56 protein-coding genes and 1 tRNA gene (1 of these 57 only partly in view) are annotated in these 55,271 nt (G+C 62.5%); 34 read left to right on the top strand and 23 right to left on the bottom strand.

The window, feature by feature from the left end; translation table 11 throughout:
* Positions 1–79 precede the first annotated feature (79 nt).
* Positions 80–1,291 (top strand): UbiH/UbiF family hydroxylase, encoded by a 1,212-nt coding sequence (locus NKI15_RS20155; protein WP_352515109.1) that lies wholly within the window; start codon positions 80–82, stop codon positions 1,289–1,291.
* On the opposite strand, the gene NKI15_RS20160 is transcribed toward NKI15_RS20155, so the two are convergent.
* Positions 1,268–2,230: an AEC family transporter gene (locus tag NKI15_RS20160; protein WP_023741221.1), complete on the bottom strand. Its 963-nt coding sequence runs from the start codon at positions 2,228–2,230 to the stop codon at positions 1,268–1,270. The genes NKI15_RS20155 and NKI15_RS20160 overlap by 24 nt on opposite strands.
* Before the next feature lie 224 nt (positions 2,231–2,454).
* Here NKI15_RS20160 and hspQ point away from each other — a divergent pair, with 224 nt between their 5' ends.
* Positions 2,455–2,778 carry a heat shock protein HspQ gene (gene hspQ, locus NKI15_RS20165; RefSeq protein ID WP_023668971.1) on the top strand — a complete coding sequence of 108 codons (324 nt, stop codon included), beginning with the start codon at positions 2,455–2,457 and terminating at the stop codon, positions 2,776–2,778.
* Positions 2,779–2,859: 81 nt separating this feature from the next.
* Here the strand turns inward: hspQ and NKI15_RS20170 are convergent, their stop codons facing one another.
* Positions 2,860–3,483 (bottom strand): invasion associated locus B family protein, encoded by a 624-nt coding sequence (locus NKI15_RS20170; protein WP_023668972.1) that lies wholly within the window; start codon positions 3,481–3,483, stop codon positions 2,860–2,862.
* A 261-nt stretch (positions 3,484–3,744) separates the two neighbouring features.
* Between NKI15_RS20170 and NKI15_RS20175 the strand changes: the two genes are divergently transcribed.
* On the top strand, positions 3,745–5,565 hold the full coding sequence (locus NKI15_RS20175) for an extracellular solute-binding protein (protein WP_023748800.1): 1,821 nt from the start codon (positions 3,745–3,747) through the stop codon (positions 5,563–5,565).
* 49 nt (positions 5,566–5,614) lie between these two features.
* Positions 5,615–6,295: a DsbA family oxidoreductase gene (locus NKI15_RS20180; protein ID WP_023730583.1), complete on the top strand. Its 681-nt coding sequence runs from the start codon at positions 5,615–5,617 to the stop codon at positions 6,293–6,295.
* Positions 6,296–6,301: 6 nt separating this feature from the next.
* Here the strand turns inward: NKI15_RS20180 and NKI15_RS20185 are convergent, their stop codons facing one another.
* Positions 6,302–6,736 (bottom strand): hypothetical protein, encoded by a 435-nt coding sequence (locus NKI15_RS20185; RefSeq protein ID WP_023748799.1) that lies wholly within the window; start codon positions 6,734–6,736, stop codon positions 6,302–6,304.
* A gap of 601 nt (positions 6,737–7,337) precedes the next feature.
* On the opposite strand from NKI15_RS20185, the gene NKI15_RS20190 reads away from it, so the two are divergent.
* A complete protein-coding gene (locus NKI15_RS20190) occupies positions 7,338–9,224 on the top strand; it encodes an ABC transporter ATP-binding protein/permease (protein ID WP_023696128.1) in 1,887 nt (628 codons plus the stop codon).
* A gap of 289 nt (positions 9,225–9,513) precedes the next feature.
* Positions 9,514–10,881 carry a magnesium transporter gene (gene mgtE / locus NKI15_RS20195; protein ID WP_352515110.1) on the top strand — a complete coding sequence of 456 codons (1,368 nt, stop codon included), beginning with the start codon at positions 9,514–9,516 and terminating at the stop codon, positions 10,879–10,881.
* Positions 10,882–10,955: 74 nt separating this feature from the next.
* Here mgtE and gor read toward each other — a convergent pair whose 3' ends face one another.
* The 3 genes from gor to rpiA form a co-directional block, all read right to left on the bottom strand.
* Positions 10,956–12,347 (bottom strand): glutathione-disulfide reductase, encoded by a 1,392-nt coding sequence (gene gor, locus NKI15_RS20200; protein ID WP_023750699.1) that lies wholly within the window; start codon positions 12,345–12,347, stop codon positions 10,956–10,958.
* 124 nt (positions 12,348–12,471) lie between these two features.
* On the bottom strand, positions 12,472–13,089 hold the full coding sequence (locus tag NKI15_RS20205) for a DUF2059 domain-containing protein (protein WP_023668979.1): 618 nt from the start codon (positions 13,087–13,089) through the stop codon (positions 12,472–12,474).
* A complete protein-coding gene (gene rpiA / locus NKI15_RS20210; protein ID WP_023748796.1) occupies positions 13,076–13,807 on the bottom strand; it encodes a ribose-5-phosphate isomerase RpiA in 732 nt (243 codons plus the stop codon). Before rpiA ends, NKI15_RS20205 begins: the two co-directional genes overlap by 14 nt.
* Positions 13,808–13,962: 155 nt before the next feature.
* On the opposite strand from rpiA, the gene NKI15_RS20215 reads away from it, so the two are divergent.
* Together NKI15_RS20215 and NKI15_RS20220 are read left to right on the top strand one after the other, a co-directional pair.
* Positions 13,963–14,646: a phosphoglycolate phosphatase gene (locus tag NKI15_RS20215; RefSeq protein WP_023736611.1), complete on the top strand. Its 684-nt coding sequence runs from the start codon at positions 13,963–13,965 to the stop codon at positions 14,644–14,646.
* Between the two features lie 128 nt (positions 14,647–14,774).
* A tRNA-Val gene (locus tag NKI15_RS20220) sits at positions 14,775–14,849 on the top strand.
* Between the two features lie 38 nt (positions 14,850–14,887).
* On the opposite strand, the gene NKI15_RS20225 is transcribed toward NKI15_RS20220, so the two are convergent.
* The gene (locus NKI15_RS20225; protein ID WP_023748795.1) at positions 14,888–15,160 is read right to left on the bottom strand and encodes a hypothetical protein; all 273 of its coding nucleotides are present in this window, start codon (positions 15,158–15,160) and stop codon (positions 14,888–14,890) included.
* A 248-nt stretch (positions 15,161–15,408) separates the two neighbouring features.
* On the bottom strand, positions 15,409–17,673 hold the full coding sequence (locus tag NKI15_RS20230) for a DNA/RNA non-specific endonuclease (RefSeq protein WP_352515111.1): 2,265 nt from the start codon (positions 17,671–17,673) through the stop codon (positions 15,409–15,411).
* Between the two features lie 510 nt (positions 17,674–18,183).
* Here NKI15_RS20230 and NKI15_RS20235 point away from each other — a divergent pair.
* Positions 18,184–18,870 (top strand): Crp/Fnr family transcriptional regulator, encoded by a 687-nt coding sequence (locus tag NKI15_RS20235; protein WP_352515113.1) that lies wholly within the window; start codon positions 18,184–18,186, stop codon positions 18,868–18,870.
* Between the two features lie 7 nt (positions 18,871–18,877).
* Here NKI15_RS20235 and NKI15_RS20240 read toward each other — a convergent pair whose 3' ends face one another.
* Both NKI15_RS20240 and NKI15_RS20245 read right to left on the bottom strand, forming a co-directional pair.
* Positions 18,878–23,200 carry a cytochrome P450 gene (locus NKI15_RS20240; RefSeq protein WP_352515114.1) on the bottom strand — a complete coding sequence of 1,441 codons (4,323 nt, stop codon included), beginning with the start codon at positions 23,198–23,200 and terminating at the stop codon, positions 18,878–18,880.
* A gap of 129 nt (positions 23,201–23,329) precedes the next feature.
* A complete protein-coding gene (locus NKI15_RS20245; protein WP_023726586.1) occupies positions 23,330–25,102 on the bottom strand; it encodes an adenylate/guanylate cyclase domain-containing protein in 1,773 nt (590 codons plus the stop codon).
* 356 nt (positions 25,103–25,458) lie between these two features.
* Here NKI15_RS20245 and NKI15_RS20250 point away from each other — a divergent pair, with 356 nt between their 5' ends.
* From NKI15_RS20250 to NKI15_RS20260, 3 genes are all read left to right on the top strand, one after another.
* Positions 25,459–25,716, top strand: coding sequence for a PepSY domain-containing protein (locus NKI15_RS20250; RefSeq protein ID WP_023726587.1), 258 nt, complete (start codon positions 25,459–25,461; stop codon positions 25,714–25,716).
* A 259-nt stretch (positions 25,717–25,975) separates the two neighbouring features.
* Positions 25,976–26,539 carry a hypothetical protein gene (locus NKI15_RS20255; protein WP_245270796.1) on the top strand — a complete coding sequence of 188 codons (564 nt, stop codon included), beginning with the start codon at positions 25,976–25,978 and terminating at the stop codon, positions 26,537–26,539.
* A 91-nt stretch (positions 26,540–26,630) separates the two neighbouring features.
* Entirely contained in the window at positions 26,631–27,101 is a 471-nt protein-coding gene (locus NKI15_RS20260) for a hypothetical protein (RefSeq protein ID WP_023668992.1), read from the top strand.
* A gap of 96 nt (positions 27,102–27,197) precedes the next feature.
* On the opposite strand, the gene NKI15_RS20265 is transcribed toward NKI15_RS20260, so the two are convergent.
* On the bottom strand, positions 27,198–29,078 hold the full coding sequence (locus NKI15_RS20265) for a L,D-transpeptidase family protein (protein WP_023741212.1): 1,881 nt from the start codon (positions 29,076–29,078) through the stop codon (positions 27,198–27,200).
* Between the two features lie 212 nt (positions 29,079–29,290).
* The gene (locus NKI15_RS20270) at positions 29,291–30,037 is read right to left on the bottom strand and encodes a 3-oxoacyl-ACP reductase family protein (protein WP_352515115.1); all 747 of its coding nucleotides are present in this window, start codon (positions 30,035–30,037) and stop codon (positions 29,291–29,293) included.
* A 98-nt stretch (positions 30,038–30,135) separates the two neighbouring features.
* Here NKI15_RS20270 and NKI15_RS20275 point away from each other — a divergent pair, with 98 nt between their 5' ends.
* The gene (locus NKI15_RS20275) at positions 30,136–30,744 is read left to right on the top strand and encodes a TetR/AcrR family transcriptional regulator (protein WP_023710494.1); all 609 of its coding nucleotides are present in this window, start codon (positions 30,136–30,138) and stop codon (positions 30,742–30,744) included.
* 62 nt (positions 30,745–30,806) lie between these two features.
* Positions 30,807–31,205, top strand: coding sequence for a rhodanese-like domain-containing protein (locus tag NKI15_RS20280; RefSeq protein WP_023688500.1), 399 nt, complete (start codon positions 30,807–30,809; stop codon positions 31,203–31,205).
* Positions 31,206–31,250: 45 nt separating this feature from the next.
* On the opposite strand, the gene NKI15_RS20285 is transcribed toward NKI15_RS20280, so the two are convergent.
* Entirely contained in the window at positions 31,251–32,159 is a 909-nt protein-coding gene (locus NKI15_RS20285) for an alpha/beta hydrolase (protein ID WP_023706841.1), read from the bottom strand.
* A gap of 48 nt (positions 32,160–32,207) precedes the next feature.
* Here NKI15_RS20285 and NKI15_RS20290 point away from each other — a divergent pair, with 48 nt between their 5' ends.
* On the top strand, positions 32,208–32,660 hold the full coding sequence (locus NKI15_RS20290) for a MarR family winged helix-turn-helix transcriptional regulator (RefSeq protein WP_023682500.1): 453 nt from the start codon (positions 32,208–32,210) through the stop codon (positions 32,658–32,660).
* A 26-nt stretch (positions 32,661–32,686) separates the two neighbouring features.
* Here the strand turns inward: NKI15_RS20290 and NKI15_RS20295 are convergent, their stop codons facing one another.
* Complete coding sequence (locus NKI15_RS20295) at positions 32,687–33,298, bottom strand: pyridoxamine 5'-phosphate oxidase family protein (RefSeq protein ID WP_023688503.1); 612 nt, start codon at positions 33,296–33,298, stop codon at positions 32,687–32,689.
* A gap of 65 nt (positions 33,299–33,363) precedes the next feature.
* Entirely contained in the window at positions 33,364–33,717 is a 354-nt protein-coding gene (locus NKI15_RS20300) for a gamma-butyrobetaine hydroxylase family protein (protein WP_023668999.1), read from the bottom strand.
* Positions 33,718–33,917: 200 nt separating this feature from the next.
* On the opposite strand from NKI15_RS20300, the gene moaA reads away from it, so the two are divergent.
* From moaA to NKI15_RS20365, 13 genes are all read left to right on the top strand, one after another.
* Positions 33,918–34,913, top strand: coding sequence for a GTP 3',8-cyclase MoaA (gene moaA / locus NKI15_RS20305; protein ID WP_031193366.1), 996 nt, complete (start codon positions 33,918–33,920; stop codon positions 34,911–34,913).
* Positions 34,914–34,965: 52 nt separating this feature from the next.
* Positions 34,966–35,466, top strand: coding sequence for a hypothetical protein (locus NKI15_RS20310; RefSeq protein WP_023696147.1), 501 nt, complete (start codon positions 34,966–34,968; stop codon positions 35,464–35,466).
* 96 nt (positions 35,467–35,562) lie between these two features.
* A complete protein-coding gene (locus tag NKI15_RS20315) occupies positions 35,563–35,919 on the top strand; it encodes a hypothetical protein (RefSeq protein WP_023696148.1) in 357 nt (118 codons plus the stop codon).
* A 227-nt stretch (positions 35,920–36,146) separates the two neighbouring features.
* Positions 36,147–37,067: a DMT family transporter gene (locus tag NKI15_RS20320; protein WP_023696149.1), complete on the top strand. Its 921-nt coding sequence runs from the start codon at positions 36,147–36,149 to the stop codon at positions 37,065–37,067.
* A gap of 7 nt (positions 37,068–37,074) precedes the next feature.
* Positions 37,075–37,704, top strand: a complete 630-nt coding sequence (gene mobA / locus NKI15_RS20325) for a molybdenum cofactor guanylyltransferase MobA (RefSeq protein ID WP_023702271.1) — start codon at positions 37,075–37,077, stop codon at positions 37,702–37,704.
* Positions 37,701–38,204: a molybdopterin-guanine dinucleotide biosynthesis protein B gene (mobB, locus tag NKI15_RS20330; protein ID WP_023682492.1), complete on the top strand. Its 504-nt coding sequence runs from the start codon at positions 37,701–37,703 to the stop codon at positions 38,202–38,204. Before mobA ends, mobB begins: the two co-directional genes overlap by 4 nt.
* A 319-nt stretch (positions 38,205–38,523) precedes the next feature.
* Positions 38,524–39,309, top strand: coding sequence for an ABC transporter substrate-binding protein (locus NKI15_RS20335; RefSeq protein ID WP_023682491.1), 786 nt, complete (start codon positions 38,524–38,526; stop codon positions 39,307–39,309).
* 75 nt (positions 39,310–39,384) lie between these two features.
* Positions 39,385–40,101, top strand: a complete 717-nt coding sequence (locus NKI15_RS20340; RefSeq protein WP_023669007.1) for an ABC transporter permease — start codon at positions 39,385–39,387, stop codon at positions 40,099–40,101.
* A complete protein-coding gene (locus NKI15_RS20345) occupies positions 40,098–40,928 on the top strand; it encodes an ABC transporter permease (protein WP_023734703.1) in 831 nt (276 codons plus the stop codon). Before NKI15_RS20340 ends, NKI15_RS20345 begins: the two co-directional genes overlap by 4 nt.
* Before the next feature lie 103 nt (positions 40,929–41,031).
* Positions 41,032–41,901: an NAD(P)-dependent oxidoreductase gene (locus NKI15_RS20350; protein ID WP_023726595.1), complete on the top strand. Its 870-nt coding sequence runs from the start codon at positions 41,032–41,034 to the stop codon at positions 41,899–41,901.
* Between the two features lie 9 nt (positions 41,902–41,910).
* Positions 41,911–42,615 carry a DNA alkylation repair protein gene (locus NKI15_RS20355; protein ID WP_023710489.1) on the top strand — a complete coding sequence of 235 codons (705 nt, stop codon included), beginning with the start codon at positions 41,911–41,913 and terminating at the stop codon, positions 42,613–42,615.
* Positions 42,575–43,159 (top strand): GNAT family N-acetyltransferase, encoded by a 585-nt coding sequence (locus NKI15_RS20360; protein ID WP_023669011.1) that lies wholly within the window; start codon positions 42,575–42,577, stop codon positions 43,157–43,159. Before NKI15_RS20355 ends, NKI15_RS20360 begins: the two co-directional genes overlap by 41 nt.
* Before the next feature lie 46 nt (positions 43,160–43,205).
* Positions 43,206–43,775: a DUF3299 domain-containing protein gene (locus NKI15_RS20365; protein ID WP_023669012.1), complete on the top strand. Its 570-nt coding sequence runs from the start codon at positions 43,206–43,208 to the stop codon at positions 43,773–43,775.
* A gap of 48 nt (positions 43,776–43,823) precedes the next feature.
* Here the strand turns inward: NKI15_RS20365 and NKI15_RS20370 are convergent, their stop codons facing one another.
* From NKI15_RS20370 to NKI15_RS20385, 4 genes are all read right to left on the bottom strand, one after another.
* A complete protein-coding gene (locus NKI15_RS20370) occupies positions 43,824–44,315 on the bottom strand; it encodes an Lrp/AsnC family transcriptional regulator (protein ID WP_023669013.1) in 492 nt (163 codons plus the stop codon).
* 143 nt (positions 44,316–44,458) lie between these two features.
* Positions 44,459–45,076: a uracil-DNA glycosylase family protein gene (locus NKI15_RS20375; RefSeq protein WP_023669014.1), complete on the bottom strand. Its 618-nt coding sequence runs from the start codon at positions 45,074–45,076 to the stop codon at positions 44,459–44,461.
* A complete protein-coding gene (locus NKI15_RS20380) occupies positions 45,076–45,687 on the bottom strand; it encodes a glutathione S-transferase (RefSeq protein ID WP_352515116.1) in 612 nt (203 codons plus the stop codon). Before NKI15_RS20380 ends, NKI15_RS20375 begins: the two co-directional genes overlap by 1 nt.
* Before the next feature lie 39 nt (positions 45,688–45,726).
* Positions 45,727–46,350, bottom strand: coding sequence for a thermonuclease family protein (locus tag NKI15_RS20385; RefSeq protein WP_023726596.1), 624 nt, complete (start codon positions 46,348–46,350; stop codon positions 45,727–45,729).
* A gap of 75 nt (positions 46,351–46,425) precedes the next feature.
* Between NKI15_RS20385 and NKI15_RS20390 the strand changes: the two genes are divergently transcribed.
* Entirely contained in the window at positions 46,426–47,949 is a 1,524-nt protein-coding gene (locus tag NKI15_RS20390) for a sensor histidine kinase (RefSeq protein ID WP_352515117.1), read from the top strand.
* A 9-nt stretch (positions 47,950–47,958) separates the two neighbouring features.
* On the opposite strand, the gene NKI15_RS20395 is transcribed toward NKI15_RS20390, so the two are convergent.
* Entirely contained in the window at positions 47,959–48,957 is a 999-nt protein-coding gene (locus NKI15_RS20395; protein WP_352886818.1) for a nicotinate-nucleotide--dimethylbenzimidazole phosphoribosyltransferase, read from the bottom strand.
* Positions 48,958–49,144: 187 nt separating this feature from the next.
* On the opposite strand from NKI15_RS20395, the gene NKI15_RS20400 reads away from it, so the two are divergent.
* Both NKI15_RS20400 and NKI15_RS20405 read left to right on the top strand, forming a co-directional pair.
* Complete coding sequence (locus NKI15_RS20400) at positions 49,145–49,378, top strand: DUF1289 domain-containing protein (protein ID WP_031245492.1); 234 nt, start codon at positions 49,145–49,147, stop codon at positions 49,376–49,378.
* A gap of 13 nt (positions 49,379–49,391) precedes the next feature.
* Positions 49,392–50,096 (top strand): TIGR02281 family clan AA aspartic protease, encoded by a 705-nt coding sequence (locus tag NKI15_RS20405; RefSeq protein ID WP_023726599.1) that lies wholly within the window; start codon positions 49,392–49,394, stop codon positions 50,094–50,096.
* Between the two features lie 5 nt (positions 50,097–50,101).
* On the opposite strand, the gene dusA is transcribed toward NKI15_RS20405, so the two are convergent.
* Together dusA and NKI15_RS20415 are read right to left on the bottom strand one after the other, a co-directional pair.
* Positions 50,102–51,097 (bottom strand): tRNA dihydrouridine(20/20a) synthase DusA, encoded by a 996-nt coding sequence (gene dusA / locus NKI15_RS20410; protein WP_023750714.1) that lies wholly within the window; start codon positions 51,095–51,097, stop codon positions 50,102–50,104.
* 175 nt (positions 51,098–51,272) lie between these two features.
* Positions 51,273–51,488 carry a hypothetical protein gene (locus NKI15_RS20415; RefSeq protein WP_245271250.1) on the bottom strand — a complete coding sequence of 72 codons (216 nt, stop codon included), beginning with the start codon at positions 51,486–51,488 and terminating at the stop codon, positions 51,273–51,275.
* A gap of 84 nt (positions 51,489–51,572) precedes the next feature.
* Between NKI15_RS20415 and NKI15_RS20420 the strand changes: the two genes are divergently transcribed.
* Together NKI15_RS20420 and NKI15_RS20425 are read left to right on the top strand one after the other, a co-directional pair.
* On the top strand, positions 51,573–52,271 hold the full coding sequence (locus tag NKI15_RS20420) for a site-specific integrase (protein WP_245271251.1): 699 nt from the start codon (positions 51,573–51,575) through the stop codon (positions 52,269–52,271).
* Positions 52,272–52,456: 185 nt separating this feature from the next.
* Complete coding sequence (locus NKI15_RS20425; protein ID WP_352515119.1) at positions 52,457–53,137, top strand: CapA family protein; 681 nt, start codon at positions 52,457–52,459, stop codon at positions 53,135–53,137.
* Positions 53,138–53,907: 770 nt separating this feature from the next.
* Here NKI15_RS20425 and NKI15_RS20430 read toward each other — a convergent pair.
* Positions 53,908–54,702 (bottom strand): DUF8605 domain-containing protein, encoded by a 795-nt coding sequence (locus NKI15_RS20430; RefSeq protein ID WP_023706855.1) that lies wholly within the window; start codon positions 54,700–54,702, stop codon positions 53,908–53,910.
* A 54-nt stretch (positions 54,703–54,756) separates the two neighbouring features.
* Between NKI15_RS20430 and NKI15_RS20435 the strand changes: the two genes are divergently transcribed.
* Positions 54,757–55,271, top strand: the 5' portion of a protein-coding gene (locus NKI15_RS20435; RefSeq protein WP_245271255.1) for a CGNR zinc finger domain-containing protein. Its footprint extends 124 nt past the window's final position; only the first 515 of its 639 coding nucleotides appear in the window; its start codon is at positions 54,757–54,759; its stop codon lies off the right edge, out of view.

Below are 55,271 nucleotides of genomic sequence, written 5' to 3' on the forward strand. Positions count from 1 at the left end.
TAATCGCCGCGTTGATCAAGCCGCATGGTCTGACCTATATCCATGGGTAGACACCTGCATCGCAAACTGGAAGTCCAATTTGGATCATCTCGAGACAGCACGGATACTGGTAGCCGGCAGCGGCCCTGCCGGACTGATCGCGGCGCTCGGTTTCGCCGAGGCGGGCTTTCCGGTAACCCTGGTCGGACCCGAAGCAGGCGGGCCCGATGGCCGGACCACGGCGCTGATGAACCCTGCTCTCAAGGTTCTCGATCGGCTGGGCGTGCTGGCCGAACTTGCGCCGAAGGCCGCGCCGCTGAAGGTCATGCGCATCGTTGATGCGACCAGCCGGCTGATCCGCAGCCCGGTGGTGACTTTTCGCGCCATAGAGATCGGCGAGGAGCAGTTCGGGCTCAACCTGCCCAACAGTGCGCTGAACCCGACGCTGGCCAAGTCCGTCGCGGCGCATCCCGGCATCGAATGGCTGACGTCGATGGTCGAGAGTTGGCGTCTGGACGCCGATCAGGCGCATGCCGTCTTGACTGATGGTCGCGAAGTCTCGGCCGCGCTTGCGGTCGCTGCCGATGGGCGCCTGTCGCCGGCGCGCGAGGCGGCAGGCATAGTGGCCTCGGTGCGATCCTACCGCCAAGCGGCGCTGGTGCTGAATTTTGGCCATCGCAGCGAACACGGCTTCACCTCGACCGAGTTCCACACAGAGACCGGGCCGTTCACCCAGGTGCCGCTGCCCGGCAACCGCTCCAGCCTCGTCTGGGTGGTGAAACCGGAGACGGCGAAGGACCTCGCCGCACTCGATGACGCGACGCTTTCCGAGCGTGTCGAGCAGCAGATGCAGTCGATGCTGGGCCGGGTGTCGGTCGAGCCCGGTCGGCAGATCTACCCGCTGTCGGCGGCATCGCCCGGGCGCTTCGCGCAAAACCGTGTGGCGCTGGTCGGCGAGGCTGCACATGTGTTCCCGCCGATCGGAGCCCAAGGTCTCAACCTCGGCATCAGGGACATCGAGGATCTGATTGGAATCGCTGGTGAAAATCGCGGCGACCCCGGCGCCGCGAAGGCCCTGGCCGCCTATGATTCCAAGCGCCGTCCCGACATTCTGGCGCGTTCCGGCGCGGTCAATCTGCTCAACATGTCGCTGCTTTCGGACATGCTGCCGGCGCAGATGGCACGCAGCGCCGGCCTCAATGTGCTCGGCAGTTTCGCGCCGCTGCGCGCCTTTTTCATGCGCGAAGGCTTGAGGCCGGGCAGCGGCTTTGCGGCGCTTACCGGCGGTTCAGGGAAACAGGTCCGGCGGTAAGATGCCGTGGCGGATCATGTAGAGCAGCCCGGTCACCGTCAGCACCGAGAGGCAGGTAGTAATCAGCACGCTGGCCGAGGCGCGTTGCACCCAGACGCCATATTGCTGGGCGATGACGAAGACGTTGGTTGCGGTCGGTAATGCCGCCAAAAGCACGGCTGAAAAAACCCAGATTTCGGAAAAGTTCCCGATCCAGCTCAGCACGACGTAGCAGAGCGATGGATGCAGGATCAGCTTCAGCGCCGCGATCGACGCCAGCTCATGCGGCACGCGGTTGAGCGGCCGGAGCGCAAGCGTCACGCCCATGGCAAACAGGGCGCAAGGGGCGGCTGCCCGCGAAAGATATTCAAGCAGGCGATCGACCGGCTGCGGTGGGTGAAAGCCGAGATAGGCAGCGCCGACGCCAAGCGCGGTCGCGATGATGAACGGGTGCAGGACGATTTTCCTGACTACGCCGAGGATGAGCCGCCACGGCGATGTCTTGTCGTCGCCCGACAGCGCCATCATCATCGGCGCGATGGCGAAATGCATGATATTTTCGAAGCAGAAGATCAGCGCGACGGGAACCGCCGCTTGTTCGCCGAAGGCGAGCAGCGCCAGCCCCGGCCCCATATAGCCGATATTGCCGTAGGCCGCGGCCAGCGCCTTGATCGTCGACTGGGCGATCTCGCCGCGCGACGCCGTCACCGACCATACGAACATGATCGAGAAGATCGTGTAGGTGGAAAATACCGAGCCGAAGATGAAGCGCCATTCGGTCAACTGTTCGAACGGCGTGCGGGCCAGCAATTGGAAGAACAGGGCAGGAAGCGCGACATAGACGATGAAGGTGTTCATCCAGCCAAGCGCTTCCAGCGGCTGCCTGGTCATGCGCGCGACCAGAAAGCCGATGAAAATCAGCCCGAAGAACGGAAGAACAAGACCGACAATGTCAGACATTTTTGCCCTGGCCCGAAACCCCGGGACCGGGCTAGCCCGTAGCTTCATCGGGCGTCAAGCGCCTCGGCATTGAACTGACACGCTTTCTGCGCCAAATAAAGCCTGATCCCAGACCTAAGTCGGGCTCGATTTTTGGCCAGGGTGTGTGTAAATTCAAAGTCTTAGAGCGCTCTTCGCACATTCGAGGGGACACCGGGCGCTCTAGAGGCTTAGTGGTGAGTATGATGAAAACGGCCAAATTTTCGATCGGACAGGTGGTTCGTCATCGGCTGTTTCCGTTCCGCGGCATCATTTTCGATGTCGATCCGCAATTTGCCAACACCGACGAATGGTACGAAGCCATCCCGGCCGACGTGCGGCCGCGCAAGGACCAGCCGTTCTACCATCTGCTCGCCGAGAATTCGGAAACCGAATACATCGCCTATGTCTCCGAGCAGAACCTGCTCGAGGATCAATCGGGCGAACCGGTCCGGCATCCACAGATCGGCGAGATGTTCGACAAGCGGCCCGACGGACGCTATGAGCCAAAACGCCAGTCGAGACACTGACATCACCTTGCATCGACGTGACGACAACAAAAAAGCGGGGCATGACCCCGCTTTTTGTCGCTCCGGTATCTGTCCCGGCGATTAGTTGGCGGCTTTGGCCTTGGCCTGCTCGTCCTTGAGCTTCTTGGCGAAGTCCTGGTTGTTCTTGACGACGAAATCCTGAAGTTTTTTCTGCCGATCCTCGATGTCCGACTGCTGCAGCGGCGCGCCGTCAAAGGCGCCGCTGAAGCCGGTCAAGGCAACCTTGATTGGATTTGGCTGACTCTGGAAGTTGATCGAGGTCAGCGTGATCGCCTGTCCCTTCTTGAAGGACGCGACGAGCGCGTCGGTCAGCGGCACTTCGGCAACGCAACGGTCGGCGAAGCAAATGACATAATCCAGCTTCGTCGCCTTGCCGGCGTCTATTTGCAGGGCGATGCCGGGGGGCACCAGGCGACCTGGGGGAACCGTGACCTGGAAGACCTTGCGGTTTACCTTGCCCTTCAACTCGATCAGGCTGACGCCGGTGACGAACTGGCCGTTGCCGGCAGTGATGATGTTCTGGACATTGCAGATGTCGACATCTTCCTGCTTGGTGCAGGCCTTGAACCAACCCTGCGGAATCTGTTGCTGTGCCGAAGCGGTGGGAAGTCCGGCGCCCAGAAAGCCGACCACGCCCGCGGCCAGGACCGAAAGGCGGTATGCGTTGCTGTTCAGGCTCGTCATGTCGTGCATTTCCTCTCAAATGATCCCGGGACCGGCTTCTTCGCGCCGTGTGGTCCTGCTACCTGTTGCCGAATTGAGGCAACAGAATGACTTCGGAGCGCGTGTTACACTGCATGAGCAGCCGAATCCAGCCCGCCGCCTGCAATTCTTGGGCCTCGCAATTTGGGTCGTGCGATTTGGGTTGATGTATCTGGCCGGAGCGCCGCGGCGCCATGTTAGGGTGCACTCCGAATCATCAAGCCGCCCAGTAAGGAGACGGTCATGGGCCGCATTCTTGTTTGGCTGATCGCCGCAATTTCGTTCTTCGCCTTTGCACCCGGCGTGGCGATGTCGGAACCGAAACATGCCATCGCCATGCAGGGCGAGCCGGCGCTGCCAGCCGACTACCAGCATTTCGACTACGTCAATCCCGATGCGCCCAAGGGCGGCAACATCACTTACTGCGTCGTCGGCAGCTTCGACAATCTGAACCCGTTCATCCTGAAGAGCCTGCGCACCACGGCGCGCGGCATGCAGGACCTCATTTTCGGCAATCTCGTCTTCGAGCCGTTGATGATGCGCAACTACGACGAGGCCTTCAGCCTCTATGGCCTGCTCGCAGACACGGCCGATATGGATCCCGAGCGCAAGTGGATCGAGTTCCATCTCAACCCAAATGCAAAGTGGTCCGATGGCGAGCCGGTGACGCCGGATGACGTGCTTTTCACCTACGATGTCTTCACCGACAAGGGCCGCCCGCCCTACAGGGATCGCATGAGCCTGATCGCCAAGCTCGAAAAGACCGGCGATGACAGCGTGCGCTTCACCTTCAACGACAAGGCCAATCGCGAGACTCCCTTGATCATCGCGCTAACGCCGATCATCCCAAAGCACGCCTTCAACAAGGATACCTTCGACAAGACGACGTTGAAGCCGGTGATCGGCAGCGGTCCCTATACCATCGACAAGGTGCAGCCGGGACAGCGCATCGTCTTCAAGCGCAACCCGAATTACTGGGGCAAGGACATCCCTTCCAAGCGCGGCTTCGACAATTACGACCAGATCACCATCGAGTACTTCCTCAACGCCAATGCCAAGACGGAAGCGTTCAAGAAAGGCATCTGCGCCATTTACGATGAGGGCGATCCGGTCAAGCGCGAGCGCGATATCGATTTTCCCGCCTTTCATCGCGGCGAGGTGATCGCCGAGACCTTCGACACCGGCATACCGCCCGTGGTGACCGGCTTCCTGTTCAACACGCGACTGGAGAAGTTTTCCAATCCGGAGGTGCGGCGCGCGCTCGGCATGCTCTACGACTTCGAATGGGCCAACAAGAACCTGTTCGGCGGTAAGTACACGCGCACGATGAGCTACTGGCAGAATTCCGAACTTTCCGCGCTCGGCCATCCCGCCAGTGACAGGGAAAAGGCGCTGCTGGCGCCCTACCCCGGCCGCGTGCCGGCCGATGTCATGGACGGCAGCTGGCGCCCGCCGGTGAATGACGGCACCGGCCAGGACCGCAAGGTGATGAAGGTGGCGTTCGACCTGCTGAAGAGTCAGGGCTACGCCGTTAGGGATGGTGTCCTGCTGGACCCAAAGGGAACTCCGTTCGGTTTCGAGATCCTGACGGCGTCGCAGGACGAGGAACGCTTTGCCGCCATTTATCAGCGCTCGCTGGAAAAGATCGGCATCGCGGTGACCATCCGCAGCCTCGAAGCCGACCAGATCCAGTCGCGCAAGCAGCGTTTCGACTTTGAGGTTCTTGTCGGGTCGAGCGGGTTCAGCAACTCGCTGTCTCCCGGTATGGAGCAGAACCTTCGCTGGGGTTCTTCAGAGGCCCAAAGAGAAGGTTCATTCAATCTGGCCGGCGTCGCCGATCCAGCGGTCGACGCGGCGATCGACGCGATGCTGAGAGCACGGACCAAGGAAGACTATGTCGCCGCCGTGCGCGTGCTCGACCGATTGCTGATCTCCGGCAATTACATGGTGCCGATGCAGTACAACGCGCAGCAATGGCTCGCTTACTGGAATTACCTGGATCATCCCAAAAAGACACCCATATTCGGTTATCAATGGCCGACATGGTGGCGCAAGCCGAACTGAGCGTAGCCGAGATCATGCTCGGTAAAACGCTCGGCTGCAGGAGATCAAGATGAGCGATGACAATTCCATTACGGTCGACGTGGTTTCCGACGTCGTCTGCCCCTGGTGCTTCGTCGGCCAGAAGCGGCTGGATAAAGCGATTGCCGCTGCCGGCGACGTTGAGGTTCATGTGCGCTGGCGGCCGTTCCAGCTCGACCCGACCATCCCGCTCGAGGGCAAGGACCGGCGCGAATACATGCTGGCCAAATTCGGCAGCGACGAGCGCATCCGTCAGATGCATGCCCGCATAGAGCCGCTCGGCGAAGCCGAAGGCATCGATTTCGCTTTCGACGCCATCAAGGTCGCCGCCAACACGCTGGACGCGCATCGTGTCATCCGCTGGGCCGGTGCCGCCGGTGAAGCCGTGCAGAACCGGCTCGTGCGCCGGCTGTTCCAGCTGTATTTCGAGGAAGGCGGCAATATTGGCGACCACGCCGTGCTGGTCGATGCCGCCCGCGAGGCAGGCATGGACGCTGCCGTGGTCGAAACGCTGTTGCCGACCGATGCCGACGTCGAGGAGGTGCGCACAGAAATCGCCACGGCGTCGCGGATGGGGATCACCGGCGTGCCGTGTTTCCTGCTCGAAGGTAAATACGCCGTCATGGGCGCGCAGGACGCCGACACGCTGACTGATGCCATCCGCCAGGTCGCGGCTGCAAAGGCCAAGGGCGAGCTGGAAAAGGCCGGCTGACCGAAGTTATTTCACCGTCACCTTGGCTTTGCTGAGGAAGAATCCGTGGCCGTTGCTGCCCGTGCAGGTCAGTCCCTTGGTTGACGACTGGCAGGTAAACGGCCCTTTGCTCCAGCTGCTTCCGTAAGCCAGCTTCGCCACATCGCTGCAGCAGCCCTGCTCGCCCGGATTCTTGATCAATGTCGCCGGGCCGTTCGGCCCAAGGATCACGGTGACGTAGCTGGGCTCGACGCGCGAACAGCTCAGTTCCGGACCGCCATCCTGTGGCTCGTAGGTGCTGGTGCCACCCTTGGGCGTGTAGATGCAGCCGATGTTGCCGGACGGGGCATTGAACTCGATCTGCCCTTCGGCGCTTGCCGCAATGGTCTGGCTGCCGGCATGCGCCAGAGGCAGCCAGGCAAGGAACGACAGGATTGCGGGAGCGGCGGCGCGTGCAAGCATGGGAGCTTCCTTGTTCAAGAACCGGATATGCATGGGTGCCGACAGTGCCCGGCAAGGTTCATTCCAGCGCGCACGATTGTCAAACGGCATTAAGCTGCAGCTAAAAAGCGCGTGCGGACTCATGAACAGTCGCTGTGCAGGGCGATCTTGCGTGCCCGACATGATGGCCTGTGAGATGATTCGCGCAGCCTTGGAGCGATCACCGATGGCAGTTTTTCGACCGATCCGGTTAGCGCGCACCAGGAAAACCGGCTGACGGGCAAGGCTTTTTGGTCACAAAGCCGTGTATGAGCCTTCCCTCAGGGAATATTTCCGCACATCTGAGCGTTCTCGCAAAGCATTGAAACGAAGGGGATATTTGGCCTAGAAACGGCGGCATCCCAGCACCGACTGTTGCCTCATGGCAACGGCGGGTGGGCTGCCTCACATTCGCCGGGATAAAATTCATAGAAAATGATCAATTGGTGTTACTATCCGTAACAAAACTAAAAAAGGTTTGGGCGGGATTGTGATTCGGGTCGACAGACCGCGACGTTCAATATCGGCACTTTGGAACCGCGACGCCCCCGCCGGGCCGTCGCCCCTGACGCCAGTATCGTCGATGCGGACCTTCTGGGGACTGATGCGGGCCTACTGGTTCTCGGACCGGTGGAGGGAGGCCTGGGCTCTCACCGTCGTCCTCGCACTCATCATAGCCCTGTCGAGCAAGGCCGACGTCTGGTTTACCGTGTTGGCGGGCGAACTGGCAGCCTCAATCGCTTTTTTTCACGACGCCGCGAATACCACGCCCCTTGAATCGGTGCTTACCAATGCCGGCCTGCTTGTCCTGCTGGTCGTGTTCAAGGACATGGGAATCATAGGCGCCTGCAAATTTGTATCGGCGACATTGCATCGCAAATGGCGCGCCTGGCTGAACGCGCGTTTCAATGCGGCGCTGCTCGATACCAACCATACGCACTACCACGCCCAGAATGGCTCGCCAGATGCGCCAGCGCCCGACAACATTGATCAGCGCGTGCAGGAATCCATCAAAGACATGGCGGGCGGTGCCATCGGGCTTGCCCAAGGTGTGTTCGGCGTCTTCACCTCACTTTATTTTGTCGGCGGCGCTTTGCTGGCGAATTCCGTGGAGGTAAAAGGCCTGGATGCCCTCGGCAGCTATGGCAGCGCCGTCCTCGCTCTGCTGGCGGTTGCCATCTACGTGCCCGTCAATACCTGGATCGCGATCAAACTCGGCGGAATGCTGGAGTGGCTCAACGTCAGGATGCAGAAGGCCGAAGGCACCTATCGCAGCGAGCTGATCACTTTGTTGCGCCGCAGTTTCCATGTGTCGGCGTCGCAAGGCGAAGACGTGCAAAAGACGATACATGGACGGCTCTATCTCGATATCGATACCACCTGGTCGAAGCTCAACATCGTCAACACCCTCTATGCGGGATTCGAATCGGTCTATAATTTCGTCGGGGCCAAAGTTGTCGCCTACGGACCTGGTCTGGTGCCGTTCATCCACAACGGCGTCGACCTCAAGGGCTACATAACCGGTTCCGAGCAGGTCAACGCGCTGATCAGCAAATGTTCCTGGTTCATCCATGTTATGCCGAGTCTCGCCACCTTGCGGGCCAACAGCCAGCGCGTCATTGAATTGGCGCACGCCATTGAAAACGTCCAACAGCCGCAGGAATTCTACAGCCAGACCGGCCGTTCCGATTTCCACTATGCCAGCCAGAACCCGGTCTTCGGCCTGACCATCCAGAAGCTTGAACTGGCGCATCAGGGTGAAGACGCCACGCCGTTCCTGAGCGCAGCTAATCTGCGCTTTCGGCGCGGCGAGTGGGCATTCCTCAAGGGCGAATCCGGCTGCGGCAAGACTTCGCTGATCAAGGCGATCAACGGCTTGTGGCCTTATGGCCGCGGCACCATCGTCTTCCCTGACGGTGTGAGGAGCTTCTATGCCGCCCAGGAGGTCAAGCTGCAGCTGGTGTCGCTGAAGCAGCTGGTGTGCCTGCCCGGCTCCGAGGACGACTATGGCGATGCGCAGGTCGCGGCAGCCCTGCACAAGGCCGGCCTTGGCGATTTCATCGAACACATGGCCGATGAAAGCCGCGAGGGAAAGATCTGGGACCAGCTGCTGTCCGGCGGCCAGAAGCAGAAGCTGGTTGTGGCCCGCATCGTGCTGCAGCAACCGGGACTGCTGTTCCTCGACGAAGCGACCGGCGCGCTCGATCCGGATGGCAAGATCGCCTTCCACCAGGCCATCAAGGACAACTGTCCCGATGTCACGGTGATCAGCATCATGCATGAGGCGGTGCCGCCACGTTCGGCCTCGGGCGAGGAATTCTACCATAGCGTGGTCGCGATCGCCGACGGCGTCGCCACCAAGAGGCCGCTTGTTCCGAACCTTCCGCGCGAGCTCACCACCATCCTTACGCAGCCGCGGCCGGTCGAGGACAAATGGATGCGTTTTTCACGCCGGCTGAAGCAGAAATAGCAGCCACGCCGAAGCGCGTTCCGCCACTGGCGGCGGGGCACTCGCTCCCTCCCCCTTCAATAATCATCACAGTCTCGCGATTGGGCCGGCTCCCGGCTGTTTTCCGCCACCCCCGCGATTGACTCGCCAAGATGCGCTCCTATGTTGCGCACGCTCGCTGAATTCCAACTCGAACCCGCGAGCAGAAAGGTCACCGCGCCATGCCTGGCGACAGTAGTCGAACGCAACCGCCGTCCGCCTCGATGTGACTCTAACGGCTCACGTCCCGCCGGACGGCAAGGAGTGAGCCATGAACGAATTTACCCCCGTCGTAGCGGGCGACGATGCCGTCGCTATCGCGCGTATCCTTGCCAATGATCACGTCGCCGATGTCGTCGAGGCCCTGAACCGGGAATCTCGCGATACCGCGATAGAACTGCTTTGCGAAATGCCGTTCGAGCGGCTGGTCGAGATCTTCGACCAGCCTGAACTCGACGGCGCCTCCGATCTGGCCGAGGCGCTGCCGCGCGCCAAGGCGTGCAAGCTGCTGACCGCCATGTCGGTCGACCGCGCCGCCGATATCCTGCGAGAGCTGGATGAGCCGACGCGCTCCGAGCTGCTCGGCGGGTTGATCCCGCCGCTGCGGGCAACGCTGCTTTCCATTCTCGGCTATCCCGAAGGCAGCGCCGCCTCGATCATGACGACCGAATTCGTCAGCGTGCCGTCGGACTGGTCCGTCGGGCGCACGCTCGACTACATCCGCAAGGTGGAGCGGACGCGGGAGACCGTCTACGCCATCTACATCGTCGATCCAGACACGCATGTGCTGGTGCGCTCGACCGGCCTGCGCCGGCTGATCACCGGCGAGCCGGACGATCCGATCCTGTCGGTGGCGCCGGATCGCGCCCCGGTGACGGTGACGCCGCTGACCGATCGCGAGACACTGGCGCAGACGATCTCCAAATATGACCTGCTCGCGGTTCCCGTCGTCGACCATGGCAAGATCCTCGGCATCGTCACCATCGACGACATCATCGACACCATGATCGAGGAGACGACCGAGGACGCGCATCGCTTCGGCGGCATGGAGGCGCTCGACGAGCCCTACATGAAGATGAGCTTTCTCGCCATGATCAAGAAGCGCGGCGGCTGGCTGTGCGCGCTGTTCATCTCGGAGATGCTGACCGCCAATGCCATGCAAAGCTATGAAGGCGAACTGCAAAAAGCGATCGTGCTCACTCTATTCATCCCGCTGATCATGAGCTCGGGCGGCAATTCCGGTTCGCAGGCGACCTCGCTCGTCATTCGCGCGCTGGCGCTGCGCGAGATCGGCCTTCGCGACTGGTGGCGGGTGGCGTTGCGCGAATTGCCCACCGGCTTCGTGCTCGGCGCCATGCTTGGCGTGGTCGGCATCTGCCGCATCGCGCTCTGGCAATATATGGGCTTCTACGATTATGGGCCGCATTGGCCGCTGATCGCGGCGACCGTGGGGGCAGCACTCGTCGGCATCGTCACGTTCGGCTCGCTGTCGGGGTCGATGCTGCCGTTCGCGCTGAAACGGATCGGCTTCGATCCGGCGAGCGCCTCGGCGCCGTTCGTCGCCACGCTGGTCGATGTCACCGGTCTGGTGATCTATTTCTCGGTGGCGCTGGTCATCCTGCGCGGCACTTTGTTGTAATAAGCTTCAGGCCTCCCATCTCGGTGGCAACAGCGGCTGCCATGGGGGGTTCTTCAAGATCGAGCGCGCGGGCGTCAATCGACCCGCACGCCGTTCTTCACGCGGTAGGTAGGCTTGTACATGGTGACCAGTTCCTCCGCTGCCGTCGGGTGGACGGCCATGGTGCGGTCGAAATCATCCTTGGTGACGCCGGCCTTCAGCGGAATGCCGAGCAACTGCGCCATCTCGCCGGCGTCCGGCCCGAGGATGTGCGCGCCGAGCACTTTTCGCGTGGCGCCATCGACCACCAGCTTCGTCAGCATCCTTTCGTCGCGGCCCGACAGCGTGTGCCGCATCGGCCGGAATGTGGCGCGGTAGATTTCGATATCGGAGTAGCGCTTGACGGCATCGTCCTCGGACAGCCCGACGGTGCCGATCTCCGGCTGTGAGAAGACGGCGGTCGGGATGGTGTCGTGGTCGGGCGCGGTCGGATTGCCTTTGAATGCGGTCTCGATGAAACACATGGCCTCGTGGATCGCCACCGGTGTCAACTGCACGCGGTTGGTGACGTCGCCGATCGCCCAGATGTTGTCGATGTTGGTGCGGGAATACTGGTCGACAACGATGGCGCCGGTTATGCCGAGTTCGATGCCGACGCCTTCCAGGCCCATATTCTCGGTGTTGGGGAGGCGGCCGATGGCGAGCATGACCTGGTCGACGGTCAGCACCTTGCCGCCGGTGACCAACGCATCCAGCCTGCCGTCCGGCCGCTTGCGGACCCATTCCGACACGGCGTGGCAGAGGATCTTGATCCCCTTCTTTTCCATGGTCTCGTGCAGCATGCGCCGCAGGTCCATGTCGAAGCGCGACAGTATCTCCTTGCCGCGATAGACCAGCGTGGTGTCGACGCCCAAGCCATGGAAGATATTGGCGAATTCGACGGCGATGTAGCCGCCGCCCTCGATCATGATCGCCTTCGGCAGTTGCTTGAGGTCGAAAACCTCATTGGAAAAGATGCAATGCTCGTGACCGGGCAGCGCCGGGTGCGGCGCCGGCCGGCCGCCGGTGGCGATCAGGATCTGGTCGGCGGTGACGGTGCGGTCATCGCCCAGGAGATGCACGACATGCGGGTCGACCAGCATGGCGCGCGAGTGGAACGTCTCGCCGCCGGCGCCTTTCACGTTCTTTTCGTAGATCGCTTCCAGACGGGCGATCTCGCGGTCCTTGTTGGCGACCAGCGTCGGCCAGTCGAAGCTCGCCTCCGGCACCGTCCAGCCATAGCCGGCGGCGTCGGCAAAATGCTCGGGAAATTGCGAGGCATAGACATAGAGTTTTTTCGGCACGCAGCCACGGATGACGCAGGTGCCGCCATAGCGGTATTCCTCGGCGATGCCGACACGCTTGCCGAGCGCTGCCGCCACGCGCGCCGCCCTCACCCCGCCGGAGCCGCCGCCGATGACGAAGAGATCGTAGTCGTAACCGGCCATGCTGCTGTTCCTTGCCCCAAGAAATGTTTGAGACAGGTAGGCTGCATGAAGCCAAAAGAAAAGCCCGGTTTCCACCGGGCTTTCTGGTCCAGCGGCAAGGATGCCGGTGGCGAAATCAGACGTCTTAGTTCTTCGGCGCTTCCGGCTGGTCACCGTCTGCGGGCGCATCGCCGTCGGCAGGTGCAGCGCCATCGGCGGGGGCAGTTGCGTTATCCGGCGCAGGCGCGGCCGGAGCAGCGGCCTTCGCGGCGGCTGCCAGCGTTTCGCCGACCTGCTGGGCGAGATCGCGCGCCAGGCCGTTCTGCCAGATGTCGGCGGCCTTGACCAGTTCGCGCGTCACGTTGGGGCCGTTGTCGAGCAGCTTCTTGCCGGCATCGGAATTGTAGAAGGCGGCGATGTCGGTGAGATCCTTCTCGGAGAACACCTTGGCATAGGCGAGCGCTGCTTCCTTCTCCAGATCGGCACGGCGCGAGGCCAGCGCCAGTGCCTTTTCGCTGACGGTCTTGCCGATCAGCTCCTGCATATCAGGGTTCTTCTGGATAAGCTGCTGCTCGAGCGAGGCCGCCGCTTGCGGCAGGATGTTGTCGAACGAGTCGGTCGCGTGGATTGCCGTGACCGCCGCCCGTGCCGCCTTCAGATGCGATTCCGTGATCTCCTGCGAGAACGCCGGGGAGGAGAAGGCGAAAACGGCCGAAGCCGCCAGAACGGCGCAAAGATTGCGAACCCGGTTATGCAACATCATGATCGGTAGAACTCCCTGGTTTTCGGGCGGCATGGACGGTTTGGATGCCGTCGCCGCCGGCGATGATGGCCGCTGACGCCAGCCCGATGAAAAGACCATGCTCGACCACACCAGGAATGGCATGGAGAGCATTCGAAAGCGCTCTTGTATCCGGAATGCGGCCAAAAGATGCATCGAGGATAAAATGGCCGCCGTCTGTAACAAAAGGCTGGCCCCCCGTCATCCTCAATGTAACCGGGCCGGAAAGGCCGAGACTTTTGGCCGCTGCCGCGACCGCGATTTCGGTCGCGCGCAGGCCGAACCGGTTGACTTCGATCGGCAAGGGAAACCGGCCAAGGGTGTCGACCATCTTCGAGCGATCGGCAATGACGATCATGCGCTGAGATGCCGCCGCGACGATCTTCTCGCGCAGCAGCGCGCCGCCGCCGCCCTTGATCAGTGTCAGCGCCGCGTCGATCTCGTCGGCGCCGTCGACGGTAAGGTCGAGCTCGGGCGTTTCCTCAAGCGTCGACAGCGGCACGCCAAGTTCGCGGCAAAGGGCTGCGGTGCGCTCCGACGTCGGCACGCCGATGACGGACAAGCCGGTGGCGATCTTTTCGGCCAGCAGCCGCACGAATTCGTCGGCCGTCGTCCCGGTGCCGATGCCGATGCGCATGCCGTCGCTGACATGGGCAAGGGCTGCCCGCGCGGCCTCGACTTTCAACTGCCTCGCATCCATGCTCGCCCCGGGGGTTTGGCTTGGTTCTGATTTTTCTGGATGCGCGCTCCTAGCACTTTTGCCCGCAGGGTCAAAGACTTTGGCTCGCACCGGCTTGCCTGAAAGAAGCGCAGCCGCTATCGCCTGCCTGCAATGCATCAGCCACAGGACAGGCCATGACCCAACCGATCATCGTGTTCGACCTCGACGGGACGCTGATCGACACGGCGCCGGATCTGCTCGACAGCCTGAACCACAGCCTTGCCGCCAGCGAGCTTGCGGCTGTCGACGAGGCAGGCTTCCGGCGTTTTGTCGGCCAGGGCGGACGCGTGATGATCGAGCGCGCGCATACCGCGCAGCAGAAATCGTTGGCAGTGGACGAGCACGACCGGCTGCTGAAACTGTTCCTCGATCACTACACGGTCAACATTCCCGGCAAGTCGCGCCCCTACCCCGGCGTGGTCGAGGCGATCGCCCGCTTCGAGGCGGCCGGCTATCTGCTTGCCATCTGCACCAACAAATATGAGGCGAATTCGAAAGCGCTGATCGAGGCGCTCGGCCTGACAAAGCATTTCGCCGCGATCGCCGGCCAGGACACGTTCGCCTTCCGCAAGCCCGACCCGCGCCATCTGACCGAGACCATCCGGCTCGCCGGCGGCGATCCGCATCATGCGCTGATGGTCGGCGATTCGCAGACCGACATCGACACCGCCAAGGCAGCCGGCATTCCGGTGGTCGCCGTCGATTTCGGCTACACCGACCGCCATGTCAGAGAATTCGAGCCGTCGGCGGTGATTTCGCATTTCGACGCGCTGACGCTCGACCTGGCGGAACGGCTGATTGCAGCTGCGGCCGGCTGAGCGAAACGGGCGATTGCGCGGCAGCGCCTACCCTCGCCTATTTCAGGCATAGAAGGCGGGCGCATCGCCTTGACTTCACAACCCTGCCTCCCTTATATCGCGGCTCGCTTGGCCTTCGGGCAACGAGCGGGCGATTAGCTCAGCGGGAGAGCACACCCTTCACACGGGTGGGGTCGCAGGTTCAATCCCTGCATCGCCCACCATTTTCTTCCCCTGAACAGCACACTCCAAGCCAGCACTCCTAGCAGCTGCAACTCGCCCCTTCCCCACCAAAATTCTTCTGCGCAAAGTTCAACGCGCTTGAGTAGCTCGTATAGCTCTGGAACTGGCAGACATCAGAGCCGTTGCGCACCTTCATCTGCTCGATATCCCAGAACGAAACCTCGATGTGATCGTTGGCGCAGTAGACCGTGTATTTTTCAGGCTCCAGCGCGCTGGCTTTCTGCAGCGGCATGGAGACGGCTGGAATGGAAAGCGCGGAAAGTGCAAGCATGATGGCGTGACGTGTGCGCATGTAAAAACCCCGAATGAAAACCAGCCCGTATTATTGCCGCTATCTTGAAGCGCTGCATCACGGCTTTTTGACGAACGACTTCTTTCCGGTGCCCGGCTCGCCGTCAGCTATGTGCTGATCCAGATCTCCGCTGTGTTGGCGCTAATTGGTACCGCTCGGGGGCGCGTGGCCGGCAGCAGGGAGGTCGGCTTGGATTGCGTCCATTCGGTCATGGTGTTCCCTGCAAGGCATCGCAGCGCCGCGCGAGCCTAAGCCTTCTTCTTTCGTCTCCGTGATCCCGCCCGCATCGCAATTTCGGTGCCGCGAACCGTTTCGTACTGGTCGGCATCGACCAGCGACTGGTCGAAGGTGACGCCGGTCATTTCGGAGATTTCGGTCAGCGGGTACATGGCGCCGATGAACTCGTCGGAGACGGCAAACTCCAGCTCCGTGTCTGACAGATCCTGTTCGAGCACGAAGCCATAACTGGCGATGCCGTCACTGACGCGGGCGACCACCACCTTCCAGAAGCGGCGCGGCACTAGCGCGCGAAGACTGGTGCCTTTGGGACCCTTGCCGGCAAAGGTCCGGTCGTCTTTGGCGAGGACCGGCCCGGCGAAGACGCAAAGCCGCTCGCTCGCCGCCTCCGACAGGACGTGGTTCTCAAGATCGCCCCAGTTCTTCTCGCCGCTGTCGGAGCGGTTGTAGCCTTCGACCTGGGGCGAGCAGTTGGTGACATGGAAGGAGCAGACATTGCCCCTGAGCAGCAGCTCGAAGGTGCTGCCCCAGGCCACGTCATCGCGCCTGACGATATGACCCTTGTCGAAGGCGCCCTGATCCTGGGTGTAGAAGACGTCGGGGATCTGGTACTTGTCGTCGAGCCGCAGATCCGGGAACCAGCGCTCGCTGAACAGGCCGCCGCGCGAATAGTTGCGGCCCTTTTCCGGCTCGCGCAGATTGCTCTCCTCGGTGACGTTGGAGGCGGTGAACAGCGCCAGCCGCCGCTTGGCGTGCATCTTGAGCGAAAAATTCTGGTAGTCGAGTTGCGTGCCGCCGGCCTTGAGCGGCGCCAGCACGGAGAGGTCGGTGGCCTCAGGCATGGGCACAACGACCGGCGCGAGTTTGGTGCCGCCAGAGAGAAATTTCTCATCGTAGCCCTTATAGCCGGCATAGTCCGCGACCGTTTTGGGAACGAATGCGCCGCCTGGAGGGGTCGGCTTGGCCGCTTCGAGCTCGACCGATTCCGTGACCGCTTCATGGGCAGGCGTTGCGCCGAGCGAGACGGTGATGCGCAACGGCACTTCGAAGGTGACGCTGCCGCCCGGCGAAACGACGACGCCTCCGGATGGAGGCGTCTGGGTGGCGACGCCCGGGATCTGCTGGACGCCGCCGACTTCAACCAGGTTTACGCCCTCGGCCGGCGACCCGCTGTCCGCCTTGTTCCACCATGCGCCCCAATCGTTTGGGCCGCCGCTGGCGGCGCCGGCGAAATTGAGGCCGAGGTCGACGACACGCTGGTCCTTGGCGAGCGCGCCGGTGGGCACGGCGTAGTTGCGCTCGAGATAGCGGCCGGCGAAATGCAGCGCCACGACCTCGCCGGTGGCGAGGTTGATCATGGCGGTGCCGGAGTTGCCGCCAGTGGTCGAGCAATCATGTGTCGCCGCGCTGACGATCTTGCCGAAACTCTCCGTATCGAAGCCGCCCTGCAGCATGCCCGGTTGCAGGCGCTTGACCTGGAAACGATTGCGCATGAGCTCGTTCTGGACATCGACCGCGTTGCGATTGTCGAACGCGGGATAGCCGATGGCGACGACTTCCTGGCGCAGCATATCGCGCGCGTCGGCGACCGCGAGCGACAGCGGCGTGATGTTGTCGGGCAGGCCTTCGACTTCGAGGATCGCCATGTCCCAATAGGGATGGATCATCCGGACATTGCGGATCTTGAAGACGTTTCCCGCCGCCGAATCGCGCTTGAAGTCGATGCCGGCGGCGCGGCCGTTGATGAATTGCAGATTGCGGTCGCCAAGGCCGTCCGCAAATATCTGCGCCACATGACGGTTGGTCATCAGCAGGTTGCGGCCGACGACGAAGCCCGTGCCGCCGTAAGGGATATTGGTGTTCCACAACAGTTCGATACGCCCGATCGCCGGCAGGGCGGCTTCGATGCGCTGCTTCAATGCGGCCTCGCTGGTAAGCTTCGTCCACAGGGAATGGCCAGGTGTCGGAGCGCCGTCGAAAGTCAGCGTCGTAAAGGTGCCATCCTTGATGTCATAGACCGGCCGCAACTCCGGGATGATTATGGCTTCCAGATCGGAAAGCTGCTCGGGCGCGACTTCGGCGCCCCGCGCGAGGCTCTCCATGCCAGCGCGCGCCGATTCAAACGCCGCCTCCGTCTTGCCGGCTTCCGCAGGCGCAAGGGATTCCAGAGCGCCGCCTGCCATCTTCTCCATGTTGCCGAGGACCGATTCAGTCCCCTCGCCCCCGGTGACGAGATCGAGATATTGACGGATTCGCTGCTCTCTGCTGACCGGCATAGTCGCCCCCAAAGGTCCTGTCGAAGTAAAAGAACTGTATTGCCAGATTTTAGACCGGCGCAATTCTGACCGGCAGGCAAAGAAACAAATCAATTTGCGTCGAAGATGACCGGAGCGCAACGTCGGCATGTCTCTTTGCCGGCAGTCGCTCGCGCGATGTATGACGTTCGCATTATTTCAGCGATGCCGTATGTGATCTCCGTCACAGACGCTCACGCTGTTTGCGCCCACCTATCGCAACGGGTGGAAGGGCCATTGCGGCCGCTCGGTTTTACAGAAATTTTATCACCTATCCATTTTTATCAGTTGGCGCCTGCACGCGCGGCTCCTCTCGCCGCGCGTGCAGGCGGCTTTCCGCCCGGCACGAGCCAGGCACTGGGCGCGACCACGGCGCCAAGCCTTTACAAGGCGTAATCGCAAGGGATGAACGCCGGCCTTTGACGCGGTGCACTCTTGCCTTAGACTTCGGGCCTTAAACTTCGCCGATTGCGGCAATTGGGAATTTGGAACATGGCTTTTGGCGGCCCTAACGACAGAAACGATCTGCCGCGCCTGGCACGCATCGATCCAAAGCTGTTCGATATCCTGTTCAGCGGCTGCAAGGTCGAGCGCTACGCCGCCGGCCAGCATCTGTTCGTCCAGGAAGATGCCGCCGACCGGATCTACGGGGTGATGAGCGGCACGGTGGAAATCTCGATCTATTCGCCCGGCGGACAGAAGCTGGTGGCCAATATCGAGCTGTCGCGCAGTCTGGTGGGCGAGATCGGCGCCCTGGACGGCCGGCCACGCACCGCCACCGCCATCTGCCTGACCGCTTGCGAGCTGGTTTCGCTCACCAGGATACAACTCTTTGATCGCATTAAGAGAAATCCACCGCTGGCACGCGCGATGATCGAACTTCTGTGCGCCCGGCTGCGCTGGGTCAGCGGCGAACTCGGCGATCAGGCCTTCTTCGGCATCCAGGCGAGGCTCGCCAAACGCCTGGTCTTCCTGGCCAAGGTGATGGCCGACAGCGCCGGCTGGATCCCGATCTCGCAATCGGAACTCGGAGAGTTCCTCGGCGCCACGCGCGAGTCCGTCAACAAGACGCTCAACGACTGGCGCAACCGCTCGTTCATTGCCATCAAACGCGGCGGCCTGCGCATCACCGACACCAGGGCACTGCGCCACATCGCCGAGTCGCAGGACGACGACTGACGCCGAATCAGAGCCGCGAAATCAGGTAGCGCAGCGCCGAGCGGCTGGGCATGAAGAAATATCCACCCCCCTTGGTGGTGACGAATTGCGGCATGTCACGGAGCGTCGTGACCTTTTCCCATGACGGAATGGTGAACCTGCCATCGCCGCCGCGCGAACCAATCGTCGGGTCCTTTTCAGCGACGAGGCCCTGGAACGTGGCCGACGAAACCCAGGTCTGCTGAATGAATTCGTACTGGCGCTCTATGTCGGCGTTGAGGCACATGAACAGCAGCCCCTTTTCGACCTTGCCATTCTTACCGTCCTGCTTCTCATAGGTGCGGCCGACCCGCAGGATACGATGGCGCTTGCCGATATTGATCTGCGTATCGCGGTCCTCACCCAGCGAGTCGCGTGGGTTGGAACGGCGAATGTGGGCACCAAGCGGGCAGCGATGGCCTTGCGGATCCTCGGCGCCAGCGGCGAAGTTGTTGTCGATGACGCGTCCCGGATGATCCGGGTTGCGCACCAGCGAGCTACCGTTCTGCCAGCGGCCGAGCATCTTGGCGGCAATCCAGTCTTGCGTGATGGCTTGGTTGCCGAGTTGGCTCGCGACCAAGGCTGCAGCCTTTTTGCAGTAGTTGTTGAAGACGTCGACGTGCTGCTCGAACTGGCGAATAACCAGGAATGAACCGTTGCGCCCGAAATCGCGCGGCGGTGGCGGCAGGCCCGGAATCAGCCGGCTACGGCGCACCTGCGAAAGGATTCCAGTCCGATCGCGTGATGCGCTTACCGAGGGCGAGGCTGGATAGAACCCATGCTCATCACGATAGCCGAACAGGAACTCGCCGGGCGCGACCAGATGCATTGATGCAGCACCCCTGCTGGCGCGGGTCGTGCCCCGGACAATCGGCTGCGAAATCCCGTCCGCGAAACCGAAATGCTCGTAGGCTGGCCCACGTTCCGACCGATCGTCACGCTTTGCCCCGTCGGACGATTTCGTCTTCGTGTCGGTCGGACCCCGGTTTACGGCGAGCGGCAGTTCGGCGACGACCTTCATGCCTGCACCGGTCGTCTTTCGTCTCACGGTGGCAATCTCGGTCTTCAACCGTCCCGGGTCTTCAGCATAGCAGACGATGACCAGGTCCACAGGGTTCTCCAACGACCCCCACTCCCATTCGTCCGGGCCGTCGCGGCCTCGGTCGTCCAGTATGCGCCCACGCTCGGGATTGCCCATGCCATGGCGAAAGGCGATCGGAAATGTTTCCAGTGGATCGCCCTCCACACCCTCGTCGAGCCCAAACTGCCGCAGGCCACCGGGACCAAAGGCGACTATCATAGCTCGCCCGGCGGGCCTGCCTTCGCCGAAACTCGTCTGCTCGACAACGAAATCGAGCCAGGCTCTGCGCTTGGGCGCCGGCAACTTGTCCGGCACCCGGATCGCAAGCATATGCGAATAAGCGAGCGGGCCGAGCGGGCCGAAGAAGATGGACTGGATCTCGCCGGTTTCCAGCTGCTGTTCGAGAGGCGCCGGAAAGGCAGAGCTGATATTGGCCAGCAGCGAAGTGGTCTTTTGAACGGTGGTCGTTTCGCTCGCCGGGCGCCGTAGCGAACCGAACAAGCTCAGCCAGTCGCGCGCCTCGTTGCCGACGGCGGAAGCAATGCCGCGCCTGACCCGGGAATTGATCCGGATGCGCTCTGTGTTGATTTGGGGATAGGCGGAGTACCAGAACAGGGTCGGCACCTGCTGGCGCCGCGCCCACCGCTTGAAACGATCGCCGTCGCGGGCGCCGTCCAGGAACAGCCATCGTGTGCGTGGATAGCCCACGGTGTTGCTCCACACGCCGGTCAGGCCAGCGGACGCCTTGGCGATGAAGTCCTCAAGATAGCTTTCCCAGCTGCCGCCGTAGTTGGAGAAGAACATCAATCGGTTGGAGCCGGGCAGCAGTATCCAGCGGGCGAAATGGATGGTGTTGATGGTGTTGAGGAAGCCTGGCTTGAATACCTTCTGGGCAGCTATCGAGATCAGGTAGAAAGAAAACCTGAGCGCCAGCCGCCGCAGAATGCCGGCCTTCATCGTCGAAATCGCAGTCAGATGGTTTTGTGCCGCGTGGCCCTCCTTGACGAGTATCGCGTTCAATTCAGATATGCCGATCGATGTGCTTTCCGGCCGATCCCTGTCCTCGCGGCGTCGCAGCGCCAGCAAGCACGAAAACGCCAGCAGCGCCGCTGCCACCAACATTCCGAGTCCCGACAACAGAAGTGAGGTGATTGCTACGGCTATGGCGGTGAAGGAGATTTCCTGGGAACTGATGTCGATAGATCTGCCGAACACCACACCGTAGGTCATGTACCAGCAAGCAGCCCAGATGATCGCCACCGTGACGAAGACCGGCGGCACCAGCAACGTCGTCATCAGGGCACGGCCCCAATGACCCGGCGGCTTTTCGAGCAGGCTTTCGGCCGGCTCGAACGCCCAGGCAAACGTCCCTAATGACTGGACACGCTGGCGAACTTCAGCGAGCACGGCAGGAGCGTTGCCGGCGCCTTTGCGTGGCCGCTCGACGATGTCGCGCACGGCTTCGAAAAGCTGCTGCTCGGCCTTGATACGCTGGACCGAGTGCCCCGGCGTGCCCGAAAACACCAGTCCGGCATTGCTGCCGAAAGACGGCGATATGTCGACATTGTGCTTGCGCAGGAAATCGTTCAATGCGCCGCCATCGCGCAGATCGCAGACCTCCTTGAAGATCGGCCGCAGCCGGTGCCCGATGGCGTGCGTGACTGCGTCGATGACATCGTCGATGCTGCCGTCACCGGAAATCTCGAGAACCAGAGCTCCTTTTTCCTGACCGGAATCAGCGCCGATCTCGCCGGTGCCGACCACGGTCAGGCTGGTGAAGTGGACGGTGCCGGCAATGTCGAGCGCGGTGCGGATCTCTTCGACGGCCGGGTTGCCGAGGCTGGCAACCTTGTCGCGGACAGCATCCAGCGACGCGGACCGGGTGACCGGGCAGACCACCGTCACCATAGACTGCGTTACGGTGCGGCAGAGTTCTGCCCGTTCGAAATCGACCTTGAGGGTTTCGGGATAGGCGCCGATGCGGGTCATGCGCCCGGCCTTGCCGGGCATGCGGCTCACGCCCTGCTTCTGGAACAGGGCGCGCAGGCTTTCGCCGATCTGGATCCTGGCGATCTCGGCGCCGATGCACTGATGAATGCCGTGGCCGAACACCATGTAGTCGCGATGCGGGCGCGATGTGTCGAACTGGTCCGGGTTCTGCACGGCGTCGGCATCGAACATCGCCGACAGCGTCGCCGGCATCACCACCGTGCCGGCCTTCACCAGGCGCTCGCGGCGCGTACCCTTGCCGATGATCGCGTCGCGGGCCGTGTAGCGCCAGGGGCCGACCCAGATCGGCTTGAAGCGCATGGCTTCAAGGACGGCCCTGTCGAGCTTGGCGGTATCGTTTTCGGCCAATGCGGCATCGATAGCCTGCCGTGCGTCGGGCCGCGACAGGATCACGTCGAGGCAATTGCCGGCGGCCAACACATTGGTCGGGACGAAGCCGGCGATCATGCCCAGCATGATCGAATTGAGGTCGTCCCGCGACAGGCGGCCCTGATCCATCTGGACAACCAGCCTCGCCAGCGGTTGCTCGGCCTTCAAGCCCCGGTCCCTGGCCGACTGGATGGAGCGATCGATGACTTTGAGAAGACGGTCGCCCGCCACCACTGCGAGTTCGCGCATGACGGGGCTCGCCGTCGGGTCCGAAAAGAACAGCGCACTCAGCGCGATCGCCCAGTCGGCGAATTCGGATTCATCGTCGATCTCGACGCCGAAATAATCTCGACAGATGTGCACCGGGACGATCTTCATCAACCTGGAGATCGCATCGAAGCCGGGGCTAGCGCGCGTCATGATCTCTTGCGAATGACGCGCCGCGATCGGCCTGACGGCGGCTTCGACCTCGGCCGGCGGGAATGCACTCAGCACCGACGATTTCATGCGCCGGTAGTCGGCGCCGTCCTGCATGCCGAGGATGAAGTTGGATCCCCGGGCAAGCTCGGTCATTTCCGGGCCGTATGGGGTCTGGAATTCGTCGCCGCGCTCCAATATGTCGCGGACATCGGCGTTCTTGGTGACCACGAGAACACCGAAGAGCTTGCCGGTCGGCCGGAAACGCCGCAACAAGGAAAGCGCCCAGCGGGGGTCTTCGGCCAGAGACCCGACGATGCGCGCAATCAGCCCTGTCTTCCGGATCCGGCCGAGATCGAAGGGCGGCATTTCCGACAGCGGGCGCTGGTTTTTCTGGGCCGCGCGAATAGCGTCGAAATACTTCAGTTCGGTCATGCGCGTTCAAGCCCCCCGGCTATCCACGTTATTGCGATGCCGGCCGTTCAACGCCTAGGTTTGCATCGGTTGCACGTATGTGAATCTTTTCACAGTTGGTCCATGTTCCAGCCAGCATTGACGCCATGTTCATTTGGCCAGTCGGAAATTGGCGACGAGGATCTCGTTCGCGGCCTTGTCGGTGAACGGTATCCAGCGCACACGCTGTTCTGAAAAATCGGGATGCCGGGTGGTGAAAATGGTCATCTCGCGCCGCGCCTGTTCCGGCCGGCCGCTTCGCATCAGCGCGCCGATCTTCAGGAACCTGGAATAGAAATAGCCGGGAGACAGGTTGAGCGAGCGGTCAGCGGCAGCGATCGCCGCCGGCCAGTTCTCGACCAAACAATAGGCCGCCGTCAGTTCCCCCAGATTGTGGAAGCGGTAGAGGTCGAACGGGCTCAATCGCTCGGTATCGAGAAAGAACGGTATCGCGGTCGCGGCATTGCCGAGCAGCAGCTGGGCGCTGCCCATGGCCGAGCGCGCGAAGGCAAAGCTCGGATTGATGTGGATCGCTTCCTCGAGATGGTCGACGGCCGACCGCGGTTCGCCGCGCATGATGTCGACGGCGCCGAGATGGGCGTGCGGGCGCGCATCCAGGCTGTCCACCAGCAACGCCTTGCGGGCAAACTGCTCGACCTTGTTCAAATCGTCGCTGTCGCCAAAACGCAGCCATGCCCGCCAGAAATACCACCACGCCAGTTCGTTGAGCACGGCGCTCGAGTTGGCGTCCTCGCGGTAGGCCTTCTGGAAGAACTCGAGTGCGGTTTCGGTGTCGCCGCGGGTGCGCCGGTTCATGTGCCAGCGGCCCCGTCGCACCAGTTGCCAGGTCTCCAGGCTTTCCCAGGGAACCTGGAAGGTGCGTGCCTGTTCCGCCCGGTCGACCTCCTTGTCGAGGATCGAAACGATCTCAGCGCCGATCTGGTCGCGCAGGTTGAAGATGTCGACCAGATCGCGATCGAAGCGCTGCGACCACACCAGCCGCCCGTTGGACGCGTCGGCCAGCGAGGTGTTGAGGCGGATCTGGCCACCATTGCGCATCAGCGTGCCGCTGACGATGTAGCGCGCGCCGAGCGCGTTGCCGATCACCCGCGTGCCCAGCGTGTCGTCGCGGAACTGGAAGCTGGAGCCCTTGGCGATGACCGAGAGCCATCTGGTGTTGGATAGACCATAGATGATGTCCTCGGCGATGCCGTCGGCCATGTAGCCGATGTCATGCTCGCCGCCATCGGCGTGGAAGGGCAGGACGGCGATCGCCGGCGGCCCCTTGGACGACAGCTTCTGCTGCGCATTGGCCTGGGGAATGGCCGCGAACGACGCCGCCGGCGAGGATCCGTTGCCGCTGCGGCCGGCGATCAGAACGCGCACCGGCAAGGCGATGTTCTTCAGCATGAATTCGCCGAGATCGGTGAAATCGGCCGCCGTCTTGTCCTTCACATGGTGCCAGGTCGTCTCCGAAACGGCGAGACCGTTGCCCGGCGCGAATTCCTGGATTCTCGCCGCGATGTTGACGTCGTCGCCGTAGAGGCGGCCACCACGCACGATGACGTCGCCGGTATTGATGCCGGCGCGAAACGGCATGCGCATATCGTCGGCAACCTCGGCGTTGAGGGCGACGATGCGGCCCTGGAAATCAAAGGCTGCGCGCAACGCCTCGATCGGATTGCCGAACTCGGCCATGATGCTGTCGCCGGCGTCGCCGAACGTGCGGCCGCCAAATGTGCCACAGCTGTCGGCGATGATGTCGCGCCGTTCCTCGAATGCCGCGACAGCAGACTCGTCGTCGATGCCCATCAGCCTCGAGAACCCGACGGCATCGATAGAAATGATTGTCGCCAGCTGACGGGTGTAGTTCCGTACAGCCATGTTCGAGCCCCCGCTCCCTTTCTGGTTCTGGTCCAGCACAGGCGACGACCCGTTCCTGAAACACTTCGCCGCGCGCTGAGAGATGAAGATTCCGGCGGGGTTGGCGCGCCATGCCACCCCGCCAGGACCAGAAGTCTAGCAGGGTCTTTGGCAAAGCTCTACCACCATCGGGTTGTCCAGCGCGGGCCGTGGCAGCACTCATGGTTGGCCGGCCGTTGGCGCAAATATGGGCGTGCCGTCGCTCTGATCGCCGCGATCCAGGGCTTCACGGAACCGCCGCGACGTCAGCTATCGGAACAAACTGTGCTGCCTGCGAGTTTCCGGTGCGGTTCAGCCAACGTGAAATGAGGGTAATCATGCGAAATCTTGTTCTGGCGACCGGTGTCGTCGTTGTTCTGGCCGGCTCGACGGCCTTTGCCGCGGATGACAGCCCGCTGCCGCCGACGAATGCCCAGAAACTGTCGGCAATCATCGCCAAGGTCGAGCAGCGCGACGGCTTTCGCTATGTGAAGGAGGTCGACTGGGACAAGGACGGCTACACCGTGACCTATTACACCGCCGACAAGGCGAAAGTCGAAATCACCTTCGATCCCGTGACCGCCGAACCGAAATAGCGCCGATACCGCACCGCTTCGGCAATTCCGTCCGCCGCGTTTTTTGCCTACGATGGTGGCAGTTGTCGGACAACGGGGCGACCATGCTTTCTTCCAATCGAATTGCCAACTCGCTTGCGCTTGTCGTTGCACTGGCTGGCGCGGCGGTCTGCCTTGGTCCAGCGCGTGCCGACGGGCCATCCTTCGACTGCCGCAAAGCCAGCCTGCCGGTGGAAAAGGCGATCTGTGCCGACCCGCAACTGTCGGCAATTGATGCCTGGTGGCCGAGGCCTTTACGGGTTTCGAGCCAGCCTTTGGCGGCGACAAGCGCAAGATCGCCCGTGCGCTCATCGACGACAGGAACGCCTGTGGGCAGGATGCCGCCTGCATCGTCAGCGCCCAGAACAATGCGCTGCAGACCTACGGCAATGCGCCGTCCTGGGTGCAGGATTACAACATCGCCCTGATCGGCAAGAAGGCGCTCGACACCGCGGCCCGCCATCCGGGCAGCCCCGACCAGCCCCTGCCCTCGTCGATCGGCCAATGCGCCTTGACCCACATCACCGCGCTGACGACGCGGCTCGGCGACGACCCGCTGGAAACCGCCGGCCCTGAAGCCGGCAGCCTGGCGCGGTTCAGCAATGGCGGCGCCGGGGTTTCCTACGAGCGGGAGCCTGGCCTTGCCAGTTCGAAAGCCGGCGATCCTGTCGTCATGTGCCTGATTTCGATCCCGAGGGATTGTCCGCAGGGCGACGAGCGCGGGCGGGTCTATTACGGCGTCGACCTCACGATAAAAGGCACATGGGTTTTGCCGGATTCACAACATCTATGCGGCGGCGCCTGAAGATTTGCCGCAAAGCACTGCTGGATGCACTCTTGCGCCGGTCCGCCTTTGATGGCTGAGTGCGCGTAACAGTTGCAGGGCACGGGGGTGCATGGCCATGGTTAAGCATGTTTTGAAGCGCATCCTGATGATGCTTGCCGGCTATTTCGTTTCGGTGCTGATCGGATTGTTCGCGGTCGTGGCGATATATTGCGCACTCGCCGTATTGCCCAACGCGCCGGACTATTTCGGCGCCATGCAATTTTCGCCCATTGTCGTGCTGCTGTGGCCGCCGCTCGGCATGGTCGTCTATTTCCTGACGATCGTGCTGACCGGCCTGCAGACGCTGATCTTCGCGCTGCTCGCCGAATTCTTTGCCCTGCGCAATTTCCTGGTGCACATGCTGTTTGGCGCCGCTGCCGCTGCAGCCGGCTTCTTCCTGGTCTGGCCGGCCGCGGAAGAGGATGCCGGACGCTGGGCCGATATCGGCATCATCGCCGCCGCCGGCCTCGTAGCCGGTCTGGTCTATTGGCTGATCGCGGGCCGCGACGCCGGCTTCCGGCGTCCGCTCATCCAGCGCTGATCGCAGGAAACGGGCGACCGTCCATCGGCCAAAAATCTAATTAAACCAGAGAGATAAAGTGAGTTCCTCGTTCGTTGAACGAGGAACTCCGCTGGTTCAGCTCGTCGGCGAGCGCACCGCTTCAGTCGCGTCCAGCGCCTGCATCAGCCGCGTGTCGCGGTCGTAGACGTCGTTGAAATATTCGACTTTGCCGGACAGGTCCGGCCAGGCAGTGAAGTAGGAGACATAGACGGGAATCGTGCGTGTCACGTCTTCGCTGGCATGGCCGTGCTTGAGCTTTTCGGCGATGTCGTCGACCGAGACGCCGAGCACCGCCGCCGCCATCCCACGTGGATCCTGAAGGCGAATACAGCCATGGCTGAGCGCCCGCATATCGCGCTGGAAGAAGGATTTTTGCGGCGTGTCGTGCATGTAGATGGCGTGCTTGTTGGGGAACAGGATCTTCAGTTCGCCCAGCGCATTGGCTTCGCTCGGCTGCTGGCGCACGCTGTAGGGAATGTTGGCGCCGTAGGCGCCCCAATTGACCGAGGAAGAGGGAACCCGCCTGCCGCGCGAATCGGTCACCTCGTAGCCGGCACGGTCGAGATAGCCCGGATCGCCACGCAGCCTTGGCAGCATCTCGTTGACGATGATCGACTGCGGCACGCCCCAATAGGGATGGAAATCGACCTGCTTGATCTCCTTGAAGAAGAAGGCGGTCTGGTTGGTGGTCCGGCCGATGACGACGCGGGTCTTCAGCTTCTCCTCGCCATTGTCGATATAGCTGGCGGTGAAGGCGGGCTGGTTGATGAACACCCGCGGGCTGCCGAGATCGGACGGCATCCAGCGCAATTCTTCCAGCGCGACCTGCACCTTCTGCAGCCTGTCGGCCTTGGACGTGCCGGCGAGCGAGGCGACGGTGCGCGGGCCGATGACCCCATCGCCCTTCATGCCGGCCTTCACCTGCACGGCCTTGATGATCGGAACCAGTTCGGGAACATAGACATCGCTGGTGCCGAGACGAGACAGGATCTCGCCATAGGCGCCGCCCATCTCGTCGTCGAGATTGCGCGCGATCAGCGTCAGCAGCTTCGGCAGTTCGGCGCTGGTCTCGCCGGGCTTCAGCAACAGCTTGGGATCGACGACGATTTCGTTTTCGGCGCTCGCCTGCAGCGATTCAAGTTCGACGCGCAGCGCCTGATATTCCGCGTTCTGCGGGTGCCGCGATTCGAGGTAGGTGCGCACTTCCTGGGTGTGAGCCAGCGTCTTGAGCGCGCCTTCCATGTCGACCGGCTTCGGCGGAAATTCATAGTAGCCGGTGATGCGATTGGGATCGACGCGCCCGCTCTGGGCGTCACGGGCATAGCGCAGTACGCGCGCCGACAGCGCCATCTCGAAGCGGACGAGTTCCTTCAGATGGGCGTTGGCATCGACTGCCGATGCGTTGGCTGCCGGCACTTCGACCGTGTAGTCGGCCGACGTGAGACCATAGCTTGCGGCTTCGCCAAGCACCCGCACCGCATCCTGGGCGCGGGCATTGGGATTGCCCTCGTTCACCCAGATGAAATCAGGATTGGCAGAGTAATAGGCAATCAGTGCCTTGGCGATATCGGGCTCGGCATAGAGTTCATAGTCACTAAGGCCTGCAACGGCTTCGCGGAAGGCAGTGCTGGTCGCCGACGGCACAAAGGCGGCGTCTTCAGCTGTTGCCACCTGGGGAGGTGCTGCCACCAACGCGGCAAAGTCTACGCGCACCAGCCGGTCGGCCTTGTAGGTGTAGTAGGACGGGCTGCTGATCCTGGTGCCGCCGCCGCCCGATACGGCGGGCTTCGGCTTGCGCTTTGGCGGCGGCGGGAATTCGCCTTGCGGCCTGTGCTTGACGCCACCGCCGAACAGCATGTCGAACAGGCCCTGCGCGCTTGCCTGCGGCACACCGAAGGCCAGTGCTGCCGCCACTGCAAGCGGCATCACGGTGGCTTTATTTCCGAGGAATTTCATTAATCACCCGCTCCGGCTGCAAGCCGGCTCCCGTTCCGCGCCGCTCGACGATCTTGCCAACCGCATGGCGGATGTAAGGCGCTACTATACCGATTCATACCGATTTCGTTAAGCTTCCATAAATTTCCGCAGGCCTGTTGCAGAACGGTTTCACAACATCGTGACGTCTGGAGCGGCGTTGCCGCTCCAGACCGGTCAAAGCGGCTGCTGCTTCAGGCGTTGGCGCCACCGTCGATGGTGAGCGCGGCGCCGGTGACGAAGTGCCCTTCTGGACCGGCGAGCCAGGCAACCATGCCGGCGATCTCGTCAGCCTTGCCGAAGCGGGGCGTCGCCATCTTCCGCCGCTGGTGTTCGGCATGCGGGCCTTCGGCCGGGTTCATGTCGGTGTCGGTCGAACCGGGATGAACGACGTTGGCGGTGATGCCGCGCGGACCGAGGTCTCGCGCCAGCGCCTTGGTCAGGCCGACCAGCGCAGCCTTGCTGGTCGAATAGGCGCTGAGGCTGGTGTCGGTGACGCGCTCGGCCAGATTGCTGCCGATCGAAATGATGCGGCCGCCCTCGCCCATGTGAGCCGCTGCCGCCTTCGAGGCCACGAACGGCGCTCTCAGATTGACCTCAATGGTCTCGTCAAAGTCGGCCAGCGACATCTGTTCGATCGGCGCCGCGCGCCAGATGCCGGCGCTGTTGACCAGGATGTCGAGCCGGCCGAAGGCATTCACCGCCTCGGTGACCGAATTTTCGATGGCGGCAGCGTCGCGATTGTCGGCTTGGATGGAGATCGCGCGACCACCTGCCGCTATAATCTCGGCGACGACAGCTTGGGCCGGCGCCGCACTGTTGACATAGGTGATGGCGACGTAGGCGCCATCGGCCGCGAGCCGCTTCGCAATCGCAGCACCAATGCCGCGGCTGCCGCCGGTGACGAGTGCTGCCTTGCCGTTCAATCCGTTCGCTGACATGTCATGCTCCTTTTATGTAACGATCGATACATAAATCTGGCAACCTTGCCTCGCGACGTCAAGTGAATTATGTATCGGTCAACACAGAAAAGATCGTCATGCCGGAAAGAGGCCGTCCCCGCACCTTCGATCGAACCGCCGCCTTGCGGCAGGCGATGGAGCTGTTCTGGGCCAAAGGCTATGAGGGCACCTCGATCGCCGACCTGACCGCGGCGATGGGGATCAGCTCGCCCAGCCTCTATGCCGCCTTCGGCAGCAAGGAGGCGCTGTTTCTGGAAGCGACCGAGTATTACACCCGCAACGAAGGCACCGAGATCTGGAGCGCGCTGGACGAAGCGCCGACTGCATGCCAGGCGATCGAGAATTTCCTGCGCCAGACGGCAAAAGCGTACTCTCAGGACGACCGCCCGCAGGGCTGTCTCATCGCGCTGGGCGCACTGCACCAGGATTCAAGCAGCGGCGCGATCTGCGATGATTTGCGCCGCCGCCGCGCCGAAAACCACACCCTCTTGCTGAGACGGCTGGAACGCGGTGTGGCGGAAGGCGAATTGCCGGCGGGCTTCGACAGCAACGCGGCGGCGACCTTCTATGCGACGGTCCAGCACGGCATGTCGATCCAGGCCCGCGACGGCGCCTCGTGCGAAGCGCTGATGGCCACAGTGGCCGGAGCGATGGCGGCGTGGCAGGGGCTGGTCGGAACAGCGTGACAAAGCGCGGAGCTTGTGCTGGAAATCCAGTCGGCGGCGAAATGCGCCGGGAGGGATCATCCGTGAAAAAAGGGTATCGCGAGTTGCTCGACGAGGCCAATGCCGAGATCGAGGTGGTCTCGCCCGAGGAAGCGGCCGGGCTGCTCGACGACGAGGACACCATCTTCGTCGACCTGCGCGATCCACGCGAGATCGAGCGGGACGGCCAGATCCCCGGCGCCAAACATGTCACTCGCGGCATGCTGGAATTCTGGATCGATCCCGAAAGCCCTTACCACAAGCCGTTCTTTGCCTCGGGCAAAAGCTTCGTCTTCTTTTGCGCCGGCGGCTGGCGCTCGGCGCTGGCCACCAAGACGGCGCAGGATATGGGGCTGTCGCCGGTCAAGCACATCCTTGGCGGCTATACCGCCTGGAAGGCGGCCGGATTGCCCGTCGAGCCGGGCGGCAAGAAGAACGGTTAGCTCACCGCTCCGGCGTTGTCGGAGTCGACAATACACCCATTGGAATCAATGCAGTATCGGCTCGCGCTCGTTTTTGACAAAGGTCACAGCGCGTTCGATGACACCTTTGTCGGCGAGAATGCGACGGTGGCCGAGCCCATCGGCCCAGTGCAGCCGCACATGGCTGCCGGCGCCGGCATAACGTGTGGCATGATCGGCGGGGACTTCGCGGTCGTCCGGCGCGTGGATGACCAGAGTCGGCACCGGCGCTTCGGCCAGCTGGCGATCGCCGGTGAATTCGTGCAGCGGCCGGCCCGACAACTTTTTCACCTGATCGGCCATGGAAACCTGCGAACGCGGGCCGACGTTGAGCATGCGGCTGAAGTCGGCGAAGATCGCCGGCAGGGAACTTGGCGCGGCCACCAGCACCAGCCGCTCGGCCGCCACTGGGTGGATACCCCTGATCGAACCGGCAATGGCATTGGCGGCGACGGCGCCACCGAAGGAATGGCCGACGATCGCCTTGAACGGACCGAACCATTCGCCGGCGACCCTGACCGCCTCGACCGCATTGACCATGTTGAGATGCCGGCCCAGCGACTGGCCGTGGCCCGGCAGGTCAAGCGAGGCGACCCGGTAGCCCGCATCGCGAAAACCTTCGATCAGAGCGCGCATATATTCCGTGCGCGAACGCCAGCCATGGACGACCAGCACCGTGCCGGCGGACGCCCTGCCCGGCTCGGGCCGGAATTCGTGCACCATGACGCAGCCGGCCTTGGTCGTAAGCCGATGATGGCGCGCCTCGGCCATGAAGCCGGCGGCGCGGTCCACCGCACGCCGCTCGCCGTCACTGAGCGCCTTCACGCTCGGCGTGCGGCAGAACAGTTCGAAGGCGGCGCGCCCGCTCAGGCGGGGCGCCACATGCTCGGCGGCGCGGAACACGCCCCGGATGACCTTCAGTCCAAATGATGCCATAGTGGCGATCCATCCATTCCGTTCAAGCATGAACATAATAGTTCAAACATGAACATTAAACAAGAGCTGCCCTGGGACAACCCGCGCTTTCGCAACTGGGTCGCGGTGGCGCGCGCCTGCCATGTGCTGGAGCGTACGCTGGCGGTAAAGCTGGCGCCGCTGGATCTCAAGCCGGCGCAGCTCGACGTGCTGATGAACCTCTATCGCCATCCCGGCATGTCGCAGCACGATCTCGCCCGCAAACTGCTGGTCGGCCGCTCCAACATCACCATGCTGTTGCCGCAGCTCGAGGCGCGCGGCCTGCTGCGCCGCGAAGGCGACGAGAAGGACAAGCGCGTCCTGCGGCTGACGCTTACCGAGGCCGGCACGGAGCTTTTGATGAAGGCGCTGAAGGTGCATATGGCGCTGATCGAAAAGGCGATGAGCCAGTCGACAGCGGAACAGTGCGACATGATCGGCGAACAGATGCGCAAGATCTATGACGTGCTGAAGGATACCTGAGCCGTTCGATCCACGCGCCTCCCACCTCACCACATCGTCTTCTTCGCCCGCTCCGGCCATTCCTTGTCGTAAGTACCGGCATCGATATTCTTGCGGCTGGTGACTTCCAGGATTGTTCCGGGTGTCGGCAGCGATTTCGGGTCGACGTGCTTTGCCGGGTTCCACAGCTCCGAGCGAACGATGGCGCGGGCACACTGGAAATAGACCGAATCGACATCGACCACGGTGACCGAGCGCGCCGGCTTGCCTTCGACGGCGAAGGAGGCGCAAAGCGCGGCGTCGGTGGCGATGCGGGCGCGGCCGTTGACGCGCAGCGTCGTGCCCGAACCCGGCACAAGAAACAGCAGCCCGACGCGAGGATCGCGGATGATGTTCTTAAGCGAATCGGCGCGGTTGTTGCCGCGCCTGTCCGGCATCATCAGCGTCTTCGGGTCATGCATGCGCACAAAGCCGGCGAGATCGCCGCGCGGCGAGCAGTCCAGCCCTTCCGGCCCGCTCGTCGCCAAAGCGACAAAAGGCGAGGCTTCGATGAAGGCGGCATATTCGGGAATGACGTGGTCGAGTTCCTTGACCGTCGACGCTTCGCCGGGCAGGCCGTAGAGGGCTTCGAGCTGTTCGACCGTGGTGATGTCAGACATTTTCCCGTCTCCGAACTGTTGCCAGCGTTACCCCCAGTCAATGACGTTTTGCCGACAGTGCCGAACTAGCGGTCGCGGCTCAGTCCCTTCTCCTGGAGCTCGGCGAGATAGGCATTCCAGCGCGCGTCCTTTTCGTGGCCAAGCGTGTGCAGGTAATTCCAGGTGAAGATGCCGGTGTCGTGAAAATCGTCGAAGGTGATGCGCACGGCGTAGTTGCCGACCGGCTCGATCTTCAGGATAGCAACGTTACGCTTGCCGGGAACCGTCACCCGCTGGTCCGGCGAATGGCCCTGCACCTCGGCCGAGGGCGAAGCGACGCGCAGCAATTCGGCCGGCAGTTCGAACGGCCGATGATCGGGAAAGGTGACGGACAGCAGTTTTCTGTCCTTCGAGACCCTGAGTTCCTTCGGCGCCGTCATTGTTCTGCATCCCGCATCAATCCGCCCTTCCCTACGCTGCTTCGCGCGAGCGGAAAAGGCCATTTGGACCCGGCCGACATCGGATGTCGGCCAGGGAATGTCACCAAAGATCGAGAGCGGCTATCTTGAATGGCGGGTTGGATCGTATCACATAGCCGTATATAACGGCACCACTCGTAGCATTGGAAACGCTTGAACGTATGGACATGATCGATCCCTTCGGTCGCACGATCAGCTACTTGCGCGTGTCGGTCACCGACCGCTGCGATTTCCGCTGCACCTATTGCATGGCCGAGGACATGGCGTTCCTGCCCAAGAAGGACCTGCTGTCGCTCGAGGAACTCGACCGGCTCTGCACCGTCTTCATCGAAAAGGGCGTGCGCAAACTGCGCCTCACCGGCGGCGAGCCGCTGGTGCGCAAGAACATCATGCATCTGGTGCGCCAGCTGTCGCGGCACCTGAAGAGCGGCGCGCTGGAAGAGTTGACGCTGACCACCAATGGCTCGCAGCTGTCGCGCTTTGCCGCCGAGCTTGCCGATTGCGGTGTCGAGCGCATCAATGTCTCGCTGGATACGCTCGATGCCGACAAGTTCCACGCCATCACCCGCTGGGGCCATCTCGGCAAGGTCATGCAAGGCATCGATGCCGCGCAGGCGGCGGGGCTGAAGGTGAAGCTCAACGCCGTTGCGCTGAAGGACTTCAACGACGTCGAGCTGCCGGAGATGATGCGCTGGGCGCATGGCCGCGGCATGGACTTGACCGTCATCGAAACCATGCCGATGGGCGAGATCGACGCCGACCGGACCGACCAGTATCTGCCGCTATCGCTGCTGCGCGCTTCGCTCGAGCGCCAGTTCACGCTGAGCGACATCCCCTACAAGACCGGCGGTCCGGCCCGCTACGTCCATGTCGCAGAGACCGGCGGCAGGCTGGGCTTCATCACGCCGATGACGCATAATTTCTGCGAAAGCTGCAACCGCGTGCGGCTGACCTGCACCGGCACGCTCTATATGTGCCTGGGTCAGGAGGATGCCGCCGACCTGCGCGCGCCGTTGCGTGCCTCAGAAGGCAACGAGCTGGTCGCTGCTGCCATCGACGAAGCGATCGGCCGCAAGCCGAAAGGCCATGATTTCATCATCGACCGCCGCACCAGCCGCCCGTCGGTGTCGAGACATATGAGCGTCACCGGCGGCTGATTTTCTCCGCGATTGGTGCAGAATGCTTCCGTTGGAAGCGAGGGGGATTTCCATGCAGCGTGTTTGCCAAACCGGGCTGTCAGCGCTGGTCGTGGCCCTATCATTGGCGACCACAGTGGCGCTCGCAAAGCCGTTCACCTACATCAATGCGCGCTATGGCACGGTGTGCACGTTCCCGAGCCAGATTTTCAGCAAGCCGATGGCTGAGTCCCTCAATGGCGACGGTCGAAAATGGCTTAGCCCCGATGGTGCGAGCTTGTCCTGTTACGGCGGATACAAGCTGACGGAAGATACGCCCGACAGTCTGGTTGAAAAGGAAAAAGCCGACCCTGACTCTGGGGAAAAGGTCACTTACAGCAAAACCGGTAAGAACTGGGCAGTGGTCTCAGGCACCAAAGGCGACAAGATCTTCTATACCCGAATCGTCTTCGAAAAAGAGGATGCAATCCATACAGTCTGGATCGAATATCCCGCCTCGCTCAAGGCCAAGTACGACCCACTGGTCGGCGCTATCGGCGACAGCCTGCATGGGGCTGAGCAACACTGGGAATAAATCGCTCTCGACGCTGCAAACCCGATTTACCGCCATCGCGTTCCGCCCTAAATTTCGGCCTATAGCGGCTCGTCGCTCGGTTTGGGGGAATACGACATGCGCACATTCTTACTTTCTCTTGCAATGCTTGGGTTTGCCGTCGCGCCGGCAGCAGCACAGTCCATCGGTGGCAGCTACACCGTTGCGGGCACCAATTTCGACGGCTCGAAATATGGCGGCGAAGCCACCATCACACTGACCAGCGAGACCACCTGCACCATCCATTGGGAGACGGGCGGATCATCGTCGGACGGCATCTGCATGCGCAACGACGATGCCTTCTCCGCCGGCTATGTCATGGGCAAGGAAATCGGTCTCGTCGTCTACAAGGTAGAAGATGACGGCTCGCTGCACGGCCTGTGGACCATCGCCGGTAAGAACGGCAGCGGCACCGAGGTGCTGACGCCGAAATGAGCCTGCCGGTCATCGGCCAGCCCTCTCAGGGATTTCTATGGGTCACGGGTGAAAATCCGTGGCCTATTTCTTTGACGTTGCTGTCTTGCCGCCGGCTGCTACAGGCTTGAGCGGTTCACCGTTTCGCCGAAACGTCGAACCGCTTTATTCTTTGTTTTCACGCAATTCCGGACGGAAAACCGTTTCACACTTTTCCTGGAATTGCTCTTGCAAAACCGGTAACGCCCTTGCCTCTTTCCCCAAACATTCGCGGCGCGCTGTGCATGATGGTGGCCATGATCGGCTTCACCCTCAACGACGCCATCACCAAGTTCTCGTCGGAATCGATGAACATGGCGCAGGTGATGCTGGTGCGCGGCGCCTTTGCGTCGCTGCTCGTCGGCCTGCTCGCCTGGCAGCAAGGCGCGCTCGCGCGACCGAGGTCGATGCTGCAGCCGCTGGTGGCGCTTCGCGTGGTCGCCGAGGCCGGCGCCACCGTCGCCTTCCTTGTGGCATTAGCGCATCTGCCGATCGCCAATGTCTCGGCGGTGCTGCAGGCGCTGCCGCTGGCGGTGACGATGGGGGCGGCACTCGTATTCAACGAAGCGGTCGGCTGGCGGCGCTGGCTGGCGATCGCGGTCGGCTTCGGCGGCGTGCTGATCATCGTGCGGCCAGGCTTCGAAGGCTTCAGCGTCTATTCGCTGTACGCACTCGTCAGCGTCGCCTGTTGCGCAGTACGTGACCTCGCCACCAAGCGCATCCCGAGCGCTATCCCGACCTTGCTGGTGTCGACGGCAACGGCAATCGCCATGACCATCGTTGGCGCCGTGCTCCTGTCGCCGATGGGCGGCTGGACGCCGATGTCCGGCAAAGGCACGGCACTTTTGGCATTGGCGGCGGTGCTGGTGCTGATCGGCTACCAGTTCATCATCATGGCAATGCGGGCCGGCGACATCTCCTTCATTGCGCCATTCCGCTACACCGCCCTCTTTTGGTCGATGCTGCTTGGCCTCATCATCTTCGGCGATGTCCCCGACCTGCCGATGATCGTTGGCTCCGCAATCATCATCGGCTCCGGCCTCTACGCGCTCTATCGCGAGCGGGTCGTCGGCCGGCAGAAGCCGGCGGCCGAAAGCGCTGGACCCGACATGGCGCCGGACGGCATATAGGTTGGCCATGAGCCAAGACATTGCAGGAATTATCCTGGCCGGAGGCCTGTCACGGCGCATGGGCGGCGGCGACAAGACTTTGCTGGCGCTTGGCGGGCGTCCGCTTCTCGACCATGTCGTTGCCCGCCTGGCGCCGCAGGTCGGATCGCTGGCGCTCAGCGCCAATGGTGACCCGGCGCGCTTCGCCGCGGCCGGTCTTCCGGTTCTCGCCGATGCGGTCGAAGGCTATGCCGGACCGCTTGCCGGAATCCTCACCGGCCTCGAATGGGCGGCAGCGAACACCGCTTGCACGGCATTGGCGACGGCCGCCGGCGACACGCCGTTTCTGCCGGTGGATCTGGTCGAGAGGCTGGCTGCGGCTGTTGACGAGCGACCAGGCTCCATCGCTGTTGCCAGTTCCGGCGGCAGGCGGCATCCGACCTTTGCGCTGTGGCCGCTCGGGCTGCGTGAGGCCTTGCGCCATTTCCTGATCGAGGACAACAGGCGCGTCTCCGCCTTCATCGAGCGGCACGACTGTGTCAAAGTGGCATTTCCGTTGCTGACCCACGGCAGTGACGAGATCGACCCGTTCTTCAACATCAACACACCGCCCGACCTTGCGGTGGCCGAGCGTCTGTTGCAGAGCATCGGCCCATGAACATCTTCGGCATCACCGGCTGGAAGAATTCCGGCAAGACCACACTGACCGAGAAGCTGGTCACAGAGCTCGTCCGGCGCGGCTGGACAGTGTCGACGGTCAAACACGCCCATCATGAGTTCGACATCGACAAGCCTGGCGCCGACAGCTTTCGTCACCGCCAGGCGGGCGCCACCGAAGTCGCGGTGGTGTCGGGCAAACGCTGGGCGCTGATGCATGAATTGCGCGGTGAGGACGAGCCGACGCTGGAGACGGTCCTGTCGCGGTTGGCCCCGTGCGACATCGTGCTGGTCGAAGGCTACAAGCGCGAGGCGCACAAAAAGATCGAGACCCGGCGGCGGGAGGCCAAGGACCGCTCGCCGCTGTCGGCGAACGACGGACATATCGTGGCGATTGCCGCCGACTTCGCGGTTACCGGCGAAAGCCTGCCTGTGTTCGATCTCGACGACACGGAAGGGATAGCCGACTTCATCGAGCGCATGACCGGCCTCAAACCTTGAGGCCCCTGCCCTCGCCCGGGTCAGCCGCCCTCTTCAGCCGTTGCATTGTCTAAGCGCGTCGCGCCTGAACGGCCTCATGCGACGCGCTTCAGGTTGTTTTATTTATGCATGTCGTCGTCCCAAAACCGCTGCGCACTTTTGGGCGACATGCATTAACCCGGCGTCGGCATTGGCTGGACCCGCAAATCCCGCAAGCAACGGTTTTACAGTTGCTTTTCTCCCGAAAACAGTGGGAGTATCGCGCCAGCGGGCGGTCAAAAGCACCGCCCCACAGAGCCGTTCCGGAACGACGGCCGGGAGCCATAAAGAGAGGACTATCATGCGTATTGCACTGCGTATCGCGCTCGCCGCATCGGCTGCGCTGCTGACGCTCGGCGTCGCCCAGGCTCAGGAAACGACCCTGAGAATCGGCACCGAAGGCGCGTACCCCCCATTCAACAACCTGACCTCCGACGGCCAGCTCGTGGGCTTCGACATCGACATCGCCAAGGCGCTCTGCGACGAGATGAAGGTCAAGTGCACCTTCGTCGCCCAGGATTGGGACGGCATCATTCCGGCCCTGCAGGCCGGCAAGTTCGACGCCATCGTCGCCTCGATGTCGATCACGCCGGAGCGCGCCGAGAAGGTCGACTTCACCCACAAATACTACAACACGCCGTCGGCGATCGCGGTACCCAAGGATTCGACCCTCAAGGGCGTGACCAAGGAAGACCTGGCCGGCAAGACCATCGGCGTCGCAACCACCACGACGCATTTCAATTATGCCTCGAAAACCTATACGGACAGCACGGTCAAGGGCTATCCGAGCAGCCCCGAAGAGCAGGCCGATCTCGCCAATGGCCGTCTCGACGCGATCGAGGACGATATCGTCGTGTTGCAACAGTTCCTGGATTCGCCTGATGGCGCCTGCTGCAAGATTCTCGGCCAGCCTTCGCCGCAGCCGGTCGATATCTTTGGACCGGGCGCCGGCATCGCCGTGCGCAAGGGCGAGACGGATCTGGTCAACAAGTTGAACAGCGCCATCGACGCAATCCGCGCCAACGGAAAGTACAAGGCAATCAACGACAAGTACTTCAAGTTCGACGTCTTCGGCGCCGAGTCCTGATCGTCTGAAACAAGGCGGCAGGGGAAGTTTCCTGCTGCCGCCTTGGCCTGACAGAAGTGGAGACAAGACCCGTCAATGCCAAGCCAGAACATATGGATACTTCTCACTTGGGGACCCGATGGCTGGATTGACGATATTGCCTATGGCGCACTGGTCACGATTGCGCTCGCGCTGGCGACACTGCCGATCGGCCTGACGATCGGCTTTTTCGTCGCCTGGGCAAAACAATCCGAAGAGCCGTCGCTTCGCGTGGCTGCCAACATCTACACCACGGTGTTTCGCGGACTGCCGGAACTGGTGACGCTTTTCCTGTTCTTCTTCGGCATGCCGATCCTCTTGCAGTATGTCATCCGTCTGTTCAGGCCGGAAGCGACGGTCGATGTCGACAGCTTCCTCGCCGGCATGATCGTGCTGTCGCTGATCTTTTCGTCGTATTCCAGCGAAGTCTTCCTGTCGGCCTTTCGCGCCATTCCGAAGGGCCAGTACGAGGGCGGCTATGCGATCGGGCTGTCGAAATGGCAGACGATGCGCAAGGTGATCCTGCCGCAGCTGCTGCGCATCGCCTTCCCCGGCCTTGAGAATTGCTGGCTGAGCCTGCTCAAGGACACGGCCCTGGTGTCGGTCGTCAACCTGGCTGAAACCTTGCGCAACGCCGGCGTGGCGGCCCGTGTCACCAAACATTCCTTCCTGTTCTACAGTGTCGCGGCGATGGTGTTTCTCATCCTTGCCATCCTGTCGTCGATCGCCACCGGCTTCATCCTGCGTTCGCTCGGGCGGAGGGAGGCACGATGAGCGTCGTGACGCGCGCCGCCGTCGACATCGAGAAGCCACCACCACGGGCGCGGGGCTGGCCGCGGGCCCGTGTCGTCGGCTATGCACTGGTCGGCTTCTGGATCCTGTTCGGCATCGGCATCGCCGTCTATCTGGTTTACGCCTGGAATGGCGAGTTCTTCGCCAGATACGCGCCGGCCTATCTGCAGGGCTTGGGAACCACGCTTGCGCTGGTGGCCATCTCGATGGTGCTCGGCGCGCTTTTTTCGCTGCCCGTCACCTATGCCCGCATGTCGAAGAACCGCTATCTGTCCGTCCTGGCCTATTGCTACGTCTACTTCTTCCGCGGCACGCCGCTGCTGGTCCAGGTCTATCTCGTCTATTACGGCCTGGGCTCGTTCCGGGTGCAGCTCGAATCCGTCGGACTGTGGTGGTTCTTCCGCGACGCCTTCAATTGCGGTGTGTTCGCCTTCGCGCTCAACACCGCCGCCTACCAGGCCGAGATCCTGCGCGGCGCCATAGAAAGTGTTCCGAGGGGCCAATGGGAGGGCGCTGCTTCGCTCGGCCTGCACAAATTGCAGACGCTGCGCAAGGTCATCCTGCCGCAGGCGTTTATCGTCGCGCTCCGGCCCTACGGCAATGAACTCGTCCTGATGATCAAGGCCTCCGCCATCGTTGCCATCATCACAGTCTATGATTTGATGGGCAACGCGAAGCTGGCCTACGCCAAGTCCTTCGACTTCCAGGCCTATGTCTGGGTCGCCATCGTCTATCTGGTGATGGTCGAGATCCTGCGCCACGGCGTCGAATGGATCGAGCGACGGATCACCATTCATCTGATCCGCTGAGCGTTCGGCTGTACCAGTCGATCGGCTCATGCGCGTCTTGACGAATGGCGCGTAGAGCCTAGAGCTGTCCAAGACAATTCCGTTCCGTCTGAAGGGCAAACCCATGGCATCTGTGGCATTTCTCGGTCTTGGCGTGATGGGCTATCCCATGGCCGGGCACCTCAGGAACAAAGGCGGCCACGACGTCACCGTCTACAACCGCACCGCGGCGAAGGCGGAACAATGGGTGGCCCAGCATGGCGGCAAGCTTGCTTTGACGCCGGCGGACGCCGCAGAGGGCCAGGATTTCGTCTTCTCCTGCGTCGGCAATGACGACGATCTGCGCTCGGTGACGACCGGGGCCGATGGCGCCTTCGCCGCGATGAAAAAAGGCTCCGTCTTCATCGACAACACCACCGCTTCGGCCGAAGTGGCGCGCGAACTGGCCGACGCCGCTGAAAAGGCCGGCTTTTCCTTCCTCGACGCGCCGGTTTCCGGCGGGCAGGCGGGCGCCGAGAACGGCGTGCTGACGGTGATGGTCGGCGGCGAGCAGGCTGCCTTCGACAAGGCCAGGCCGGTCATCGACGCCTTTGCCCGGATGGTCGGGCTGATGGGGCCGTCGGGCGCCGGCCAGCTCACCAAGATGATCAATCAGATCACCATTGCCGGGCTGGTGCAGGGACTGGCCGAAGGCATCCACTTCGGCAAGAGGGCCGGGCTCGACATCGAGAAGGTCATCGAAGTCATCTCCAAGGGCGCTGCCGGGTCCTGGCAGATGGAGAACCGCCACAAGACGATGAATGCCGGTAAATATGATTTCGGCTTTGCCGTGGACTGGATGCGCAAGGATCTCGGCATCTGCCTCGATGAAGCCGACCGCAATGGCGCGAGACTGCCGGTGACCGCCCTTGTCGACCAGTTCTACAAGGATGTGCAGGCGATGGGCGGCAAGCGCTGGGACACCTCGTCCTTGCTGGCGCGCCTGGAAAAATAAGCGTTCGCAATGGCCGAGCTTTCGCCCCAATCGAGCGCCGATGAGATCGTCGCCCATTTGCGCTCGATCGGCTCGGAGGACAATCGCCGCGGCATGTTGCGCTACGGTATCAAGACCGAGCGCGCGCTCGGCATCTCGCATGGCATGCAGCGGCAGATCGCCAAAAAGATCAAGCGCAACCACGAGCGAGCTTTCGAACTTTGGCAGACCGGCATCATGGAGGCGCAGTTCATCGCTTCCGTCACGGCCGACCCGAAGCGCTTCTCAGCCGCGGATGCACGACAATGGGCCGCGTCCTTCGATTCCTGGGATATCGTCGACGGCGTCTCCGATCTCTTCGTCGACACGGACGCCTGGAAGGAGCTGATTGAAGAGTTCGCGGCGGACGAGCGCGAGTTCGTTCGACGCACGGCCTTTGCCATGATGGCGTGGTCCGTCGTGCACCGGAAGCAGGAGCCGGTGGCGACTTTCCTCGGCTTCCTGCCGATCATCGAAGCGCATGCCGCCGACAGCCGCAATTTCGTGAAGAAGGCGGCAAACTGGGCGCTTCGTTCGATCGGCAAGCGATCGTTGGAGATGCACGGCGCTGCCCTTGCCGTGGCCGAACGACTGGCCCAGTCGGCCGACAAGACGGCGCGCTGGATTGGCAAGGACGCCGTACGGGAACTCACCAATGCCAAGATCGTCGAGCGGATCGCCGCCAGAAAAGGCTGACCTAGCCAACGTCCGGTTCACCGAGGTGACGCGGCAGACGCGCGCCGATTTCGAAGGCCTCTTCGAAGCGCAAGGCGGTCCGAAGTATTGCTGGTGCATGGCCTGGCGGCCCCTGCCCGGCCGCCGCGAGCATGTCCAGCACGCCGAGTTGAAACGGGCCATGATGGCGCTTGTCGAGGCCGGTACGCCGGTGGGAATCTTGGCCCAGATTGACGGCAAGACCGTCGGCTGGTGCTCGGTCGCGCCGCGCCAGACCTATCGGAAGCTGACGTCGCAACAGGACGATGACGAGACCGGCATCTGGTCGATCGTCTGCTTCTATGTGCCAAGGGCGCTGCGCGGCGGCGGGCTGGCGGCAGCGCTGCTTGACGCTGCCATAGATCACGCCTTTGCCAAGGGCGCCGGCGTGATCGAGGCCTACCCGGTCGACGAGGCATCGCCGAGCTACCGTTTCATGGGGTTTCGCGGCGTGTTCATCGCTCGCGGGTTCCATGAGGTCGGCATGGCCGGCTCTCGCAGACATGTGATGCGGCTCGAGCGTTGACGCGATCGGCCGCGGCGTCTTTACTCCTGCACAAAGGAAGCGGCCGATGAGCAGTCCTCTCAAATCGACCTTGGCGCTTGCAGCCGCGTTGTTGGTGTTCACCGCTACCAACGCCTCAGGCCAAACCGCGCACATCTTCTGGAAAGATCTGCGTCCTGCGACGCAGGCGGTGGCCGAAGATGCCGGCCTGCCGATGATTGCGGCAAAACTGCCCGATCGTGGCGAGACATTGTCGCTCAACCTGCAGGACAAGATGGTACAATTAGCCGGCTATGCATTGCCGGTCGACCGCGATGGCGACCTCGTCTACCAGTTCCTGCTGGTGCCGTGGACAGGCGCTTGCAGCCACATGCCGACGCCGCCGCCCAACCAGATCGTGCTGGTGACGCCGGCCCGTCCCTACAAGATGTCGCAGGCCTATGAGTCGGTTGCCGTGACCGGCGCCTTGCGGCCCGGCTTGGAGAAGAGCCAGTTGTTCATTCTCGACGGCGTCAGCATCATCCAGTCCGGCTACACCGTACGCAAAGCCGATGTGGTGGCAGTCGACACGGTGCCGGACACGATCACGCTGCCGGTCAACTCGCCCTGGAGTTTCCTCAACAAAAAGAAAAACTAAGCGCCGCCGGCTTGTGCAGCGTCACCGCCCAGTCACGGACAACCGCGCTCAGGCCGCGTTGGCGCCGGATTCCTTGTCCAGCAGCATGTAGTCGAGCGGCATTTCGGTCGTGTACTTGATCTGCTCCATGGCGAAGGACGACGACACGTCGCGGATCTCGATCTTGGCGATCAGCCGCTTGTAGAAGGCGTCATAGGCGGCGATATCGGGCACCACGACGCGCAAGAGATAATCGACGTCGCCGCTCATGCGGTAGAATTCGACCACCTCGGGAAATTCCTGGATGACTTCCGAGAAACGCCGCAGCCATTCATGGCTGTGCGAATTGGTGCGGATCGACACGAAGACGGTGACGCGCACATTGACCTTTTCGTGGTCGAGAATGGCGACGCGCCGCTTGATGACTCCCTCTTCCTCCAGCTTCTGGATGCGGCGCCAGCACGGCGTCGTCGACAGGCCGACTTTCTTGGCGACATCGGCAACCGCGAGCGTCGCGTCCTCCTGCAGGAGGCGGAGAATTTTTCTGTCGAGGCGATCCATTGAGGTGCTCCTGGTGCAGGCCGCGTTCCCTCGGGCGCGACGCGCTTTGGGAATAGATTGGCTATACTCCCTCTTATTTCGACCTTTCACAAGAAAGAAATTCTGCCGGATGGCACAAAAGCGAGTGATATCTTGCTTAAAGTCTAATCTATGCGATAGCGGATTTCCGATCTCAGAAACGGCAGCAAATCCATTTCAAACCATGGATTCTGCTTCCGCCATCCTGAGTTGCGCCATGACGGGTGTGGCAGCGGCAGCACTTTCAGGCTGGCCGGCGCATCCCAGATGGTGCGCCAGTCCTTCACGGTTTCGGTCAGCGACGGCCGGCGCGTGGCGCCCATATGCCAGGATTGCGCGTAGGAGCCGATTGTCAAAACGAGGTCGATCTGCGGCATCAGCGCCATCAGCGGCGCGCGCCAGGCCAGCGCGCATTCTCGGCGCGGCGGCAGGTCGCCGCCCTTGGCGTCCTGGCCGGGGAAGCAGAACCCCATTGGCACGATGGCGAATTTATCCGTGTCGTAGAATTCCTCGCTTGTCACGCCCAGCCAGCTTCGCAAGCGGTCGCCGGACGCGTCGGTGAACGGCATGCCCGACAAATGCACCTTTGTGCCTGGCGCCTGGCCGGCGAGCAGGATGCGGGCACTGGATGATGGCAGCAGCACCGGGCGCGGCTCGTGCGGCAGTGGCCTGCCGACCGGAGTGTCGACGCAGATGCGGCAGGCGCGGACCTTTGCCGTCAAGCGTTCGAGTTCCGCCTCCATCAGGCGGAAGCGCTCGGACGGCTCGAGACGGCGCTGTACCAGCGCAGCACGTTGGTGCACTCGTCCGGCACTTTGATGCGCGCCGGTTTCATGAAATCCATGGCGATCATGCCGGTGATATCGGCGATCGAATAGGCGTCGCCGGCGGCGAATTCGCGGTTTGCCAGTTCGGGGTCGAGCAGTTTCAGGAATTCGACCGCTTTCGCCTTGTTGGCCTCGCCCCATTGGGGGATCTGCGGAATTTCCCATTCCTTCATCGCCGGATGGATGTGGCGAAAAGCCTGGGCGACGCAGCTGAGCAGATTGAACTCCATGCGCCTTTGCCACATCTCGACCTTGGCCCTGCCGAGCGCGCCTTGCCCGAACAGCGCCGGTTCGGGATGCAGTTCCTCGAAATAGCGGCAGATGGCGACGGATTCGGTGAGGATGGTACCGTCGTCGAGCTCGAGCACCGGCAGCCGCTGCAGCGGGTTGCGCGACCTGACCGGCTCCTGCTTGTGCCCCATCGCACCCATGTCGACCGGCACCAGCGGCACTGCGATGCCCTTTTCGGCGAGGAAAACCCGCACGCGCCGCGGATTGGGGGCGCGGCCGCCGTCGAACAGTTTCATGCTTATCCTCCCGATCTGGTCCTTCAACTATAGTGCTCGTCACCAGAAGCGAAACATCTCTCGCAAGGCGTCACCGACCGAAGCCAGGGTGCCGTGCTTTCTTTCGAGCGGGCCGCCGTGGTGGCTTTCGCGCCAGTCTTGCGGCTCATCGAACGTGCCGGCCCAGATGCCAACCTTGCCGGCGCGGGCAATGGCCTGCTCGGTGTCGAAATCGCCATAGGCAATGGCCCAGCCGGCCTCAACCTGGGCCCGGTTGAGATCCTTGCCGCCGGCCTTGCAATCGCCGAGCAGGCGGCCGTAGCGGTCGCGCTGCCAGCCGCTGCAGGTCACCGGATTTCCTGATATCAGCCGCACCAGCGCCTGGCGCGCCAGCCTGCCGCAGGCGTAGTCTGCGCCATCCCTACGGCAGATCTGCTGGTATTCCGGAGCGTCGATGCCGCGCATGCGGATACGTTCGGTGCCAAGAGTGAGTGAATCGCCATCGTTGACGATCGCCACCCCTTCCGCCTTGCGCGTCTCGAAACGGTCGAGGCGTGCGGCGAGCAGGATCAGCAGGCCGAGCAGAATGACCGTCAGCGCGTAATCCAGCAGCTTGCGCCACAGGCTTCGCGGCGGCGGCGGATAGTATCGCCGGCGCGGCCTTGGCGACCACGAACGGCTCATATGGCAAACAGTCTCTTAATCATTCGAACGTAGCTTAACGAATTGAGATCGCTGCGCGCATAAATCGAAGTTTCCATGCCTCTGCTACGCTCGAACACAGCGGATAAATTCATTGTGGACCGCCGGAAACCGCACCGCAACAGCGATGTGGCGCGCGCGGTGCGCAAGACGCGCGACCGTCTTTCGCAGCAGGTCGGCAATCTCGACTTCGACCGTGAACTGCTGAAGCTGCATGCCGGGACCATGGTGGGCGGCGCAGCCGTCATCCCACTGCTGGTGTTGGCGGTCGCGGCGGCCGGGCTGCTGGCCGGTGTGGACAAACAGATCAGCGTCTGGGCGCTGTTCACCCTGATCTGCTATTCGATCGTCGCCTTCATGGCGCGCCGCGTCGAGCGCACCGAAGCCGCCGAGCTCAATCCTGTTCACACCCGCAGGGATTTCCTGATCGGACATTCGCTGTGCGGCCTCGGCTGGGCGTGGTTCGCATGGCTCGGCTGCGCCACCTGCCAGATCGACCAGTTCCAGGCCGCCAAGGCGGTGGTGCTGCTGCTGGCCATGGCGGCGACCGCTATCATGGCGTCGTCCTTGCGCGGCTCTCTGCTTGCCACCTTCGTCGTTCCGGTGGCGGTCTATGCCTATGCTGAAACGAAATTTTGGGTGCCGGTCGGGACGATCATGGTCGCCCTGCTGGTCGCGGCATTGCCGTTCTTTGCCTATATCGCGCGCCATCTCAACCGCTCGTCGCTGATACTTCTGTCCTTCCGCTCCGAAAAGGACGCGCTGCTCGCCGAGGTGGAGACAGCGAAATCAATGTCGGACGAAGCTCGTCGGCGGGCCGAAGACGCCAATCTGGCGAAGTCGCGCTTCCTTGCTTCTATGAGCCATGAGCTGAGGACACCCCTCAACGCCATTCTCGGGTTTTCCGAGGTGATGGCCAATGAGGTGCTCGGGCCGATGAGCAACCCCACCTATCGCGACTACGCCCGCGACGTGCACGATTCCGGCCAGCATCTGCTCGACCTGATCAATGAAATCCTTGATCTGTCGCGCATCGAGGCCGGCCGCTATCAGCTCAACGAAGAGCCGGTGATGCTGCTCAACATCGCCGAAGATTGCTGCCACATGATGGAATTGAAGGCGCGCAACAAGGACATCCGCATCGTCCAGGATTTCGAAAGTGCCCTGCCGCGGCTGTTCGCCGACGAGCGCGCGGTGCGGCAGATCACGCTCAACCTCCTGTCCAACGCCATCAAATTCACCGCCACCGGCGGCGAAATTCGCGTGCGCGTCGGCTGGACGGCGGGCGGCGGCCAGTACATTTCGGTCAAGGACAATGGGCCGGGCATACCGGAAGACGAAATCCCGATCGTGCTGTCCGCCTTCGGCCAGGGCTCGATCGCCATCAAGAGCGCCGAACAGGGCACCGGGCTCGGACTGCCGATTGTGCAGGGCCTGCTCGCCATGCATGGCGGCGAATTCGAACTTCAGTCGAAATTGCGCGAAGGCACCGAGGCAATCGCCATCTTCCCGCTCGCCCGAGTGATGGAGGAACTGCCGGCGCTGCCAACCAAGACCGTGGCGGCGGCCCGCCGACGTTGACAGCTTGTTCTAGGCTTTGACCGCCGCCGCCATGCCCGAACTGGTAAGCGCCGCCGCCTTGACCAGACCGGCGGCAAGGGCGGCCCCTACCCCTTCGCCGTGGCTGATGCCGAGATCGAACAGCGGCCTGAGGCCGAGCCGCTCGGCGGCAAGCCTTTGGCCGGGTTCGGGCGACTGGCTGGCCAGCAGGCAATGGTCGAGCGCACCCGGGTTGGCGGCATGCAGCACGGCAGCGGCAGCGGTCGCGGCGAAGCCGTCGAGCAGCACCGGGATTTTTTGCATCCGGGCGGCGAGGATGGCGCCGGCAATGGCCGCAAACTCGCGGCCACCGACCCGGCGCAGTGCTTCCAACGGGTCCTTCAGAGCCGCACCATGGAAGGCGACGGCTGCATCGACTACATCAGCCTTGCGCGCCTGCATGGCCGCGTCGGCACCGGAGCCGGGGCCGACCCAGTCGGCGCCGCTGCCACCGAACAGGGCGGCGCACAAAGCCGCCGCAACGGTGGAGTTGCCGACGCCGAGATCGCCGAGGCAAATCAGATCGGAGCCACCGGCAATGGCTTCCATGCCGAAGGCCATGGTGGCGGCGCAGCCGCGTTCGTCGAGGGCGGCGTCCTCGGTGATGTCGGCGGTCGCAATGTGCAGCGCCAGATCGAACACCTTGAGGCCAAGATTGTTGGCGACGCAAATCTGGTTGATTGCCGCACCGCCGGCGGCGCACAGCTCAACGGCGTTTGCGGTCGCAGCGACAGGGCGCGGCGAGATGCCGTGGCGGGTCACGCCATGGTTACCGGCGAAGATCGCCACTAGGGGCCGGTTCACCGCCGGCGGGGCGCGCCCGCTCCAGACAGCAAGCCAGGCGGCGATGTCCTCGATACGTCCAAGCGAGGCTTTCGGCTTGTCGGCCTTGGAAAACAGGGTGGGCCCCCGGTTTTCCGCGACTGTATCGGCAGGCGGCAGGCTCGCCAGCAGATTGCGAAAGTCGTCGAAGGGCAGCGCGCTGGTCATGTCGGTCCTGATCATTCCCTGTGGTTGATCAGCGGCATAACCGCCTTGCCCGGCCGGCACAACTCCCCTCGACATTGGCGCGAAAGCGGTTGCCCGCGCCGCATTCCGAAGGGCTTGCATTGGCTTTGCCGTTGCACCATGTGGAGATGGAACGAGGGATTCCGGACGGAACCTTCAAGAGAAAGTCATGACGGCCATCGAATCCCCGTGCATCCTGGTCTGTTCGATCGACATGAAAACCGGCTTCTGCTTCGGCTGCGGCCGCACGCGCGATGAAATCGGCGCCTGGATTGGGATGACGCCGGAGGTACGCCGCAGCGTCATGGCCGAGTTGCCGGCCCGATTGGAAACGGTCGAGCGCCGGCCGCGCCGGGAAACACGCCGCAGCCGCATGGCGCGCGAGCGCGACGTCCTCTCTTGAAACGGCAGGTCCAATGAACCGACTGTTCTGGATCGTGATGGCGGCAATCGGCCTCGGGCTGGTGCTGCTGATGATCAACAACGACGCCGGCAGCACGTTCGGCATCGAGAATTACGATTTCAGCCGTCTGGTCTGGCTGGGGGCGATCGGCTTGCTGGTCAGCGCCGGCCTTGTCCGGTCCGGCAGGCCGCTCGGCGTCATGGCCCGCAATCTCGGCACGTGGGCCCTGATCGTGCTGGCGCTCGTCGCCGGCTACCAGTACCGCTACGAGTTGCAGGATTTCGCCAGCCGGGTGACGGCGGGCCTCGTTCCCGGCAGCCCGCTGGCGCTCGGCGTCGAGGACGGCCATGCCACCGTGACCCTGGACAAGGCCGACAGCGGCCATTTCGAGGCCCGCATCACGATCAACGGCGCGCCGATCCGCACCGTCGTCGATACCGGCGCGACCAGTACAGTGCTCACCGCCGAAGACGCGCAGGCGGCCGGCTTCAATCCGGCCGCGCTGAGCTTCACCGTCCCGGTCTCGACCGCCAATGGCATGGCACGCGCCGCTTCGGTGCGCACCGACGAACTGGCGATCGGCGGCATCGTGCGCAAGAACATGCAGGTGATGGTCGCCGCGCCCGGCGCGCTCAGCCAGAGCCTGCTCGGCATGAACTTCATCGGTTCCCTGTCGGGTTTCGACGTGCGCGGCGACCGGATGATTCTGCGCGACTGAACTGCTTAAGCGGCCTTTTCAACACGGTCGAAATCGACGGCAGCGAACGCTGCCTTCAGCACATCCGGTCCGGCGCCGGGTTTCGTCGCGTCGGTGGACAGTATCTGCCGGAAGCGGCGCGCGCCCGGCAGGCCGTGGAACAGCCCGACCATGTGGCGGGTGACGTGGCCGAGCCGCCCGCCCTGCTCGATATGCCGCGCGGCGTAGTCGGCCATCGTGTCGATCAGCGCGGCAAAATCGTAAGCGCCGGCCTTGTCGCCGTAGAATGCCGCGTCGACGCCGGCCAGGATGCCTGGCGTGTGGTAGGCGGCGCGGCCAAGCATGGCGCCATCGACATGATCGAGGTGGCGAGCCGCCTCTTCGAGCGATTGAACGCCTCCATTGATGCCGATGAATTTGTTCGATCTTCCAGCCTTGAGGCGATAGACCCTGTCATAGTCGAGCGGCGGGATGTCGCGATTTTCCTTCGGGCTCAGACCCTCCAGCCAAGCCTTGCGCGCATGCACCCACAGCGCGTCGGCGCCGGCCGCGAAGACGCCGTCGGCCAGCGCGTCGAGCGCGGGCTCCGGATCCTGCTCGTCGACGCCGATGCGGCATTTGACCGTCACCGGGATTTTCACCGCCGCCTTCATCGCCGCCACACAATCGGCGACGAGGTCAGGCACTTTCATCAGGCAGGCGCCGAACGTGCCGGATTGGACCCGGTCGGACGGACAGCCGACATTGAGATTGATTTCGTCGTAACCGAACGCCTCGCCGATGCGCGCCGCCTCGGCCAGCTTTTGCGCATCGGAGCCGCCGAGTTGCAGTGCCACCGGATGTTCGGTCTCGTCAAAACCAAGCAGCCGCTCGCGCGCACCATGGATGACGGCGTCCGCCACCACCATTTCGGTGTAGAGCAGCGCACGCCGCGTCAGCTGGCGGTGGAAGAACCGGCAATGCCGGTCGGTCCAATCCATCATCGGCGCAACGGCCAGTCTATGCTCTTGATTTTTCAGCATCTGTTTAACATCAGAACCTTAGAACCTACCGAGTGCACACGAATTTACGCCAGAATACGACCCGTTTTTGCCACGTTTCGATCTCTCAGTGCACACGGAGCGCACACGAAGAAATGGCCACCTACACAAAGCTCTCGTCCGGTTCCTGGCGTGTCCAAGTCCGTCGCAAAGGTCGCTACGTCAGCGAGACCTTCCTGCGCCGAGACGACGCCCGGCGTTGGGCCACCGAAACCGAGCGCCAGGTCGATCGAGGTGAGACGCCGACCAGTCCCGCATAGCGCGCCTCAAAACCTTCGGCGAACTGATAGACCTTCATATCGACGACATGTGCGATGTAGGCAAGTCCCCTCGCCGCTCCAAGGCCGCGGCCCTCGATATGCTCCAACGGCATTTGGGGAAGTGCAACCTAGCAGCGCTCGATCGCGAACGGCTCATTCGTTTTGGTCGTGACCGCGCCGCCCAAGGTGCCGGACCGATGACTCTCGGTATCGACATCGGCTTTATAAAACTTGTTCTTACTCACGCCGCTGCGGTCCACGGCCTGCCCGTCAAGGTCGAACCGGTTGATTTCGCGCGTGTCGCCCTCACGAGGCTCGGTCTCGTTGGCAAAGGCCTACAGCGAGATAGACGACCGACACAGGATGAACTCGACAAGCTCATCGCTCACTTCGAGGCAAACGCTCGCCAGATTGCACCGATTAGCCAGATCATTCGGTTCGCTATCGCAACCGCGATGCGCCAGGAAGATATCTGCAAGGCGCGTTGGTCCGATTTGGAATCCCGCACGCGGATGCTCCTTGTCCGCGACAGGAAGGACCCTCGAAACAAGAACGGTAACAACCAGCGCATACCGCTGTTTGCAGCCACTGGCTATGATGCGTGGGCCATTGTTGAAGAGCGGCTGAGAAAGCGTAGCAATGACGACGATCGAATTTTCCCGTTCAACCATCGGTCAGTTGGAACTGCGTTCCGTCGAGGATGTGCTGACTTGGGAATCCACGATCTTCATTTTCATGACTTGCGGCACGAAGGGACAAGCCGCCTTTTCGAGGCCGGATCCACGATCGAACAGGTTGCGCTGGTAACTGGGCACAAGGACTGGAAAATGTTGAAGCGCTACACCCATCTGAAGCCGGAGGCTCTCCACGCGCTGTTGGCAGCGCGCGCCGCATAGATGTGAGTATCAAAAGGTTTCGGCGCCGGCGGTATCCTCTCGACGCTGGAGGAGGTGGAAGGGCGCGGTGTCCTGCATGCCGGCATCGGGGCCGACGAGACTGACGCGAGGAAACCTGGGGCCGCCGGCTGGGCGCGCGCGACCTCGCGCTTCTTGCGATGGATGCAGGTCTCGGCCCGACCAACATGTATGCCGAAGACCGCACGGCCTTCCGGCCGGCTCGGCCCGGCGTCAATCGTCTGAACACCGTCCGCAAGATAGGGGTGCCGGACGGACATTTCAGCAGACTGGCAAGGCTGAGCGCTCAATTGCAAAGCTCCCCCTTCGAACTGGCCAACTATGCGCAACCGGAGGACCCTGTTGAGGCGTCGGCCGGCACGGAGATCAATTTCTACGGAACCGTCTTCGCGCAGGCCGCCGATTTCGGCCGTCTGATAGAAGTCGACCAGCGGAGCGCGGCCATACACCTGTCCGACATCCGGCACGCGGCTGCACAGGGCGATTTCGTCATTGCCTATCTGCACCACCATCATTGGGAGCCAGGTTGGCAGGACGTACCGCGCTGGGTGCAGAGCTTTGCCCGTATGTGCATCGACGCCGGCGCGAACCTTTTCGTCAGCCACGGCGCGCCGGTGCTGCAGGCCGTGGAAATCTACAATGGCGCGCCGATCTTCTACGGCCTTGGAAATTTCCTATTTCACGTCCACCCCGCGCCGCGCTTCCCGTTACGGCGATGGGTACCAATCTGGCCGTTGCTGATCCGGGAGACTGTGCCTCCGCGCCGATCACGACCGGCAGGAGGTCTATGGCTGCCAGGTTTCCGCCCGCATCATAGCGGCACGCGGCGAAACGAAGCACGTCATTGAAAGGCCGAAATGGGGCCGGAACCGGCCGGTCGCTATCGGGGCGAGCTCGGCGGATAGCTGCCATTCGGCAGACGACCTCTGAGTGGACGTTGATGCGAGTTGCATGCATACAGATGCCCGGGGCCCTGAGGAGGGATTCTCAGACAGCGCTGTCTGTACGGAGAGCTTCATGAGCGTCTATCGGCCTGACATCGCGCCAAACAGGCAGGGTGGGGTGTTCATCAATAAAAGTGCGGCGAGGAACCCAAGCTCCAGAATATCCGCGCCACAAATTGTAGGCAGCGCTTATAGCGGCGATATTGCCGACGAGCGGACGCATTTCTACAGCTGCCCTACCAGCAATTCACCCTTCAGAACGGTGATGTCGAGTTGGCAGAGGGGGTGATAACGCGATGTCTTCCTGCTGCTGGAGCAGGCTCCCCTTTTCGGCCAGTCGCTTGCGCAAGTGCGGATAGTCGGGCAGCAGTCGTAAAACCCAGGCTGAGAACGGGGCATAGTTTTGTACTGAGTTGAATGGGCATTCCGCCAACCCTACGTTGGGCGCCCGTTTTTTCGGCTCCTGCGCGGCGCGCCACGGGCCGGCGGGCTTCTAAAGTGGCAGCATTTCTTACCTCAACAGCGCCCAGGACCAATACGCAACAATTCAGAGGTGGTCCCAACACAGCTGACGACCCACCCGGTCCTGACTCGCTGACCCGTGTCACCGCACGCGGGCACAGTTGAACCCTGAGTTGGGGGCATCTTCAGCCCCGGGAATAGTGGTGAGTGAGCTATCTTGTCGGTCGCATGCGTTTGGCGGCACCTCCGATTGCGTTGCGGAAGGCAGCATCGAAATTTACGCCTGCGATCTCCCACTTTGTACCTTCTGGTCCAAGTGGCAGGCGCCAAACCGCATGCCAGCCCGGCTCGTTGGTTTTCCAATGGAGGTGCCCGACCAAGATCACGTCAGCCCCCAATCTGGATTTCAGTCTGGCCAGGCGCTCATGAGGTATTGCATCGACGTTTTCCTGCGCGACCGCCGACAGATCGGCTTCTTTTGCGAAAATGATCGGTATGGCGAATAGCGCCGAAGCATCTTCAAAGCTTGCGCGCAGGTCCGATCCGTGGACGCCATCGGCGGCGAGTACATAGCTACGCGCCATATCGGTAACCTCGATGACAAGCGCCAGCTTCGGGCGCGGCCCCAACCACGGTCTCTCACCCAGCAGCGCCATCGCATGGTCCATTCGCGTCCGGTCGAACTGGAAGGTGAGATCGAAAGGGCGATCGCGTGTGCCCTGCTCGTCGTGAATTGGCCTGCCGAACATGCGGTCATGGTAGGTGTAGGACCAAACCATGGCAGGTGCCCCGGTCGCCAGCGAAGCGAAGGTCAGATTGTGCACGACGTCGGGATTTCCGGTCAGCTTTTGCGCTGCCAGTGCGAAACCCTCAGGGATGGCAGGGACGCGCGTTTCCTCGCGATCTCCGGTGACGATCACGCTTGAGCGATAAAGGACATCGTCGTTTGCCTGGCCAGTGACTGCAAACGCAAACCAGGACAAGACCGTCAACAGAGGCTTCTTCATTTAACCCGCCCTGCCCTCTTGAGTAACTGTTTAGGAGGTTACATATTGACAGCGATGGAATCAACAGAATTTCTACGGACCTACGTCTCGCCGCGCGGGCCTATGCGCATGCTGGGTGGTGCGCCCGCACTTGATCTTGCCAACACATTGCACTGGCGCCAGGGAGCAGAGATCGATTGCATAACGAGCTATCAGGATCTGTTGGCCTTTTGCATTCCGGCCCTGTTGTTGTCGGAAACTGAAAGGCGGGTCCTCGACCGTCATGCCGTAAATCGCCCACGGGTCGCTCGCGAGGTACATCTCGAGGTGCTAAAACTGCGCGCCGCCCTCAAATCGTGGCTCGGTGTCTGTGCAAAAAACCTCGGCCGTGGTGTCGCCTCGAAACGCGTTGCCCTGCGCAGCTTTCACAAAGCGATAGGGCACGCTGGCGGCTCGGCGGGCCTTGGCGACATCTTGAACCTCCAATCCACGTCGACAAACGAAGGGCTATACCTGCCGCTGCGCCGGTCAGCAGCAGCCGCTGCCATCCTGGTGCTCTTTCCATCAGGAAACGACATCCGGCAATGTGA

Source organism: Mesorhizobium sp. M0862 (genome assembly GCF_040319795.1).
Lineage (GTDB): Bacteria > Pseudomonadota > Alphaproteobacteria > Rhizobiales > Rhizobiaceae > Mesorhizobium.

Bases quoted from the DNA above. Each gene is read 5' to 3' on its own strand.
- NKI15_RS20160 (WP_023741221.1), bottom strand. From the start codon at position 2,230: ATGTCTGACATTGTCGGTCTTGTTCTTCCGTTCTTCGGGCTGATTTTC.
- hspQ (WP_023668971.1), top strand. From the start codon at position 2,455: ATGAAAACGGCCAAATTTTCGATCGGACAGGTGGTTCGTCATCGGCTG.
- NKI15_RS20170 (WP_023668972.1), bottom strand. From the start codon at position 3,483: ATGACGAGCCTGAACAGCAACGCATACCGCCTTTCGGTCCTGGCCGCG.
- NKI15_RS20175 (WP_023748800.1), top strand. From the start codon at position 3,745: ATGGGCCGCATTCTTGTTTGGCTGATCGCCGCAATTTCGTTCTTCGCC.
- NKI15_RS20180 (WP_023730583.1), top strand. From the start codon at position 5,615: ATGAGCGATGACAATTCCATTACGGTCGACGTGGTTTCCGACGTCGTC.
- NKI15_RS20185 (WP_023748799.1), bottom strand. From the start codon at position 6,736: ATGCTTGCACGCGCCGCCGCTCCCGCAATCCTGTCGTTCCTTGCCTGG.
- NKI15_RS20190 (WP_023696128.1), top strand. From the start codon at position 7,338: ATGCGGACCTTCTGGGGACTGATGCGGGCCTACTGGTTCTCGGACCGG.
- mgtE (WP_352515110.1), top strand. From the start codon at position 9,514: ATGAACGAATTTACCCCCGTCGTAGCGGGCGACGATGCCGTCGCTATC.
- gor (WP_023750699.1), bottom strand. From the start codon at position 12,347: ATGGCCGGTTACGACTACGATCTCTTCGTCATCGGCGGCGGCTCCGGC.
- NKI15_RS20205 (WP_023668979.1), bottom strand. From the start codon at position 13,089: ATGATGTTGCATAACCGGGTTCGCAATCTTTGCGCCGTTCTGGCGGCT.
- rpiA (WP_023748796.1), bottom strand. From the start codon at position 13,807: ATGGATGCGAGGCAGTTGAAAGTCGAGGCCGCGCGGGCAGCCCTTGCC.
- NKI15_RS20215 (WP_023736611.1), top strand. From the start codon at position 13,963: ATGACCCAACCGATCATCGTGTTCGACCTCGACGGGACGCTGATCGAC.
- NKI15_RS20225 (WP_023748795.1), bottom strand. From the start codon at position 15,160: ATGCGCACACGTCACGCCATCATGCTTGCACTTTCCGCGCTTTCCATT.
- NKI15_RS20230 (WP_352515111.1), bottom strand. From the start codon at position 17,673: ATGCCGGTCAGCAGAGAGCAGCGAATCCGTCAATATCTCGATCTCGTC.
- NKI15_RS20235 (WP_352515113.1), top strand. From the start codon at position 18,184: ATGGCTTTTGGCGGCCCTAACGACAGAAACGATCTGCCGCGCCTGGCA.
- NKI15_RS20240 (WP_352515114.1), bottom strand. From the start codon at position 23,200: ATGACCGAACTGAAGTATTTCGACGCTATTCGCGCGGCCCAGAAAAAC.
- NKI15_RS20245 (WP_023726586.1), bottom strand. From the start codon at position 25,102: ATGGCTGTACGGAACTACACCCGTCAGCTGGCGACAATCATTTCTATC.
- NKI15_RS20250 (WP_023726587.1), top strand. From the start codon at position 25,459: ATGCGAAATCTTGTTCTGGCGACCGGTGTCGTCGTTGTTCTGGCCGGC.
- NKI15_RS20260 (WP_023668992.1), top strand. From the start codon at position 26,631: ATGGCCATGGTTAAGCATGTTTTGAAGCGCATCCTGATGATGCTTGCC.
- NKI15_RS20265 (WP_023741212.1), bottom strand. From the start codon at position 29,078: ATGAAATTCCTCGGAAATAAAGCCACCGTGATGCCGCTTGCAGTGGCG.
- NKI15_RS20270 (WP_352515115.1), bottom strand. From the start codon at position 30,037: ATGTCAGCGAACGGATTGAACGGCAAGGCAGCACTCGTCACCGGCGGC.
- NKI15_RS20275 (WP_023710494.1), top strand. From the start codon at position 30,136: ATGCCGGAAAGAGGCCGTCCCCGCACCTTCGATCGAACCGCCGCCTTG.
- NKI15_RS20285 (WP_023706841.1), bottom strand. From the start codon at position 32,159: ATGGCATCATTTGGACTGAAGGTCATCCGGGGCGTGTTCCGCGCCGCC.
- NKI15_RS20290 (WP_023682500.1), top strand. From the start codon at position 32,208: ATGAACATTAAACAAGAGCTGCCCTGGGACAACCCGCGCTTTCGCAAC.
- NKI15_RS20295 (WP_023688503.1), bottom strand. From the start codon at position 33,298: ATGTCTGACATCACCACGGTCGAACAGCTCGAAGCCCTCTACGGCCTG.
- NKI15_RS20300 (WP_023668999.1), bottom strand. From the start codon at position 33,717: ATGACGGCGCCGAAGGAACTCAGGGTCTCGAAGGACAGAAAACTGCTG.
- moaA (WP_031193366.1), top strand. From the start codon at position 33,918: ATGGACATGATCGATCCCTTCGGTCGCACGATCAGCTACTTGCGCGTG.
- NKI15_RS20310 (WP_023696147.1), top strand. From the start codon at position 34,966: ATGCAGCGTGTTTGCCAAACCGGGCTGTCAGCGCTGGTCGTGGCCCTA.
- NKI15_RS20315 (WP_023696148.1), top strand. From the start codon at position 35,563: ATGCGCACATTCTTACTTTCTCTTGCAATGCTTGGGTTTGCCGTCGCG.
- mobA (WP_023702271.1), top strand. From the start codon at position 37,075: ATGAGCCAAGACATTGCAGGAATTATCCTGGCCGGAGGCCTGTCACGG.
- mobB (WP_023682492.1), top strand. From the start codon at position 37,701: ATGAACATCTTCGGCATCACCGGCTGGAAGAATTCCGGCAAGACCACA.
- NKI15_RS20335 (WP_023682491.1), top strand. From the start codon at position 38,524: ATGCGTATTGCACTGCGTATCGCGCTCGCCGCATCGGCTGCGCTGCTG.
- NKI15_RS20340 (WP_023669007.1), top strand. From the start codon at position 39,385: ATGCCAAGCCAGAACATATGGATACTTCTCACTTGGGGACCCGATGGC.
- NKI15_RS20345 (WP_023734703.1), top strand. From the start codon at position 40,098: ATGAGCGTCGTGACGCGCGCCGCCGTCGACATCGAGAAGCCACCACCA.
- NKI15_RS20350 (WP_023726595.1), top strand. From the start codon at position 41,032: ATGGCATCTGTGGCATTTCTCGGTCTTGGCGTGATGGGCTATCCCATG.
- NKI15_RS20355 (WP_023710489.1), top strand. From the start codon at position 41,911: ATGGCCGAGCTTTCGCCCCAATCGAGCGCCGATGAGATCGTCGCCCAT.
- NKI15_RS20360 (WP_023669011.1), top strand. From the start codon at position 42,575: ATGCCAAGATCGTCGAGCGGATCGCCGCCAGAAAAGGCTGACCTAGCC.
- NKI15_RS20365 (WP_023669012.1), top strand. From the start codon at position 43,206: ATGAGCAGTCCTCTCAAATCGACCTTGGCGCTTGCAGCCGCGTTGTTG.
- NKI15_RS20370 (WP_023669013.1), bottom strand. From the start codon at position 44,315: ATGGATCGCCTCGACAGAAAAATTCTCCGCCTCCTGCAGGAGGACGCG.
- NKI15_RS20375 (WP_023669014.1), bottom strand. From the start codon at position 45,076: ATGGAGGCGGAACTCGAACGCTTGACGGCAAAGGTCCGCGCCTGCCGC.
- NKI15_RS20380 (WP_352515116.1), bottom strand. From the start codon at position 45,687: ATGAAACTGTTCGACGGCGGCCGCGCCCCCAATCCGCGGCGCGTGCGG.
- NKI15_RS20385 (WP_023726596.1), bottom strand. From the start codon at position 46,350: ATGAGCCGTTCGTGGTCGCCAAGGCCGCGCCGGCGATACTATCCGCCG.
- NKI15_RS20390 (WP_352515117.1), top strand. From the start codon at position 46,426: ATGCCTCTGCTACGCTCGAACACAGCGGATAAATTCATTGTGGACCGC.
- NKI15_RS20395 (WP_352886818.1), bottom strand. From the start codon at position 48,957: ATGACCAGCGCGCTGCCCTTCGACGACTTTCGCAATCTGCTGGCGAGC.
- NKI15_RS20400 (WP_031245492.1), top strand. From the start codon at position 49,145: ATGACGGCCATCGAATCCCCGTGCATCCTGGTCTGTTCGATCGACATG.
- NKI15_RS20405 (WP_023726599.1), top strand. From the start codon at position 49,392: ATGAACCGACTGTTCTGGATCGTGATGGCGGCAATCGGCCTCGGGCTG.
- dusA (WP_023750714.1), bottom strand. From the start codon at position 51,097: ATGCTGAAAAATCAAGAGCATAGACTGGCCGTTGCGCCGATGATGGAT.
- NKI15_RS20415 (WP_245271250.1), bottom strand. From the start codon at position 51,488: ATGCCGTTGGAGCATATCGAGGGCCGCGGCCTTGGAGCGGCGAGGGGA.
- NKI15_RS20420 (WP_245271251.1), top strand. From the start codon at position 51,573: ATGACTCTCGGTATCGACATCGGCTTTATAAAACTTGTTCTTACTCAC.
- NKI15_RS20425 (WP_352515119.1), top strand. From the start codon at position 52,457: ATGTATGCCGAAGACCGCACGGCCTTCCGGCCGGCTCGGCCCGGCGTC.
- NKI15_RS20430 (WP_023706855.1), bottom strand. From the start codon at position 54,702: ATGAAGAAGCCTCTGTTGACGGTCTTGTCCTGGTTTGCGTTTGCAGTC.